49 protein-coding genes and 1 pseudogene (1 of these 50 running past the window's edge) are annotated in these 57,671 nt (G+C 43.8%); 13 read left to right on the forward strand and 37 right to left on the reverse strand.

The genetic code is table 11. The annotated features are described in order from the left end of the window. Positions 1–990: 990 nt before the first annotated feature. Together AB6E08_RS07680 and AB6E08_RS07685 are read left to right on the forward strand one after the other, a co-directional pair. Positions 991–1,293, forward strand: a complete 303-nt coding sequence (locus AB6E08_RS07680; RefSeq protein WP_017098054.1) for a helix-turn-helix transcriptional regulator — start codon at positions 991–993, stop codon at positions 1,291–1,293. Next, a complete protein-coding gene (locus tag AB6E08_RS07685) occupies positions 1,277–2,590 on the forward strand; it encodes a HipA domain-containing protein (protein WP_017098055.1) in 1,314 nt (437 codons plus the stop codon). Before AB6E08_RS07680 ends, AB6E08_RS07685 begins: the two co-directional genes overlap by 17 nt. 139 nt (positions 2,591–2,729) lie before the next feature. Here the strand turns inward: AB6E08_RS07685 and AB6E08_RS07690 are convergent, their stop codons facing one another. The 4 genes from AB6E08_RS07690 to AB6E08_RS07705 all read right to left on the reverse strand — a co-directional run bounded on the left by AB6E08_RS07690 (position 2,730) and on the right by AB6E08_RS07705 (position 8,306). Next, positions 2,730–4,610, reverse strand: coding sequence for an ATP-dependent zinc protease (locus tag AB6E08_RS07690; RefSeq protein WP_372065317.1), 1,881 nt, complete (start codon positions 4,608–4,610; stop codon positions 2,730–2,732). Positions 4,611–4,915: 305 nt separating this feature from the next. Continuing rightward, positions 4,916–5,725, reverse strand: a complete 810-nt coding sequence (locus AB6E08_RS07695) for a M15 family metallopeptidase (protein WP_017098057.1) — start codon at positions 5,723–5,725, stop codon at positions 4,916–4,918. An 82-nt stretch (positions 5,726–5,807) separates the two neighbouring features. Next, positions 5,808–6,536 carry a DUF429 domain-containing protein gene (locus tag AB6E08_RS07700; protein WP_017098058.1) on the reverse strand — a complete coding sequence of 243 codons (729 nt, stop codon included), beginning with the start codon at positions 6,534–6,536 and terminating at the stop codon, positions 5,808–5,810. A 57-nt stretch (positions 6,537–6,593) separates the two neighbouring features. Beyond that, the gene (locus tag AB6E08_RS07705; protein WP_017098059.1) at positions 6,594–8,306 is read right to left on the reverse strand and encodes a bifunctional 2-polyprenyl-6-hydroxyphenol methylase/3-demethylubiquinol 3-O-methyltransferase UbiG; all 1,713 of its coding nucleotides are present in this window, start codon (positions 8,304–8,306) and stop codon (positions 6,594–6,596) included. A gap of 270 nt (positions 8,307–8,576) precedes the next feature. Between AB6E08_RS07705 and AB6E08_RS07710 the strand changes: the two genes are divergently transcribed. The 4 genes and pseudogenes from AB6E08_RS07710 (at position 8,577) to AB6E08_RS07725 (ending at position 14,044) form a co-directional block, all read left to right on the forward strand. Beyond that, a complete protein-coding gene (locus tag AB6E08_RS07710) occupies positions 8,577–9,515 on the forward strand; it encodes a hypothetical protein (RefSeq protein WP_017098060.1) in 939 nt (312 codons plus the stop codon). A gap of 197 nt (positions 9,516–9,712) precedes the next feature. Continuing rightward, positions 9,713–10,479, forward strand: a pseudogene (locus AB6E08_RS07715) (1-acylglycerol-3-phosphate O-acyltransferase). A gap of 175 nt (positions 10,480–10,654) precedes the next feature. Then, on the forward strand, positions 10,655–12,025 hold the full coding sequence (locus AB6E08_RS07720) for an MBL fold metallo-hydrolase (protein ID WP_371995826.1): 1,371 nt from the start codon (positions 10,655–10,657) through the stop codon (positions 12,023–12,025). Positions 12,026–12,496: 471 nt separating this feature from the next. Next, positions 12,497–14,044 carry a sodium:alanine symporter family protein gene (locus tag AB6E08_RS07725; RefSeq protein ID WP_009848307.1) on the forward strand — a complete coding sequence of 516 codons (1,548 nt, stop codon included), beginning with the start codon at positions 12,497–12,499 and terminating at the stop codon, positions 14,042–14,044. 210 nt (positions 14,045–14,254) lie between these two features. On the opposite strand, the gene AB6E08_RS07730 is transcribed toward AB6E08_RS07725, so the two are convergent. The 5 genes from AB6E08_RS07730 to guaB form a co-directional block, all read right to left on the reverse strand. Then, the gene (locus tag AB6E08_RS07730) at positions 14,255–14,848 is read right to left on the reverse strand and encodes an acetate uptake transporter (RefSeq protein ID WP_010440610.1); all 594 of its coding nucleotides are present in this window, start codon (positions 14,846–14,848) and stop codon (positions 14,255–14,257) included. An 87-nt stretch (positions 14,849–14,935) separates the two neighbouring features. After that, on the reverse strand, positions 14,936–15,730 hold the full coding sequence (locus tag AB6E08_RS07735) for a hypothetical protein (RefSeq protein WP_372065323.1): 795 nt from the start codon (positions 15,728–15,730) through the stop codon (positions 14,936–14,938). Between the two features lie 141 nt (positions 15,731–15,871). Further along, positions 15,872–17,584, reverse strand: coding sequence for a glycoside hydrolase family 19 protein (locus AB6E08_RS07740; protein WP_372065326.1), 1,713 nt, complete (start codon positions 17,582–17,584; stop codon positions 15,872–15,874). Between the two features lie 285 nt (positions 17,585–17,869). Further along, positions 17,870–19,423, reverse strand: coding sequence for a glutamine-hydrolyzing GMP synthase (guaA, locus tag AB6E08_RS07745; protein WP_017098065.1), 1,554 nt, complete (start codon positions 19,421–19,423; stop codon positions 17,870–17,872). Between the two features lie 378 nt (positions 19,424–19,801). After that, entirely contained in the window at positions 19,802–21,265 is a 1,464-nt protein-coding gene (gene guaB / locus AB6E08_RS07750; protein ID WP_004735127.1) for an IMP dehydrogenase, read from the reverse strand. A gap of 340 nt (positions 21,266–21,605) precedes the next feature. Here guaB and xseA point away from each other — a divergent pair, with 340 nt between their 5' ends. Beyond that, positions 21,606–22,883 (forward strand): exodeoxyribonuclease VII large subunit, encoded by a 1,278-nt coding sequence (gene xseA / locus AB6E08_RS07755; protein WP_372065357.1) that lies wholly within the window; start codon positions 21,606–21,608, stop codon positions 22,881–22,883. 89 nt (positions 22,884–22,972) lie between these two features. Here xseA and AB6E08_RS07760 read toward each other — a convergent pair whose 3' ends face one another. The 21 genes from AB6E08_RS07760 to trmJ all read right to left on the reverse strand — a co-directional run bounded on the left by AB6E08_RS07760 (position 22,973) and on the right by trmJ (position 43,085). After that, complete coding sequence (locus AB6E08_RS07760; RefSeq protein WP_009848301.1) at positions 22,973–23,200, reverse strand: zinc ribbon domain-containing protein; 228 nt, start codon at positions 23,198–23,200, stop codon at positions 22,973–22,975. A 42-nt stretch (positions 23,201–23,242) separates the two neighbouring features. After that, positions 23,243–24,238, reverse strand: a complete 996-nt coding sequence (locus AB6E08_RS07765) for a sensor domain-containing diguanylate cyclase (protein ID WP_017098067.1) — start codon at positions 24,236–24,238, stop codon at positions 23,243–23,245. Positions 24,239–24,528: 290 nt separating this feature from the next. Next, on the reverse strand, positions 24,529–25,431 hold the full coding sequence (locus AB6E08_RS07770) for an alanyl-tRNA editing protein (RefSeq protein ID WP_371995822.1): 903 nt from the start codon (positions 25,429–25,431) through the stop codon (positions 24,529–24,531). A gap of 132 nt (positions 25,432–25,563) precedes the next feature. Next, complete coding sequence (gene der, locus AB6E08_RS07775; RefSeq protein WP_010440555.1) at positions 25,564–27,045, reverse strand: ribosome biogenesis GTPase Der; 1,482 nt, start codon at positions 27,043–27,045, stop codon at positions 25,564–25,566. Positions 27,046–27,203: 158 nt separating this feature from the next. Beyond that, the gene (bamB, locus tag AB6E08_RS07780) at positions 27,204–28,364 is read right to left on the reverse strand and encodes an outer membrane protein assembly factor BamB (protein ID WP_009848297.1); all 1,161 of its coding nucleotides are present in this window, start codon (positions 28,362–28,364) and stop codon (positions 27,204–27,206) included. A 10-nt stretch (positions 28,365–28,374) separates the two neighbouring features. Next, positions 28,375–28,989 (reverse strand): YfgM family protein, encoded by a 615-nt coding sequence (locus AB6E08_RS07785; protein WP_065678454.1) that lies wholly within the window; start codon positions 28,987–28,989, stop codon positions 28,375–28,377. A 79-nt stretch (positions 28,990–29,068) separates the two neighbouring features. After that, positions 29,069–30,337 carry a histidine--tRNA ligase gene (hisS, locus tag AB6E08_RS07790; protein WP_371995821.1) on the reverse strand — a complete coding sequence of 423 codons (1,269 nt, stop codon included), beginning with the start codon at positions 30,335–30,337 and terminating at the stop codon, positions 29,069–29,071. Positions 30,338–30,407: 70 nt separating this feature from the next. After that, on the reverse strand, positions 30,408–31,529 hold the full coding sequence (ispG, locus tag AB6E08_RS07795; RefSeq protein WP_009848294.1) for a flavodoxin-dependent (E)-4-hydroxy-3-methylbut-2-enyl-diphosphate synthase: 1,122 nt from the start codon (positions 31,527–31,529) through the stop codon (positions 30,408–30,410). Positions 31,530–31,536: 7 nt separating this feature from the next. After that, complete coding sequence (rodZ, locus tag AB6E08_RS07800; RefSeq protein WP_371995820.1) at positions 31,537–32,502, reverse strand: cytoskeleton protein RodZ; 966 nt, start codon at positions 32,500–32,502, stop codon at positions 31,537–31,539. A 441-nt stretch (positions 32,503–32,943) separates the two neighbouring features. Then, on the reverse strand, positions 32,944–34,086 hold the full coding sequence (locus AB6E08_RS07805; protein ID WP_009848292.1) for a bifunctional tRNA (adenosine(37)-C2)-methyltransferase TrmG/ribosomal RNA large subunit methyltransferase RlmN: 1,143 nt from the start codon (positions 34,084–34,086) through the stop codon (positions 32,944–32,946). Between the two features lie 390 nt (positions 34,087–34,476). After that, positions 34,477–34,911 (reverse strand): nucleoside-diphosphate kinase, encoded by a 435-nt coding sequence (gene ndk / locus AB6E08_RS07810; protein ID WP_010440533.1) that lies wholly within the window; start codon positions 34,909–34,911, stop codon positions 34,477–34,479. 106 nt (positions 34,912–35,017) lie between these two features. After that, the gene (gene pepB / locus AB6E08_RS07815; protein WP_017098071.1) at positions 35,018–36,313 is read right to left on the reverse strand and encodes an aminopeptidase PepB; all 1,296 of its coding nucleotides are present in this window, start codon (positions 36,311–36,313) and stop codon (positions 35,018–35,020) included. 206 nt (positions 36,314–36,519) lie between these two features. Next, a complete protein-coding gene (iscX, locus tag AB6E08_RS07820) occupies positions 36,520–36,720 on the reverse strand; it encodes a Fe-S cluster assembly protein IscX (protein WP_004735099.1) in 201 nt (66 codons plus the stop codon). Between the two features lie 92 nt (positions 36,721–36,812). Beyond that, positions 36,813–37,151, reverse strand: coding sequence for an ISC system 2Fe-2S type ferredoxin (gene fdx / locus AB6E08_RS07825; protein ID WP_017098073.1), 339 nt, complete (start codon positions 37,149–37,151; stop codon positions 36,813–36,815). Positions 37,152–37,171: 20 nt separating this feature from the next. Continuing rightward, positions 37,172–39,022 carry a Fe-S protein assembly chaperone HscA gene (gene hscA / locus AB6E08_RS07830; RefSeq protein ID WP_371995818.1) on the reverse strand — a complete coding sequence of 617 codons (1,851 nt, stop codon included), beginning with the start codon at positions 39,020–39,022 and terminating at the stop codon, positions 37,172–37,174. A gap of 22 nt (positions 39,023–39,044) precedes the next feature. Further along, entirely contained in the window at positions 39,045–39,560 is a 516-nt protein-coding gene (gene hscB, locus AB6E08_RS07835; protein WP_009848288.1) for a co-chaperone HscB, read from the reverse strand. An 80-nt stretch (positions 39,561–39,640) separates the two neighbouring features. Further along, positions 39,641–39,964 (reverse strand): iron-sulfur cluster assembly protein IscA, encoded by a 324-nt coding sequence (gene iscA, locus AB6E08_RS07840; protein ID WP_004735095.1) that lies wholly within the window; start codon positions 39,962–39,964, stop codon positions 39,641–39,643. A gap of 101 nt (positions 39,965–40,065) precedes the next feature. Next, positions 40,066–40,443, reverse strand: coding sequence for a Fe-S cluster assembly scaffold IscU (gene iscU / locus AB6E08_RS07845; protein ID WP_004735094.1), 378 nt, complete (start codon positions 40,441–40,443; stop codon positions 40,066–40,068). 33 nt (positions 40,444–40,476) lie between these two features. Beyond that, a complete protein-coding gene (locus AB6E08_RS07850) occupies positions 40,477–41,691 on the reverse strand; it encodes an IscS subfamily cysteine desulfurase (RefSeq protein ID WP_009848287.1) in 1,215 nt (404 codons plus the stop codon). Between the two features lie 27 nt (positions 41,692–41,718). Then, a complete protein-coding gene (gene iscR, locus AB6E08_RS07855) occupies positions 41,719–42,240 on the reverse strand; it encodes a Fe-S cluster assembly transcriptional regulator IscR (RefSeq protein WP_012603310.1) in 522 nt (173 codons plus the stop codon). 116 nt (positions 42,241–42,356) lie between these two features. Continuing rightward, positions 42,357–43,085, reverse strand: coding sequence for a tRNA (cytosine(32)/uridine(32)-2'-O)-methyltransferase TrmJ (gene trmJ / locus AB6E08_RS07860; protein ID WP_004735091.1), 729 nt, complete (start codon positions 43,083–43,085; stop codon positions 42,357–42,359). A gap of 181 nt (positions 43,086–43,266) precedes the next feature. Between trmJ and suhB the strand changes: the two genes are divergently transcribed. Together suhB and AB6E08_RS07870 are read left to right on the forward strand one after the other, a co-directional pair. Then, positions 43,267–44,070, forward strand: coding sequence for an inositol-1-monophosphatase (gene suhB, locus AB6E08_RS07865; protein WP_009848284.1), 804 nt, complete (start codon positions 43,267–43,269; stop codon positions 44,068–44,070). Positions 44,071–44,249: 179 nt separating this feature from the next. Continuing rightward, the gene (locus AB6E08_RS07870) at positions 44,250–44,414 is read left to right on the forward strand and encodes a hypothetical protein (RefSeq protein WP_199861937.1); all 165 of its coding nucleotides are present in this window, start codon (positions 44,250–44,252) and stop codon (positions 44,412–44,414) included. An 8-nt stretch (positions 44,415–44,422) separates the two neighbouring features. Here AB6E08_RS07870 and secF read toward each other — a convergent pair whose 3' ends face one another. From secF to queA, 5 genes are all read right to left on the reverse strand, one after another. After that, positions 44,423–45,370 carry a protein translocase subunit SecF gene (gene secF, locus AB6E08_RS07875; RefSeq protein WP_004735089.1) on the reverse strand — a complete coding sequence of 316 codons (948 nt, stop codon included), beginning with the start codon at positions 45,368–45,370 and terminating at the stop codon, positions 44,423–44,425. A 14-nt stretch (positions 45,371–45,384) separates the two neighbouring features. After that, the gene (secD, locus tag AB6E08_RS07880; protein ID WP_004735088.1) at positions 45,385–47,241 is read right to left on the reverse strand and encodes a protein translocase subunit SecD; all 1,857 of its coding nucleotides are present in this window, start codon (positions 47,239–47,241) and stop codon (positions 45,385–45,387) included. A 20-nt stretch (positions 47,242–47,261) separates the two neighbouring features. After that, the gene (gene yajC, locus AB6E08_RS07885; protein ID WP_004735087.1) at positions 47,262–47,591 is read right to left on the reverse strand and encodes a preprotein translocase subunit YajC; all 330 of its coding nucleotides are present in this window, start codon (positions 47,589–47,591) and stop codon (positions 47,262–47,264) included. Positions 47,592–47,702: 111 nt separating this feature from the next. Continuing rightward, positions 47,703–48,839, reverse strand: coding sequence for a tRNA guanosine(34) transglycosylase Tgt (gene tgt, locus AB6E08_RS07890; RefSeq protein ID WP_004735086.1), 1,137 nt, complete (start codon positions 48,837–48,839; stop codon positions 47,703–47,705). A gap of 194 nt (positions 48,840–49,033) precedes the next feature. Continuing rightward, a complete protein-coding gene (gene queA / locus AB6E08_RS07895) occupies positions 49,034–50,086 on the reverse strand; it encodes a tRNA preQ1(34) S-adenosylmethionine ribosyltransferase-isomerase QueA (protein WP_371995816.1) in 1,053 nt (350 codons plus the stop codon). A 335-nt stretch (positions 50,087–50,421) separates the two neighbouring features. Here queA and AB6E08_RS07900 point away from each other — a divergent pair, with 335 nt between their 5' ends. After that, complete coding sequence (locus tag AB6E08_RS07900) at positions 50,422–50,868, forward strand: CBS domain-containing protein (RefSeq protein ID WP_371995815.1); 447 nt, start codon at positions 50,422–50,424, stop codon at positions 50,866–50,868. A gap of 59 nt (positions 50,869–50,927) precedes the next feature. Here the strand turns inward: AB6E08_RS07900 and AB6E08_RS07905 are convergent, their stop codons facing one another. Both AB6E08_RS07905 and AB6E08_RS07910 read right to left on the reverse strand, forming a co-directional pair. After that, positions 50,928–53,840 (reverse strand): hypothetical protein, encoded by a 2,913-nt coding sequence (locus tag AB6E08_RS07905; RefSeq protein WP_372065343.1) that lies wholly within the window; start codon positions 53,838–53,840, stop codon positions 50,928–50,930. Positions 53,841–54,358: 518 nt separating this feature from the next. Beyond that, positions 54,359–55,264 (reverse strand): hydrogen peroxide-inducible genes activator, encoded by a 906-nt coding sequence (locus AB6E08_RS07910; protein WP_132981966.1) that lies wholly within the window; start codon positions 55,262–55,264, stop codon positions 54,359–54,361. A 209-nt stretch (positions 55,265–55,473) separates the two neighbouring features. Here AB6E08_RS07910 and AB6E08_RS07915 point away from each other — a divergent pair, with 209 nt between their 5' ends. The 3 genes from AB6E08_RS07915 to AB6E08_RS07925 form a co-directional block, all read left to right on the forward strand. Beyond that, positions 55,474–56,082, forward strand: a complete 609-nt coding sequence (locus AB6E08_RS07915) for a peroxiredoxin C (RefSeq protein ID WP_009848275.1) — start codon at positions 55,474–55,476, stop codon at positions 56,080–56,082. A gap of 315 nt (positions 56,083–56,397) precedes the next feature. After that, positions 56,398–57,141, forward strand: coding sequence for a copper homeostasis protein CutC (locus AB6E08_RS07920; protein ID WP_371997477.1), 744 nt, complete (start codon positions 56,398–56,400; stop codon positions 57,139–57,141). Between the two features lie 99 nt (positions 57,142–57,240). Then, positions 57,241–57,671, forward strand: partial view of a LysR family transcriptional regulator gene (locus tag AB6E08_RS07925; RefSeq protein WP_372065348.1) — the beginning only. Its footprint extends 499 nt past the window's final position; 431 of the gene's 930 nt are visible here — the first part of the coding sequence; its start codon is at positions 57,241–57,243; its stop codon lies beyond the right edge, outside the window.

The raw sequence follows: 57,671 nt of genomic DNA on the forward strand, positions 1-57,671 counted from the left end.
CAGCTGACGCTGTTGGCTTAGTAGAAAAACTGTCAACGTATTTTAGGACGAGACATATAATCATCAATTATGCTGTCGGTACTAAACGCGCTACCTTTCACTCACAGGGTGACGCACGGTGTAAAGTGCTTTTGATTCCCATGACTTTAGTTTCGAACCATCTCATGCGCTTCAAAGTCAGTATTTCTAATTAACTTTTATGTGGCATATTTGATCTACTTACGTGTAACCATCACCTCACCTTACCCGCATGGATAATCGCCAATCGCAGAAAAACTTAGCGACAAGTCTAATAAAGGCTGGTATCCACCTTCTTGCAATACCTCTTTAAGCTAAAGGCTTTGATTATCCCCTGAAAGGTATAAAGTTATATATATCCCTTTGTTGGGATAGCACGGCCAATATCCTCTAATGGGGGTCAAGCCTCATAATATGAAGTGACAACTTGTGATTTATAGCCCACAACAATTAGCCAATACTTTATTGCTAATACGCAAAAAAATAAATGGACTCAGTTCGAAGTGGCAAAGAGAGTCGCATAAAGCAAGCTACCATTTCTAACTTTGAAACTAGACCAGATAAAGCCACGCTCTCTACCATGTTTAAAATCATTCAAGCCTTAGACCTGACAGTAAAGGTTGAAACAAGAAGTGAGAGCAAGACAATGTGTAATGCCTTTATATTACACACAATACTTGAACGACCACCTTAAGGTTCCGATAGAGAGTTAGCCATACTTTAGGTATCTCAAAGCCCCATGGCTTTGAGTTTTCTATTGTTCTTTCATTACATAAAGTAAATCACATTAGACTTTTAATAAGATCGCCAAGTTTGTAATCATAAAAGCTCACTACTGTAGACTTTTATGTGATAACTCAATGTATTCACCATAAAAGTGAACTTTAATAGACTTTTATTTAAAATCTACGTATAAATAACTTAAAAGTCTACTAAGGCACACTTTATTGCATCATGCTATATGGAGGTTCTATGGTTAAGAAAGTAAAAGCAACTGAGTCACCAGATCTAAACCAGGTGTTCACACCATCACTACTTGGTGAGGCGATCAAAGCAAAAAGAACTCAAAGTAAAATCACTCAGCAAGATGCAGCATTGCTTTCTGGTGTTTCAAAACAAACCTACATAAAAATTGAACAAGGCAGCTCCGATATTAAACTAACCTCTTTAATGAAAGTTGTGTCTGCTCTAGGAATAAAGATATCGATACAACCATGGCAAGACTTAGATGCTTCAGTCTCATCACAGGAGAAAGGTAATGACGTCTGGGTCTAATCAATACATCCTCGATATAGTCTATAGCCAGCAAGTCATAGGCAAACTATCACTGAGTAAAGAAAGTGATGCTCTATCTGTAATCTACAAGCAAGATTGGATTGATAATGGGTTTCCCATATCGCCACACCTTCCATTTAACTCTGATATACCATCAGTCAATATCAGGAGGTTCTTACAGAATTTGCTCCCTGAAAATAAAGGGTTAGATTATTTGATCGACTTTCTTGGCGTATCACGTTCAAACGTATTTGCACAAGTTGGTGGTATTGGAACAGATACATCAGGTGCAATGATGTTCTTATCTGAAGGTGTTTCTCCAGTTCAAACTGAAACCTCTTTCAACCCAATCAACGATAGTGAATTAATTAAGAAACTATCTGACCCTGAGCTTTGGTATTTAGAAATATGGGAAGGAAAACCAAGACTATCAGTAGCGGGGGTTCAATCTAAGCTAAACGTTTTATCTATCGATGGAAACTTAGGGTTTGGAGAGGGTGAACTATGCTCAACTCATATTGTGAAGTTCGAAAAAAATGACCAACAACACCTTGTCATAAATGAATTTGTGACGATGAAGTTAGCGAAGCTAGTTGAACTAGATGTTGCTGATGTTGAGTTGCGGTATTTTGACCAATTTCCAGCCTTAATTGTAGAGAGATTTGATCGAAAGCTATTTAGCTCAACAAGTGTGAAACGAAGGCATATGATCGATGCCTGTCAAGCTTGTAACCTAGGTGTCGATAGAAAGTATGAACGAAACTTAGGTAAACAAAGAGATGTCAGTCATATTCGTGATGGTGTCAGCTTCACCCGACTTTTTTCGGTAACAGAGCAATGTGAAAACCCATTAGCGGCAAAACTAGCGATCCTAAAGTGGGCAATGTTCAATCTCTGCATTTATAACGCAGATGCACATGGCAAAAACTTCAGTTTCTTTGTCCAAAAATCGGGCTTAACACCAACGCCACTTTACGATCTAGTCAATGTAAGGATGTACCCTGAATTTGAGCAGGATCTTGCGATGGCAATTGGGGATGAATTTGACTCAGATTCTATTAATGCCTACCAACTTGTAGAGTTTGCTGACGATTGTGGTATTTCACCAAAATTGCTTCAACAGAGCCTAGTAAAGATCGCAAATGACATTATAAACAACATTGATGATGCTATATCTCTCGTCACTCCTACTTCTGATTCACAATTACCTTATTTAAACCGATACCGTGAAATCGTTGTGGCTAGATGTAAGCACTTCCTTAAACAATCACCACTCATCACTGAAATTGAGCTTTAACTTATAGATAAGCTATCTAATCAGAATATAGAAAGCACAAAGAGCAAAAGCTCTTTGTGTTACCTACTTGATAATTAACGCAGCCAGTTCAGTTACTGATGAAGAAGTTGAACCGATAGAAATTAGATAAATTTAGGTGTTACTCCATATCGCCCAGTAAGTAATCTTCATCGCTACTCACTACTGCGCCGTGCTTTAAGAAGTTCTTACCTAGGATCATGCTGTATTCAAAGCGAGAGCGATCTTGAAGGTTTACCCTCACCTCTTTCTCTAGGTCACCCAACTTCACCTTCATTTCTACCACTGGGCGAATGTTCACCTTCTCGCCTTTCTTAGCTTTAATGCGCATTACATCAATCACAGGCTTAGTGAAGTCTTGCTTATCGCCTTGGTTGTTTTGATAGGTAAAGCTCACCATGTCTTGGCCGTCTTTCTTAAATCGTTTGATGTTGACTGCGTTCATTGAGCTTACATCTGCGCCTGTATCCAACTTGGCAGGGAATGTCATGCCGTTGACTTCAACAACTTCTATATGCCCAACTTTAAACAAAGGTTCCGATTTCAAAAGATAATCAGATCGAGTATTCACATATACCCCATCTTTCGCCATCTTCTTACCTAGAATGAAGTACGCTTCTTTTTCATTGCTGTTAAGCACATCGATAGCAAACTCTTGTTGGCGAACTTTACCAGCTCCCAAAAACTCACCACTTACCACCGGGCGAGTATCATCACCGACCTTAAGCTTCTTAATAATTGGCTTTGTTATCTTCTGCTTCTCACCATTTACATCTGTAAGATAAAATTCAACAGAAGCCTCTTTGCCTTTACCTGTCATTTCAAAACTGTCGACCTTCAACAAAGGCGTGTTGACAGTAAATGAAGCAACAGCCTTCATAGGGAAACCATCTAATGTGATATCTTCTTCCGGTGAGATAATCAGTGGCTCAGTCTTCTTCGCGACCTCGCTGAAATTCTCAGATCCTTCAGAAAGAATATTCTCAGCACTGGTGTCAATCATAAAAAGCTCACTTGCTGTATCAGTGCCCAATCTGAGCTGTGAGCTGCTATTCGAACGGTCGCGCAGGTACACCAGAACGTCTTTGGTTGTGTTTTCATCGAGTTGAACCGGCACATACACCAAAGGTCTTTTTTTACCATCTACACTTAACATACGAACTAATGGCAGTGTCATCTCTTTCTGCTCACCATCGTTGTCGAACATATCAAACGTCACTTCACTGTTCTTCTTATCTACATCGATGTCTTTCGCATGAAGAATGCTGTAGCGATTTTTTAATGAGAAGGTCACGTTCATCGCCATTCCCGAGATAGACATCACCTCTTTTCGGCCAACAACCGTCGCGTTTTCCTGCTCCTGCAAATAGTCGTAACCAGCAAACACCAGTGCGTTATCCGCAAGGAAGGTTTTGCCGATCAATACTGGCGCAGAGAAGTGACTTCTGTCCGTCAGGTTAACGTCTGTTTTTAACTCTTGATCCGCAATGGTCAGCGACATTTTGACAGTAGGGCGAAGCAAAGGCGTGCTGCTGGTGCGGCTGCGTATTATGCTGACACGCTCTAAAGGTGCTTTAATTAATACCATGTCACCCGTACGTGGGTTTTGAACCTTGAAAGAGACCACAGCTTCATATTTTGCAAAGGTACTGCCATCCCAATCATCGTAATCAACATCGGAATTGTTCAACAGGTCTTCGGTTAACGCCGCCATCAACTCTTTGTCTTTGAGGTTTTTGTAGTCGGCATTAGAGCTCTTCACATGAATGTCTTCCGCATGCATAGAAGTGGTTTCTGCACCGGTATCGATTTTACCAATGAAAGGAACGTCTTTTAGCCCTTGAACGCTAGATAGGTATACATTCTCTGTACGCCCTAATACCGCCTTACCATCGAGTTCGTAGGTCGGATTTTGAGTGGTGTGTGAAGTGTCTGTAGCCAAAGAATATTGTGAAAAAAGTAGAGTGCTTAAAAGAGTTAGAGCCAAAGGTATCTTTTTCATTAGTTGGTCCGTTGTGATCAGTTCACTAATAATACTGGCGATTCGGCAAATAGTTCCCCCACCAGCAATGGTTCTCACATAACGTTAACGCTATGAGTTTTTCGATGACAAACCGATGACTTTGCGCAGCATTCGCTTATCGATTATTGACCATTGGATACCCGATAACCTTTTCAATATGTGGTGTTCTATTGAAAAAATAAATACCAAAAAGGCCAACGACAAGCGCTGACCTTAGCGATTCAAAACACACCTGAAGCGAGTTTAACTTGCTAAAACACAAACGGTTCTAGATAAACATAGCACTAAAAAGTGCCGACTGTTTTCTTTGCACAGATAGCTCGAGCTTTTTCTGCGTTCTCGCCTTTATTTTTGATAGAGCACTGTCGATAAGATTCGACGTAGCGCTCAAATAACACTTTGGCTTCAGGTTGTGGTTTAGAGAGCAGTTGGTTAACGAACTTTCTTGAGCCGACCTCAAAATGCTGAGTATCGATTGGGCTATTCCAATCCCCTCCCCAGATCATAAATCCGTGATGAGCAAACAGCTCAATCACATCTTCTGCCATGCCTCGGCGTTCAATTTCATCACGCGCGCGAAAACGAGTACGGTTCACATAGCGAGCCGCTGATTGTGAAGGCTTTACCGTGATTCGTCCCTTGCTATCGAACTCTAAGAAAGGATTTTGAACTGGGTTGATGTCGATTGCCACACCATAGGCATGTTTCGACCAACCTCCTCCGCCTGTAATAGGACGAGCGTTAAACGCGCTACTGTTGTTCGCGTCCATTGAGGCGCTATCGTCACCTTTAAACTCACGCATTAGGCGAGCGGAATGAAGAGGAAAATTGCGCTGTTTAAGCTCTGAAAAGATTTGTTCAACAGCTGGCGCAATAACATCAAGCACGATCATATTGCCCTGTTGCGTTTCCCCTTTGAAATTAATGAAAGCGAAATCCACTTTGGATAGCCGCTCACAACCAACGGGCGCACCACTACTCAAGACATTGTTCTTTTTCATCATGTCGCATTGCCATTGAGATATAGAGGCAACCTGGGCATAACTCGCAGCACTGAGCACAGTGGCCAGCCAGCCGACAATAAAACGTTTCATATAAAAGACTCAAAAATAGTAAGAGTGAAAAGTAGCAGAAGTTGGAAAATAGCATATTAGGCCAAGTTGAGCGCACGCTTTGTTAGTGCGTTTTGTCCCAATAGACAATCTCTCGAACTCGTCCGTTCTGATCCTTGTCAGCTTCTCCACCAACATCAGAAAGTTCAGGTAAGGTCGATAATTGCGGAGCGTAATAGGCGATCAACATCAGTACAAAAGCATCGTAAATATCATCTATCGCGACGTCTTTACGCTTGGTATTTGAAATGGACAACGACAAGCCGTCACACCACTGAGGGGCAAGTTGCTGAATAATAGAAAGCCTTTCCTCTTTGCCTTCTTGTGTTCGTTTTGAAAACGTCAGCGGTTCACCTTTCAATGCTGCAAACACAACTTCAGGATGTGATTCCCTGATAGAAAGATTGGGATGAGTTTCAATGAGCTCATCAAGCTCGCGGATCTTGGGCACAATTCCCCAAGTCTGTTTAGAAAACTTCTTATCAAGCTGCTCCACATTGGCATTACATCCCGCAATGTAATCGGTTTGGTAAACCGCCTCTCGGCACGGAACAGGAAAAACGGAAGAGCCACGCTTACTGGTGAGAAAGCGCCTTGCTGCTTTATCGCATAATCTATCCGGAGTCTGTGAATCGCTAAAACCAATAGGCATATCGATTAACGTTGTTGCTCCCGTAAGATCGTCAAGCAACTCATCTAGGGTCTTTACCACCTTGAACTCAGGTGGCTCATTGCCAGAGACAATCCAAGCGATCCAACCTGCCTTGCAGCCATCAATTCCGATGTATTTCATTGTGTTCTCGATGATTAGTTTGTTGAGGGCTATTTGGGATAACTAGCCACTTAATGATCAGTGCCACTCATTAATTAACAGTCTGCTTTTCACGCCACGTACCTGTAAACCCATTGCATCGAACACCTCTTCGAAGTCTCGACACTGTGGTGGAATATTGGGTAGAGAAAGTGCTGCTTCAGAAAAGAATTGTTGTTCAAAATGAGCCGAATCGTTCCACGCCAATTGCCACCATTCGAGAATACGAAACTTAGACGCTCGAAGTTTTTCAGCCGTAGGAACTTTGTCACTTTTGCTTAGGTTCTCTTTGCTTGTGGTCGGAAAGAGGTTCCACTTGTCGTTATTCGGCCAATAAGCAAAAGGCAAGCAGTGATCAACGTGATACTCATTTTTTAATGATTTTCCACTCCAGACACTGACAATATCGGCACGTTCAGATCTAAGTTGTTCGACACGTTTACGCACATCGCGAGTATCGTGGTTTTGATCGATCCATACCAAGCAGTCGTGATACGTCTGTAGTGAGATACTTCGCTGTCGGTTCAACTCGAAACGCTGCATCTCCATGACCCATTGATTCACCACCAGCGGTTCAATCCAAGAGTGGTAGATTCTAAAGCACTCCCACAGGCTTTCATCGAGAGTGAAATAGCCAAAGCTTTCTAAGAACTCACTATCAATGACCAGTGATTCTCGGCTCTTCCGTCGTTTCTGAGGTGGGTATATATCGAATAGTCGGTTGTCTTTCGAGCCTTGATAAATAAAAGTCACAGGCCCTGATTTAATGGTGCTGATCGTTTGTGAAAACAGCTTCTGTAGTGCCTTGGCTTCATCGCCGAGAAACATAGTGCCTATCGCTAGATCATCAGCACTGAGGTGTTTGAGTTTATTCCAACCATCCTCTTTTACAAATCCGAGGCCTTTACTCGTGTTGCTATTTTGCTGAATCCCAGCGCCTTCTATATCGATATCAATCAAACGCTTAAACTGCCTTACCCAATACAGAGCAACTAAGCCCACTGGTAGAGAAATTTTCCCATCCGTTCGATCAATCACAGCGCCTGAATGAGCATCCGCAATTCTCAGTAAAGTTCTTAATAAGGCCAGCTTGTATGTAGCCGACTTGTTGTCATTCACAATAATGTGGCGCACCTTGTTCAAGTCGCCGGAGCCATCATCTGGTAATGTCATCACCACGGTTTGCCACCACACTTCACTGCGGTTCAATGTATCTTGGCTATCATCAACATGACGAACCAACAAGGCGCTGTTTTTTGATAAACGCTCGAGCTCTTCAACTGAGACTTCATAGCCTTGTCGACTGTCTTTAAACTCCCCATGACGCAAAGTAATCACCAACTTGCCATTTGGAGCCAGCAAGTTAGACAACTTTCTAAATGCACGCTCTCGATGAGACGGAGCAAGATGCATCCAAACCGCGCTCACCAATATCAAATCAAAACGTATTCCGAGGTTTTCAGTGCGGCTAAGCGAGGGAAGTGAATCATCAATCCAGCTAACACTTGGGCTTGTATATTTCGAGCCTTGTTCGCGTAATGAAGCACTTGGTTCTATCGCAATAACATCAGCTCCGGCTTTGTGCATCCATAGCGCATCACGACCACTTCCTGCACCAACATCTAGTACTTTATCGCCCTCTAAAGGCCAATAAGCTTGCCAGCTTTTATGTACCGTCTCGAACGTCACTGAGTTGTACTGTTCACAAAGTGTGTGAGCATTTTTATCGTAAAAAGGAATCGATGAGGACATATGCGCTATTGGGGTTAGGAGTCTATCTCAATAGTAATGGGGAGCTTAGGCGATTGCTAGCAAGTCATGTAAGTTCAGCCACACCAATCAATATTTATCGTTAGTGACTGTTTTATATCAATATCCACCTAATGAGATCGTCAGGCGAGTCACATCACGAATCAGTTTCGTCAGCAAAACAAAAACAAACAAGGTGCAAGCTGACGTGCGAACAGAGATAATTGTTTGAAGATGATTAACTCGCCTCAAGTACCTAGCTGATAAAGACTAATGACCACATACTCACACATAGATACCCCGTTCAACCTGCGCCACACCTGTTGGTTTTGTGGTGAACCTTCCAATGATGTTGTTGAATTCCCTAAGACTGCACAAGCTATTGCCAAGATAGACTATTCACCGATAGCACTGCCGGCTTGCAAGGAGTGTGCGAGAATTAACTATTCCAAGAGTCTGACTTCAATTTGGGCGGTGCGCGATCAGATAAAACACGCACTCATCGATAAGTACGCAAAGCACCTAGGCATCGGTGAAAACTGGACGGAACAAGAGCTTATTGATTCTGATTTTTCAGGCTCGACGCTTGGCGGATTTGGCCGTAGTGCTTGGAAAATGTATCAAATAGCCAAACAACGAGTCGATTATAGAGGCTGGCCTTTGTCGGTTGATGACATCCCACTTGAGGTATACGACGAAACCAGTGGCTTTGAGTTTGACGGTACTCGTTACGCATCAATCAATTCATGTATCGACTATTTCACCAAGGCTGCGGGCGTAGACAAAGAGCTGTTGTCGCAGCTTGTCGACATTGTTTCAACAGACCGTTTTAGCTACGCACTTCGAATCGCCAAGCTGAACAAGAATGTCTCTAATACCAAACGTTCAGAGATCATCGAAGAGGTGTTACAGCAAGAGTCTGAACAAGAAGAGATACAGCTTGAGCAAGCCAATTCACTGTTCAACCCAAATGTCGAAGAGGTCAGCATTTCAGGTTCGACGGCTCCGGTTTTCGCTATTCAATGGGCAATGATGAATAACGTTATAGATTTAGCTCACCTTTGCGCACTCGAAGATGATTATTTTGACTATTTCGAACATCTTGGTGGCCCTGCTGCTTTCATGTCTTATAACGGCCTACAGCTCTATTTAGAATCACGCCAAGATCCTGAATGGGTAGAAAAGTCGGATCCAAATAAACAGTATTGGTGAACATGCCTACCTACTGGTGAACACGTGTAAGCTCGATAACTGCGTCAAACACCCATCGTTAGTCCTTGTTTTATATAAAGATCTAAAAACAGCCCCCTAAAACAGTTAATTGTTGCAATTCGGTTAAATAGAGTGAAAACTTCAAGCATCTAAAACTATTTAATCACTGCAATCTTGTCGTGAGTAAGGAGTGAATTGTGCTTGCTGTTCTTCGTATTATTTTGGCGACGGTGTTTATTATTTTCACCACTCTATGTGCTTTTGGTTACTGCTTGTTTAGCCCCAAAAACCCAAAGCATGTGTACGTTTTTTGCCGTTGGTTCAACCAATTACAAAAACTCGTTGGGGTAAAGATCCTACAGAGAGGCCTAGATAATGCGCCGACACCAGAAAAGAGCGTCTACATATCTAACCACCAAAGCGTGTTGGACTTTGTGACCTCCCCAGGGATGTTAAGGCCTCGCACGGTTTCTTTAGGTAAGCGCGATTTGTTGTACGTGCCCTTCTTTGGCCTGCTGTATTGGATCACCGGTAATATTTTAATTAACCGCGAAAACAAGTCCAAAGCACGCGATACCATCAAGCAAGTGGCGGAAGCGATTCACCAGCGAGATCTGTCTGTTTGGGTTTACCCTGAAGGAACGCGCAGTAAAGGGCGTGGACTACTGCCATTCAAAACGGGCGCTTTCCGAATGGCGATTGAGGCGAGTGTGCCTATCACCCCGATGTGTACCAGTACCACGCACAATAAAATTAACCTCAACCGAGTTAATAATGGCATTGTGATCACCGAGATGCTGGAGCCTATAGATGTCTCTGGATACAAGCTCAGCGACGCAAGAGAGTTAGCGAATCGCTGCCATGCCTGATGGCTGAAAAAATAGCAGAGCTTGATGCCGAAGTGGCTCGTTTAGAGGCGCAACAAAACCCAGAACTGGATTCAGACGGTTCTTCCGTGCGCTAACAGTAGTCACAGAAGGAACAAGAACCAACTCGCAACGAACCCACAGAGTCATTGCTCAGTTACTTAAAAAGATACTCAACGATCGCAACTCTCATTGTTCTTGTTTTACTTGCTGGCGCTTATCCGCAAAATAAAAACAGGCGTTAATAGCTTTATAGAGCAATGGGAGTAAACGATGAAAGTGATTCACCATGGCGGCAAACATACCGTCACAGGATCTTGTCACGAGCTAAGAGATTCAGGCCAAGCGGTGCTCATCGATTGTGGCTTGTTTCAAGGTTTAGATCTTCAAGGTAAAAAGCTTCAAGGTGAAGACACTCGCCCTCTCGATATTGAGTTTGAAACTTCCCACCTCAATGCTCTTCTGCTGACCCACACTCACATTGATCATATTGGTCGATTACCTTGGTTACTCGCCAGTAGCTTTAACCAACCAATTTATTGTACTCAGGCGACAGCTGAACTCGCCCCTTTAATGATTGAAGACGGCCTAAAACTGCAAGGGCTCAGTCATAAACAATCCAAACTCATCCTTAAAAAAATTCATTCGTTGATTGCTCCTAAGCCTTATGGGGAATGGTTTCCAATTGTCTCTAAACAGCAAAACGACGGAAAGGATCACCATAGGCCAAATACTCTACATGCTCGTTTTCAACCTGCAGGGCATATCTTAGGTTCGGCCTATATAGAGATTAAGTTACCCAACCAAGAAGTAGTGGTCTTTTCAGGCGACTTGGGCCCTAGTAACACGCCACTGCTGCCGGATCCTAAACCACCACAACAAGCCGACTATCTGTTTATTGAGTCGACTTACGGCACTAGCACGCACGACGATATTGCTTCACGCTCTGAACGCCTCAAAGCAATCATTGATCGTTCGTTACTTGATGGCGGCGTTATTCTAATTCCGGCTTTTAGCATAGGTCGAACACAGGAACTGCTATTTGATATCGAACAGTTGATCTTTGAGCATCAACTCAGCAGCGATATTCCTATCATCCTCGATTCGCCTATGGCAGAAAAGGTGACACGATCCTACCGACGCTTTAAAGAGTTATGGGGGCAAGAAGCAAAGCAGCGTCTTGAACTGAAACGTCACCCACTCGCTTTTGAGCAGTGCATTACGGTTGATGGACATAGAATGCACAAGAAAATCGTGAATCGCCTCAAGTCGACAGGTGAACCCGCGATTGTGGTCGCAGCTTCTGGAATGTGTCAGGGCGGCAGGATAATGAACTACTTATCCGCTTTGCTTCCCGATCAACGGACGGATGTGATTTTAGCGGGCTATCAAGCACACGGAACGCTCGGGCGAGAGCTGCAACAAGGCGAAATGCAGGTTTCTATTGATAACAAAGACGTTGAGGTTAATGCTCAAATTCATGGCATGTCTGGCTATTCTGCTCATGCCGATAAAGAGGATCTCAATCGATTTATAGAGGGCATAGCGACTCCACCAAAAGAGGTGCATTTGATTCACGGTGAGCCAAATACTCAGTCTGAGTTCGCTAAAGAATTACAGGCGCGAGGGTTCGTGGTTGTTTGAAACAGGCATCAAACTAGCTACTTTCACTCAGTAAACATGAAGGCCAGAATTATCGAGCCTTCAAAGGCACAGTTTCTTAGGCCTGCGAGATCACTCGATGCAGGTGATATATTCCAATCAAATTCATCTCACCACTCCTATATCAGCCGTTCATGCTAAGCAATTTTCACCGCTGTTTTACGCAATTTAGTCTCTTGTGCACACCTACCCTTCTTCTGCGCACCTCCCCACCCTTTTGTATTAATCACTATTTATTCACTTTGCAAAACACCAGTCGTAACAACCTATTGCATAACAAGTTAAATGGAACGATTATCGAATTAGCACTAAGCATTAACAAACACCCTCTATAACTTGCTTTATGTCACAGTAATCCTAATGCGCAGTTAAATAATTTAACACTAGGGTTACAAGTGAAGTATTGTATTGTTCGAAAAACAATCATAAGCAAAACTAACAGGGAAAATACTCATGCAGTCGTTCGTTGATTTTTTGAATGGAATAATCTGGAGCCCAGTACTTATCTACCTATGTTTAGGTGCAGGTTTGTTCTACTCCATCATGACTCGATTTGTTCAAATCCGTCACTTCTTTGAAATGTGGCGCTTGCTACTTTCGGGTAAAAGCTCATCAAAAGGCATCTCGTCTTTCCAAGCTCTTGCCGTTTCGCTATCTGGCCGTGTAGGTACAGGTAACATTGCAGGTGTTGCTGCCGCTATCGGTTTCGGTGGCCCAGGTGCAGTATTCTGGATGTGGGTGGTAGCTTTCTTTGGCGCGGCGACTGCTTACGCAGAATCTACGCTGGCGCAAATCTATAAAGAAGAAGATGAAGGCCAGTTCCGTGGTGGTCCGGCTTACTACATTGAAAAAGCAATGGGTCAGAAGTGGTACGCATGGATCTTCGCTATCGCGACTATTTTTGCATGTGGTATTTTGCTTCCAGGTGTTCAGTCAAACAGTATAGGTAATGCTGTAGAAGCTGCATTTGGCTCAGGTGATATGATTGAAACAGCTATCGGTACATTCAGTTTCGCTAAAATTTTCACTGGTACTGTTGTTGCTATCATCCTTGCTTTCATCATCTTTGGTGGTGTTAAACGTATCGCGAACTTCACACAAATTGTCGTTCCATTCATGGCGTTGGCTTACATCATCATCGCATTCGTTATCATCCTACTAAACATCAGCCAAGTTCCTGTTGTTTTCGGAATGATTCTGGGTGATGCATTCACTCCTATGGCAGGCTTTGGTGCTGCAATCGGTTGGGGTGTTAAACGTGGTGTTTACTCAAACGAAGCAGGTCAAGGTACTGGTCCTCACGCGGCAGCTGCGGCAAGTGTTGATCACCCAGCTCAGCAAGGTTTGGTTCAAGCGTTCTCTATCTACATTGATACTCTTCTAGTATGTTCTGCTACAGCGTTCATGATCATCATCACTGGTGCTTACAACGTTCACGGCGGCGCTGAAGGTGTATTCCTTGTTCAGAACCTAGCAGCAAACATCGGTGCGAATGGTCCTGTATTTACACAGCTTGCTATTGAAAGTGCACTGCCAGGCATTGGTAAGCCGTTCATCGCATTTGCTCTGTTCTTCTTCGCATTTACAACGATTCTTGCTTACTACTACATCGCAGAAACAAATATTGCTTACCTACGTCGTACCATCAAGATCCCTGGCATGATGTTCGTACTTAAGCTTGTTCTTATTAGTGCCGTTTTCTATGGCACCGTTAAAACAGCAAACCTTGCATGGGCAATGGGTGATGTGGGTGTTGGTTTGATGGCATGGTTAAACATCGTTGGTATTCTGATCATCTTCTTCATGTCTAAGCCTGCGCTTAAGGCTTTAGCTGACTACGAAGAACAACAGAAACAAGGTGTGACTGAGTACACATTCAACCCTGTAAAACTAGGCATTAAAGGGGCAACTTACTGGGAAGAGAAGTACAAGCGCAAAACAGGTAAGTCTCCTGAATCTGAAGTTGCAGACAGTAAACCTGTAGAGCAACCTTCAGCTTAAGCTTGCCTTATCAAACAGATCGCGTTTACGAATAGATCATTTTTATGAGTAGATCGCTTTAACTCAAGCTATTAATAACGCATAAAAAAGGGGTTAGCCATTTCGGCTAACCCCTTTTGTTTTGTTCATAAAAATCGCAGTTTATAACGAGCTCATTACTTATAACGAACTGACTGCTTATAACAAACTAACTGTTCCCAAGCTAGAGCGTTAAGCTGCGATTTCTTGTGTTGCCATTTGAGGCGCTTTTTTCTCACCGATTGGCAGTACTGTGCGGCCATATTCGTTGTTGATTACTTGTGCCATTGCAAAGTAGATAGCTGACGCACCACAGAAGATACCTTCAAAACCAGCGATAGTACCGATCAGTTCGCTGCCAGTGAAATCACGAGCGGCAAGTAGGAAGAACAAAATAGTAAGTGAACCGAATACTACTTGTTTCGCTACTGGGTAGCATAGAGAACCAATGAACATGAAGCCAGTGAAGATGCCCCATAGTAGTAGGTACCAACCCATAAACGCTGCTGGACTTGCTGGTAGGCCCATGTAAGGCATTACGATTAAACCAACCAAAGATAACCAGAATAGACCGTAAGAAGTAAACGCAGTTGTACCGAACGTGTCACCACGTTTGAAACACATTGTGCCCACGATAACTTGGCTTAGACCACCGTAAAAAATACCCATAGCAAGAATCATTGAATCGATTGGAAAGAAACCTGCGTTATGGATATTAAGAAGTATAGTAGTCATACCGAAACCCATTAGGCCAAGTGGTGCCGGGTTCGCCAGTTTTGTTGACATTTTGCGCGCCTTTAAAAAAAGTTAATAAAATTTGTACGCAAATTTTAATCCGAACGGCATAAAAAGATAGATCGCTAAATCGCAATCTTAGATTGCATCGTTCGCCAGTTCGGCTTTCGTGATGATTTCAAGTATCTCGCCAACTCGTTTAGGGCTTTGTTCCATCAAGACCGCTTGAACCTCGGGCTTTACACACGCTAACCACTCTCCCGAAGGTTCTTGATTAAACTTATCCATTGGGCCCATACTTTGGCTCCATGCACCACGGATATCAACCGTATCTTTGTGGCCATCGTTGGTCGTAAAATATGAAAATTCAAAGGTTGTCGCGTCTACAGATGTGATTTGGCCAGATGCCCCCCACGGCGCAGAAAGTTCGATCATAGGACCGATAGGATAGCTTTCACCTTCAATTTCTACAGAAGTTGCTTCACCAATGTAAATTTGAGCGTTATTGGCTGACTCTGAGACAGTGAAAGGTAATGATGTTGATACAGAATTAGGACCTTGAGGCGCAGCTTGCTTTAATAAGAATTGAACGATTGACGGGTATGCATTAACAGCAGCATCAACTTCCCCAACAGACTCCATACAGCCTTCGTAATTCATAATGCCTGTACTATCGACACCTTTAATTAAAGCGCCTTCAAGTGTTTGAATAACATGAATTTGGTTACCTTGCTCCTCTATAGACGTTATTTGGCCTACAGGACTTTTTAATACTTGATAACGCTGAGCAACAATACCTTCAGAGCTCGTTTCAAAACTCAAACAGCCATAATTACCCCAGCCCAAACTTTGCTCGAGACCTGACTGCGGCGTACTGTTACATCCAGTAACTCCAGTTACCAATAACGCAAGAATAGATAGCTTTAACTTCATTTTAATTGCCCTGTAATCGAATTATTCACGAACACAGTTTATCGATAAATGGAAAGCACTACTGTAATAGAAAGTAAGGGAAGTGTCGTATAACTGTCACTGAACAAGCAAGCCTCTTAAACAGAGGCTTGCTTAAGTCAATTATTTACAGCTAATTTCATCCCAGAACCAGTTCGATTGAACAGGGCTTTCCCAGAGACCCGGACCGTTTTTAGCCACGAAACACTTGCCGTTATGCGTCACCTTGTCGCCATTGCTCACTTGGCTAACACCCGCTTGCCATGTGATAAACACCGATGGATCAACAACGACAGGCGGCTCAGTCACAGGTGGTTCAACCGGTGTTGGGTCTACCGGAGCAGGATCGACAGGTGCAGGGACAACTGGCGATGGATCTGTCACTACGGGTGGTGTTGGCTCACCCGCTACTAATTTCCAAGGGCCACCATTGGCAGGCTCATCTCCTTGAGTCCACCATTTCGCTTCGTAGGTCGCGCCGTTGTGAGTGACTTGGTCGCCAGCATTGTAAACTTTACTCGCATTCCAACCGTTACCTCCGGGGTTAGTACCAGGGTCAACCGGTTCAAGCTTATCGACCACTTTTACTTCAGGCCAGCTCGCATGTGATCCATAAAAATTGGTCACACACTTCTCATAATCTCCGGCTACCAAGGCTGAATAAGCGGTTTGGAAACCAACAAGCTCACACTCAAATGAATATCCTTCTGGGCGGTCTGCGTAGTATTTCCAGTTACCATCCCAGTTGGTGTACAACACATCGGTTGCACCGTTGAGGTTCAAGCTTCCGTAAGGCGTTTGCTGCCAACATGTATTGGCTTCATCCGCTTCTACAGGGATCAGATAATGCGCAGCTAACCCTTCCCAATAACGAATTCGGTTAACTGGTTGGCCTTTGTCTTTGTTCTGCTCACCACACTCGATACCACCATTAATTACGTTGATTGTGGTACCAAACCCATAGCCAATTCCCGCATCCAACTCACGTTGAGAGGGAGTCCAAGTGCGGTCAATAACGTGCAGCATGGCAGGTTTAGGAGCTTGAGGTGTAAGGAAGAACCAGATAGCAGAAGCCAAGTTCAACCATGAATCAGCAACCAAACCTGGGTTATTCAATAGAACCGTCGCATCACCATCGAACATCACTTCCGAGAACGCACCGTAGTTAAAATGGTAAGAAAGCTGTTTAGCACCACGTCCAAAATAACCCTGACCTGCCGCACATGGCCATCGTGCATTCTGCCAATCGTTCTGGCCACAACCGGTGGTGTAACCCTCTTGGCCTTCAGACCAACCCATTTCACGAACATGCACCAGCGCTTGCTGCCACTCTTCTAGAGCTAATGGGTTATCAGAGGTGTTATCTATTGCGATGTGCCCACCTGTTTCTTGAGCGAAATGAGCAAAGGCCGTGATGATGGATTTTTTACAGATGGCGTCTGAATCTCGACCATCAGTGTACTCTCCACAGAAGGCTGGGAATTTTCCAATCGCGCGTAAGAAGCGAGTATAAGTGTACTCTGGTGCTGCCATCTGAGTGAGGAAGTCCCATTCAGATTGAGGAAATACACGCTCGACTCGTTTCACGTTTTCAGGATTCGAGGCTAAACCCGGCTCAATCGCTTCAACAATACTATTGGGACGAGTTTGTAATGCTTGTGACCAGATCGCATACATAGGATCGGATGTTTTCGCTTGTTCAGCAGCTTGTAATGCCGACTTTTCAACAAGGTAGCCATTCGGGTTTTGCGGATCAGGTTGAATGTTCAAAGACGCGTAACTGTGTGCAGCTAAAGTGCAGCCAACTACTGTCGCCAAATATTTGATTTTTAACATGATGGATTCTCTTATCTGTCCTTAATAAGTCCATCAAAGAGTATGCGGCGCATGGGAAATGAGCCAGTCGTTACCATGTGAATTTATAAAAAGTGCGAGTGACACTTTTATGTATCCTTCAACACAACAAAACGTCTCATTGTTTCTTGAGGTGATATCTAACTTCCAACGGATTTGGTTTCTCGTTGTAGATGTAAGTCCTTAATCTCCTAAATAAAAAGAAAAAGCCTCGAACAAAGTTCGAGGCTTAAGATCTTAATCAAAACTGGTTAAATCTCTAAGAGATTATTCCCACTCGATAGTTGCTGGTGGCTTACCAGAAATATCGTAAACAACACGTGAAATGCCGTTAACTTCGTTGATAATACGGTTAGATACCTTACCTAGGAAGTCGTATGGTAGGTGTGCCCAGTGAGCAGTCATGAAGTCGATAGTTTCTACGGCACGTAGAGATACAACCCAATCGTACTTACGGCCATCGCCCATTACGCCAACTGAACGCACTGGTAGGAATACCGTGAATGCTTGAGATACTTTGTGGTAAAGATCAGCAGCGTGAAGCTCTTCAATGAAGATAGCATCAGCACGACGCAGTAAATCACAGTACTCTTTCTTCACTTCACCAAGTACACGAACACCTAGACCAGGACCAGGGAATGGGTGGCGATAAAGCATGTTGTATGGAAGACCAAGCTCTAGACCGATCTTACGTACTTCATCTTTAAACAGCTCACGTAGAGGCTCAACAAGGCCCATTTCCATATCATCAGGAAGGCCACCAACGTTGTGGTGAGATTTGATTACGTGTGCTTTACCAGTCTTAGATGCAGCAGACTCGATTACGTCTGGGTAGATAGTACCCTGAGCAAGCCATTTAGCATTCTTCAGTTTCTTAGACTCTTCGTCGAAGATATCTACGAATACGTGACCGATGATCTTACGCTTCGCTTCTGGTTCAGCTTCGCCTTCCAGAGCGTCAAGGAAACGATCTTCCGCATCAACTTTAATGATGTTTAGGCCGAATTGGTCACCAAACATCTCCATAACCTGCTCACCTTCGTTTAAACGAAGAAGGCCGTTATCTACAAATACACATGTTAGTTTGTCGCCGATAGCGCGGTGAGCAAGCATTGCTACGACTGATGAATCAACACCACCAGAAAGACCAAGGATAACTTCATCGTCACCTACTTGCTCTTTAATACGTGCAACTGCATCTTCAATGATAGACGCTGAAGTCCACAGACCTTCACAACCACACGCGTTAAGAACGAAGTTCTCAAGCATTTTTAGGCCGTTTTTAGTGTGCGTTACTTCTGGGTGGAATTGAACACCGTAGTATTTCTTCTCTTCGTTTGCCATTGCAGCGTATGGGCAAGTATCTGTCTCTGCGATTTTTGTGAAATCAGCAGGGATTTCAACCACTTTGTCACCGTGGCTCATCCAAACATCTTGAGTTGTCTCAAGGTCGGCGAAAAGTGCAGATTCACCCGTTACTTGTACCGCTGCGTAGCCAAACTCGCGCTCAGTAGACGTTGCTACTTTACCGCCAAGTTGCTCAGCCATAGTTTGCATGCCGTAGCAGATACCGAAAACAGGAACACCTGAATCAAATACATATTGAGGTGCACGTGGAGAATTATCTTCCGTTACACTTTCAGGGCCACCAGATAGGATGATGCCGTCTGGATTGAATTCACGAATATCCGCTTCTTCTACGTCCCAGCTCCAAAGTTCACAGTAAACACCGATCTCACGAATACGACGAGCTACTAGCTGTGTGTATTGAGAACCGAAGTCCAGAATTAGAATACGTTGGTCATGAATATTTTTAGTCATTGTAAGCAGTCTTATTGGCTATGTGATAAAACGGAGGCGAGTTTACTCACCTCTGATTAACTCTTCAAGAAATAAAGCAAACGTTTTCGTTGGTTATCTTTAACCACGTGTTTTGTGAGAATAACTCTCTAAACAAAACAGGCGGTAGATATAATACCAATCACAGTAAGTAAGTGTTCAGTAGTAGCGCTGGAAAAAAGCTTGAGAACAAGGCTGCTCTATTCAACAAAGAGTTCTGATAAGTAGTTATTCTACAATCAAAAATTCTAACGAAGTTATCGAGGTTTTTAACAAGCTAGGATGATCAGTTATTTACTACGATTGGTATATTAATGTGCCGACTAAATCAGCACATTATTCAAACGTTTGGACGTATTATTAACCTAAACGGTAGTTAGGTGCTTCTTTCGTGATTTGAACATCGTGTACGTGAGATTCTTTCATGCCCGCACCAGAGATACGAACAAACTCAGCTTTAGTACGCATGTCTTCAACAGTTGCAGAACCCGTTAGGCCCATGCTTGAGCGTAAACCGCCCATCTGTTGGTGAACGATCTCTTTTAGACGACCTTTGTATGCGATACGACCTTCAATACCTTCTGGAACAAGCTTGTCTGCAGCGTTATCAGATTGGAAGTAACGGTCAGAAGAACCTTGAGACATAGCGCCAAGAGAACCCATACCACGGTAAGACTTGTAAGAACGACCGTTGTAAAGGATAACTTCACCCGGTGCTTCTTCAGTACCCGCGAACATTGAACCAACCATCACACAAGATGCGCCAGCAACGATAGCTTTACAGATATCGCCAGAGAAGCGGATGCCGCCATCTGCGATTACTGGAATACCGTATTCGTTTGCTACTTCAGCTGCGTCTGCAATTGCTGTTACTTGAGGAACACCAACACCAGTAACGATGCGAGTCGTACAGATTGAACCCGGGCCGATACCTACTTTAACCGCACTAACACCCGCTTCGATAAGAGCACGAGCGCCAGCGCCAGTTGCTACGTTACCACCGATAATTTGTAGGTCAGGGTATGCAGCACGCGTATCGCGGATACGGTTAAGTACGCCTTCAGAGTGACCGTGTGAAGAGTCGATAAGTAGAACGTCTACGCCAGCTTCAACTAGAGCAGCAACGCGCTCTTCGTTACCAGCACCAGCACCAACAGCTGCACCTACACGTAGGCTGCCGCGCTCATCTTTACAAGCGTTTGGTTTACGTTCTGCTTTGTGGAAATCTTTTGCAGTGATCATTCCCGTAAGTTGGAAGTCATCATTTACAACAAGAACTTTTTCAACACGCGCTTCGTGCATTTTCTCTTGAACTTCTTCACGAGTTGCACCTTCTTTAACAGAAGCAAGGCGAGCTTTAGGCGTCATTACTACGTCAACTTTCTTAGAAAGGTCAGTCACAAAGCGAACGTCACGGCCAGTAATAATACCAACAAGTTCGTTTGTTTCAGTAACAACAGGGAAACCGGCGAAGCCGTGTTTTTGAGTAAGAGCTACAACATCAGCGATTGTCGCGTCAGGGTTTACAGTAACAGGGTGAGAAACCACACCTGCTTCGTAAATTTTAACCTGGCGAACCATTTCAGCTTGCTGTTCAATAGACATGTTCTTATGAATGAAGCCTATTCCGCCTTCTTGCGCCAGTGCAATCGCTAGGCGAGCTTCTGTCACAGTATCCATCGATGCAGAGATCATTGGGATGTTTAGGGAAATATTCTTCGTCAACTGAGTGCGAAGATCAGCTGTATTAGGGAGAACGGTGGAGTGTGCTGGCACTAGCAGTACGTCGTCGAATGTCAGCGCTTCTTTGGCAATTCTTAGCATTTGCAATATCTCACAATAATAGGAGTAAAAAGAAACAATCCAATCTCATCGTTTCGCCTAATGAGGGCAGCCAATTAAGGAAAATCAAGCTGCATTTGGATTAGATATTGCGGACGGATTATACGGCCAACGAAATCGCTTGGCTACACATTTTTATACTTTTAATTTGCATTTACCCCCTTGCTATGTATTATATTGCCGCTATCTTCCATACTCACGCCCAGTGAGATTCCAAGAGAAAGACCTTCCTTCAAGGATAGATAGCGCTTCTATGACCAATCCAAACATCTTTACTGTTTCTCGCCTCAATTCAGAGGTTCGTCTCCTATTAGAAAACGAAATGGGAATAGTCTGGCTCGTTGGTGAAATCTCAAATTTCTCTGCACCTGTCTCTGGTCACTGGTACCTCACGCTTAAAGACTCTCGCGCTCAAGTTAAGTGCGCTATGTTTCGTGGCAATAACCGTCGTGTGACTTTTAAGCCTCAGAACGGTAATCAAGTGCTAGTTAAAGCGCGCCTATCTCTTTATGAGCCACGCGGTGATTATCAACTCATCATCGAAAGCATGCAGCCAGAAGGTGACGGCAAGCTTCAGCAAGAGTTTGAAAAACTTAAGATGAACTTGGCAGCGGAAGGTTTATTTGCTCAGTCCAGTAAACAAATTCTTCCAGAACATCCTAAATGCGTTGGCGTTATCACCTCTAAAACAGGCGCAGCCCTCTTCGATATTCTCGATGTACTGAAAAGACGCGATCCTTCATTGCCTGTTGTGGTTTACCCAACCATGGTTCAGGGCGAAGAAGCGGCGATTCAAATTGCTCAAGCGATTGGGCGTGCCAATGAACGCAATGAGTGTGATGTATTGATCGTTGGCCGAGGCGGCGGTTCTTTGGAAGATCTATGGTGCTTTAATAATGAGATCGTAGCTCGCACCATTGCAGCAAGCCAGATCCCGATTATCAGTGCCGTTGGGCATGAAATCGATGTCACTATCGCGGATTTCGTCGCAGATATGCGTGCTCCAACGCCATCAGCAGCCGCTGAATTAGTTAGCCGTGACAACAGTCATAAAGAGCAAGCTTATGCGTCTAAACGTGCTCGTTTAGTGAGTGCGATTCGTCATGTGTTAATCAAACAAGCGCAATCAACTCAGACGTTGAAATACCGCTTAGAGAAACAACACCCGAGCTACCAACTGCAAAAGCAGAGTCAGCAGCTTGATGACTTAGACATGCGTTTGCGTCGTGGTATGACTCAATACCTAAAGCAGCATGCACAGCGTGTTGAGCGCAAACAGCACCAGCTTCAGCTGAACTCACCAGTGAAACGCCTTGGTGAACAAAAACTGCATCTGCAACGTTCAGAGCAAAAGCTATTGGATGCAATGGATAAAACACTACTAACTACTCGCCACCAACTAGCCATGGCTGCCGAGAAGTTAGAAACAGTAAGTCCATTAGCAACCCTAAAACGTGGCTACAGTATTACCCATTCAGCATCGAGCAAGACCCTGTCATCGATTAACGACGTCGAAGTGGGCGAAGTGATCACCACCCAAGTTGAAGACGGTGTTATTGAGTCGCAAGTGACCACAAGAGTCGCTAAGAGCGAGCTCTAGGTTCATTAGATACAAAAAAGACCCAACACTTTGGTATTGAGTCTCTGACATAACATTACAGATAGTCGTTTAAGCGATTCGGCTTAAGTCTATTCAGCAGGCTGAAATACGAACTTTACTCTCGATTTAGATTTAAGCTCATTACACTCACCATTACAAAAATAGCTCGCTGCACCACAGGCTTGAAGCTTCTCAAGTTGGCTGCTGCACTCAGGGCAAAACCCAACCTTAGTAAAGTGTGCCTGACAACTTTCACAGTGATACTTTCCATCCCAACCTAGCTCTGATTGGCACTTAGGGCAGATATTTTCACTCATTAGCATTTCCTAATTCACTACTTTTTTTACAATCTACTACTGCTAAGACTTAGCTTGCTTGATTTGGTACATGTTCTTATCAGCTTGTGCGATCAAGCCTTCCAATGACTCAGGATCTTTATCATAAGAAAGTCCAACGCTGACAGAAAACTGAGTGCCATCGATATAGAGCGCTTGTTCCAAGGTTCTTTCTAAGCTTAGATAAAAGTTCAGCACACTTTCTTGATCATCGAAGCAAGAGAACACGACAAACTCATCGCCCCCATAGCGCCCTATCTTGGCACAGGCAGTCGTTGCCTCATCAAGCACTTTTGCAACGGCTAACAACACATCATCACCAAAGCTGTGGCCAAACGTATCGTTTATTGACTTAAATTTATCGACATCAACAAACAGGCATGCCATCACTTTTTCAGTAAAACAGCGGTTAGTTAACACCTGCTCGGCTTCTCTCAGCAATGCTCGGCGATTCAAACTGTGTGTTAGGGAGTCCCGATTGGCAAAAAAGTTGAGTTGATTCTCTAACTCATACTTCTCAAGCGCGACTGAATACAGAGAAGCCAATAACTCTAAGATCTCAAGTTCAAACTCATGAGGTTCAGAGATGTACTGACTGTAAATTGCGAAGGTACCTAATACGTGACCATGTGAAGAGATGATTGGCACTGACCAACATGCATGAAGATTGGCCTGATTGGTTAAGGCTAAGAAAGGAGTCCAATTCGGGTGTGCATTAATATTGGAGACCATGACAGCTTTCTTAAGTGCCGCCGCTTCGCCACAAGAACCAATTCCGGCACCAACCCCCACCCCTTCTATCTGCTGGTTATAAAAATCAGGCAAGTTTGGAGCATATTCTAAATGTAATGTATTCGATTCGGGGTTTAGCAATAGGATAGAGGCCATCCTTTGACCAAAAATCTGCTCGGTGAGTTGAATGATCTTACGATTTAATTCTTTGCGATCCAACCCAAGGGCAAGCTTTCGAAGCAAACTGTTTACTGCTCGGTGACCTTCTAATAAAAATTGTTGTTTCATTCACTAAAGCTTTCAATTATATGGTGGGAACAGCTTGTTCTTATGCAAGCCTATATACTGGTCAATATTAACACACTAAATTACCACAACACACCACCGAAGATCATAGGTTGATCTTTTGCTTTATCTACTTTGATCAGCGATCTACCCCAAAAAGAATATTTATATCACCACACACCGAAAGCATAAGTTACATATGCTGCATTTCAATTTACAATAGAATATATAACTAGAAGAAAACAAATAAAACCAACAGTGCAGAACAATCTATTTTCGATCTTTAATTGAGATCATCGAGATACACACGTCTGCATTTCGATATGTTGGTCATCTAATTGGGTTAACTTAACCGACAATGCCTTAAGTTCTGAAGTATTGTCGATGTGAGTACCACCACACGGAATAGACACTAAAGTCTCGTCATCTAGCTGCCATTCCCAGTAGCGAGAGTCTGTTAACGCCTCACCTTCTAGTCTCATCGTTACAAGAGTCGATTCAGCAAGCCAGCCTGCAATCATCTGGTTGATATTGGCCTCAATGCCATCAAGGTTCGTTAGCATGTCAGCAACGTTCAGACCGCGTTTCTTCAAGGTTTTACCTAAACGATACTTATCGGTACACAACTCTGGAGTCACAAAGCTAGTCACCTGTGCGTAGCTATTGAAGTCATAGCTGCCGAGTGGATCTTTTCTGTCCGCATCTTTACGCCAGTAACTCTCAGCCAATACTTTATTCAACGCTAAGAAAGCAATATGTCCGGCACTATGACCGCGGCTCAAACTGGCTTGGTGCTCTTTATCAACCGACAACACGACTTCGTCGTTAACCTTAATCATGGAAGCTGATACAGGTAGCTGGTGGACAACCACAAACGCCCACCCTTCCGTATCACGCTTAACAGGGATATCTGCTGCAATATAAAGATTTCCAGTAGATTGCTCTATTGCACCGACAAGGCAATCTTCAACAATATACTGTTCACCACCTACGCTGACAAAACCTCGGTCTGCTGGGTGATCGGGCCAAATATGACTCACAGGGTGGAAAGGTGTCACGTCAGTGATCAAGTAAGTTTTGCTGTCGTCACTTTCAACGTACACCGCTTTTGCATTGAGCAACCAAGTTTGATGACAAAATTGAGTGATGGTTGGTGTGATTGCTGACGCTGGTGTAATCAAATCGCTAGTGGTCATATCATTCTTCTTTTGGAATCTAGTCTAAGTCGCTAGCTGATAACGGAATCAAAGACGCGATTATCAGATAACGTGAATTTTACTTAAAAAAATACCCGAGACAGGCTCGGGTATCAAATCTATTGGAAAGGTTTACTTACGACCTTTAACCATGCTCATCATACGTTTACGTTTACGTTCTTGAGAAATTGTCAGCTTGTTAGTCTTAGCTTCAAATGGGTTCTCGCTGTTCTGGAATTGAATGCGAATAGGTGTACCCATAATTTCTAGTGAACGACGGTAGTAGTTCATCAAGAATCGTTTGTATGAATCTGGCAAGTTACGTACTTGGTTACCGTGGATAACGATAATCGGTGGGTTGTAGCCACCAGCGTGCGCGTATTTCAATTTAACACGACGACCACGAACCATAGGTGGTTGGTGATCATCAGTCGCCATCTTCATGATACGAGTAAGTACAGAAGTACCAACACGAGTCGTTGCTGACTTATAAGCTTCTTGAACAGACTCAAACAAGTGACCAACACCAGTACCGTGAAGTGCAGAGATAAAGTGAATACGTGCGAAATCAACGAAACCTAAACGACGATCTAGTTCTTTCTTAACACGATCTTTAACGTCGTTATCTAGGCCATCCCACTTGTTTACGGCAATAACAATTGAACGACCAGCATTCAACGCAAAGCCTAACAAGCTTAGATCTTGATCTGAGATGTTCTCGCGAGCATCGATAAGCAGTAATACAACGTTAGCATCTTCAATCGCTTTCAGTGTTTTAACCACTGAGAACTTCTCAACTGTTTCGTTGATATTTTTACGGCGACGAACACCCGCAGTATCAATCAGAACGTATTCACGCTCATCACGCTGCATCGGAATGTAGATAGAGTCACGAGTTGTACCTGGCATATCGTAAACAACAACACGTTCTTCACCAAGAATACGGTTAGTTAGTGTTGATTTACCTACGTTAGGACGACCAATGATCGCTAGCTTAATCGGTTGATCTTGAAGGCGCTTGAATTCTTCTTCCGCTTCTTCTTCAGTGAAATCAACTTGCTCTTCTTCTTCGTCTTCAAATTCAGTTAAATCGCTTACTTCGCCATTCTCAGCTTTTAACGCTTCAGCGAATGGGTTTAGAGCAAGATCAATCAACGCAGTTACACCACGACCGTGCGCTGCAGCGATTTGGTACATGTCTTCTACGCCTAGTTGCCAGAAATCAGCACTTGCAGCATCAGGGTCGATACCATCAACCTTGTTTACTACTAGCATTGAAGGCTTTTCTAGTTGACGAAGGTGCTTAGCAATAGCTACGTCTGAAGGTGTTAGACCCGCACGGCCATCTACCATAAATAGAACGACATCAGCTTCATCAATCGCCGCTAGCGACTGTTCAGCCATTTTAGTTTCAACACCTTCTTCGGTACCGTCGATACCACCAGTGTCGATAACAATAAAGTCATGCTCGCTAAAATGAGCATGACCGTATTTACGGTCACGCGTTAAGCCAGGGAAATCCGCAACCAATGCATCACGAGTTCGAGTCAATCGGTTAAATAACGTAGATTTACCTACGTTCGGACGCCCTACTAGAGCAACAACAGGTACCATAACAACCTCTACAATTTCTTCTCTAAATGTAGTTATAGGTAAGCACTTGATCGCAAGTTTAAACTCTTACCTATAACCACACGGTTTATTAATTTATAACAACAAAACGGCTCCTAGCTGTTACCAACCAGGAGCCGACTGTGAATTATATCACGCTTTTATTGGCTAATCGTTAGTTTCTTTACATCGCCATTGCGAGTCGTCACTAAGTAGCCTTCAGGCATTTCAATTGGCGCAACCGCAAAGCCGCTATCATCGACCAACTGTTGAGCAACAAACTCACCCGATGAACGATCTAACCAGTGCAGATAACCTTCAGTATCACCAACAACCACATAACCATTAATAATAGCAGGTGCTGTCAGTAAGCGGTTTTCTAACAATGGAGTGCTCCACAGTTCAGTACCACTACGCGCATCAACCGCAACCACATGGTCTTTGTCAGTCACAACGAACAAACGGCTACCATCACTCGCTAAATCAATCGCTGACGAGTAGTTACGTTTCCAAACTGGCTTACCAGAACGAAGATCGATAGCAATCAGTTGACCATTGATACCTACGGTATATAGGGTACCGCCAAGAACAACCGGTGATGCATCAACATCAACTAAACGATCAATTTCCGTTGCGCCTTTTGGCGTGCCAACCGGCTGTTGCCAAATAAGCTGACCACGATCAACGATAGCTGCGGCTAAACGACCATTTGCCGTACCCCAGAATACACCACCAGAAACAGTAACAGGCGAGCTATCGCCACGAAGTGTTAGGCTTGGTACTTCAGTACTAATGGTCCATTTTTGCTCACCGCTTTCTTGATCTAACGCGGTCAACATGCCACGACTGGTATGAACAATAACCATGTTGCTTTCAGTTGCAGGGGATGCAAGCACCTCACCATTCACTGATACACGCCACAGCTCTTCACCGGTTGATTCATCCAGCGCGATCACTTCGCCATTTTCAGAACCAACAAATACCTTACCGTAAGCTGCCGTTAAGCCACCCGATAAACGAGCCAGTACTTCTTTCTCAAGATCGACTTTCCAAAGCTCTTTACCTGTTTCAGGGTCAAGCGCTTTAACCATACCTTCACGGCTTGCAACAAATACTTTGTCGTAAGCCAATTCCGGCGTTAGTTTTGAAAAGTAGTGACCAACACCATCACCAACCGACGTAGACCATTCCTGGCTAGGAGTAAACTCGCTGTTTACCGTTGGTACTGGTGCCATGATTACGGTGTCCTCTTCACTTGCACAGCCCGCTAGCAGGCCAAGAGCAATCGCACACAACGCCGCTTTTGGAAACATCTTCTTCATTCAAAGCGCCTTATTTAGCTAGGTCGTCAAGTTTGATTTGAAGCGTTTGGCTCGCATCAGCAGCTTGTTGAGCTTCAGAGTATGCACTGTAAGCTGCATCTGTGTCGCCTTTACGAAGTGAGATATCACCACGCAGTTCAGCAACACGGCCTTTCCAAGATTCGTCAGTCATCGCTTCAAGATCAGTCAATGCTGCGTCAAATTCACCTTGCTCAGCTTTGATACGAGCAACACGGTAAGTCAGTAGTGGCGCTAATGCCGCGTCCTTAGTTGCCGATTTTGCCCACTCAAGTTGTTCTAGTGCAGCTGTAAGGTCACCCGCTTGAACTTGCGCTTTTGCTAATTGCATAGCAGCAAGTACTGAATATTCAGCGTCTTTGTTTGCGTCGATGAAAGCTTGAATATCAGATTGAGCATCAACGCCTTTAGCATCTAGAGCTGAGATTGCAGAGGTGTAGCTTTCTGAAGCGGCTTCACGCGCTTCAACGACTGAATCTTGGTAATAGCGCCAACCAAATAGGCCACCTAAACCAATAACCGCACCAAAGATTACGGCTTTGCCGTTCTCTTTCCACCAATCTTTAATGGCTTCAACTTGTTGCTCTTCGCTATCGTAAAGTTCCACTTCCTGTCCTCTTTAATTCTTTAAACGCCAGCATAGTGCTGACGTTGATATTCATGATGAGCGTTTGCTCAATGGCTAATTAGATTAGCGCAGCAACTTTCTCTGCAACTTCCGTTTGAGACACGGTTTCTTGCTCGCCGCCAACCAAATCTTTTAGCACAACTGTATTGTCAGCAACTTCGTTCTCACCAAGTACCAGCGCCACAACAGCCCCTACTTTGTCAGCACGTTTGAATTGCTTCTTGAAGTTACCACCACCGAAGTGGTTCATTACACGTACGCCTTCAACGGTGTCGCGTAATTGATTCGCTAACTGCATGCCCGCGATCATAGTACCTTCGCCAGCAGCAACCACGTATACGTCAACGCTACGACGAACTTCTGTAAGCTCTAGCGTTTCCATCATAAGAACCAGACGCTCTAGACCCATTGCGAAGCCAACAGCATTGGTTGCTTTGCCGCCTAGTTGCTCAACAAGACCATCGTAACGACCGCCGCCACAAACAGTACCTTGAGCACCAAGACTGTCAGTGATCCACTCAAATACTGTGCGGTTGTAGTAATCTAGGCCACGTACTAGACGCTCATTAACTTGGTATTCGATACCAACAGCGTCAAGAAGTTCACACAAACCAGCAAAATGTTGCTTCGATTCTTCACCTAAATATTCAGATAGTCGAGGTGCGTCACCTAAGATCGCTTGAACATCCGGGTTCTTAGTATCCAAAACACGTAGAGGGTTAGTGTGCATGCGACGTTTACAGTCTTCATCTAGCACATCAATGTGTTGCTCAAGGAAAGACACTAACGCAGTACGGTAGCTTACGCGATCTTCTTGAGAACCGATTGAGTTCAATTCAAGACGAACGTGCTTATCGATACCTAGTTCACGCCATAGACGTGCTGTCATCATAATAAGTTCTGCGTCAACGTCTGGACCATCTAGGCCAAACACTTCAACACCACATTGGTGGAATTGACGGTAACGACCTTTTTGAGGACGCTCGTGACGGAACATCGGGCCCATGTACCATAGGCGCTGTTCATCACGGTTAATAAGGCTGTTTTGAATACATGAACGTACACAACCTGCTGTTCCTTCTGGACGCAGCGTTAGGCTGTCACCATTGCGGTCATCAAAGGTATACATCTCTTTAGAAACAACATCAGTCTCTTCACCAACCGCACGGCTAAATAAGTTTGTTTCTTCAACGATAGGCATACGTACTTCGTTGTAACCGTATGCGCTCACCACACTTTTAACTGCGCTTTCTACTTTCTGCCACAGTGGTGATTGAGTTGGAAGGCAGTCGTTCATGCCTCGAATTGCTTGGATATTTTTAGCCACAGTATTTATTCCGTAATTTCTCACGACCAGGTATCAGTGCGAATAGACAATCACACCCCATCGCGTTGTATTAATCTTCTAAGTTTTCTACATCAATGCGATTTGCTTTATCAAGCACTGATGCTTTTGCACGAATCTTAGCTTCAAGTTTGTCGACAAGGTCATCGTTATCGAAGCGCTCTTTCTGACGCTTACCGTCTTCGTAAAAAGCACTCTTACGTGCACTACCAGCTAGACCTAAGTGAGACACTTCAGCTTCACCAGGGCCGTTAACCACACAACCGATGATAGATACATCCATTGGAGTAATCACGTCTTCTAGGCGCTCTTCAAGGGCATTAACGGTGTTAATAACATCGAACTCTTGACGAGAACAGCTCGGGCACGCAATGAAGTTGATGCCACGCGAGCGAATGCGCAAAGATTTAAGAATATCAAAGCCAACTTTGATCTCTTCAACAGGATCAGCCGCTAACGAGATACGCAGCGTATCGCCGATACCTTCAGAGAGAAGCATGCCTAAACCTACCGCTGACTTCACAGAACCTGCACGCGCACCACCCGCTTCGGTAATGCCAAGGTGAAGAGGTTGATCAATCTGCTTAGCAAGCAAACGGTAAGAACCGACGGCTAGGAATACATCAGACGCCTTAACGCTGACTTTAAATTGATCAAAGTTCAAACGGTCTAGGATGTCGACGTGACGCATTGCAGATTCAACAAGCGCTTCTGCTGTAGGCTCTGTGTATTTCTCTTGGATCTCTTTTTCAAGAGAACCACCGTTAACACCAATACGAATCGGGATATTCATATCACGAGCACAATCCACAACAGAGCGAATGCGGCTTTCGTTACCGATGTTACCTGGGTTGATACGCAGACAGTCAACGCCGTATTCAGCCACTTTAAGTGCGATACGGTAGTCGAAGTGAATATCAGCAACCAAAGGAACAGAGACCTGCTGCTTGATTAGCTTAAAGGCTTCAGCTGCATCCATAGTCGGTACAGATACGCGAACGATATCAGCGCCAACTTTTTCCAGAGCTCTAATTTGAGCAACGGTCGCGGCTACATCTGTTGTTCTTGTGTTGGTCATGGATTGCACAGCAATTGGTGCACCATCACCGATCGGCACATCACCCACATAAATACGGGTTGATTTGCGACGAATAATAGGAGATTCGTGTTGCATATTAACTCTAAGGTAAGGTTATTCTAGCTACTTTGCCTGAAGTATACCCAGAAAGGTCGACAGGTTCACTTGCAAATGTCATCGATACGCCCTCTGGCGCACCTAGAATCACTTTATATGGCGCAGTTCCTGATAGATTTAACGACTGGCCTGCTTTTTTGATGCCAGTCGACAAGGTTTTGCCCGAAGCATCTTTCACTTGGATCCAGCAATCAGCAGAGAACTGCATCACTAACTCGTTAATCACAGCTTCAGGCGCAGTGCTTGCTTCAACAGCTTCTGCATTAACAGCAATTTCAGTATTAACAGCAACTTCAGCAGTTGGTTCTGTCTCTGTTGCTTGCTGTGCAGTAGTTTCGTCAGTTGAAGTAACAGAATCTTCCGCATCGCTTATCGCAGCAAGGTCATCAGTATCTTCAACTACAGAAGTACCCTCTTCATTTTGTTCAGCTTCAATCACTTCTAAAGAGGTGAATTCAGGGGCAAGTGATTCTTCTACAGCTAGCTCTTCTGAGCTTTCAGTATTAGCTAAAGATTGAGATAGGGTGTCTTGTTGTTGGTTCTGCCACCACCACAGTGAGGAGATACCCGCAATTACCGCAAAAATGCTCCAAGTAAGGATCATAATACGGCTGTTGTGCTTCTCGGTTTTAGTCTTACGAGAAAAGCTCAACATTTCTTGTTCTTGATGTTGAGCGTCACCAGCATGATGGAGCGCGCTCAATACGACCTTTTCGTCAAGATTGACGTATTTCGCGTATGAACGAATGTAGCCACGCATAAAGGTGGCAACTTGATCTGACTCGAATTGGTTTTCTTCAATTTGTTGGATCAGCGTAACGCGCAGCTTTAAACGATCAGAAATCTGCTTTTGTGTTAAACCAAGAGATTCTCGTTTATTTTTAAGCAGCGTTCCCGCTTCGATTTCTGGAGCGACAGTTTCTTTTGTTTGTGTTTCGTGTTCTGTGTTCATAGAGAGTGAACTTCTAAAGTATTATCGCAGGTTGATGAGAGCATTTTTATTGTCGTTTAAGCTCAATCTAACAACCCACTTTATGTGGAATTTTTCCTGTTATCTAAATCATCAACCCTTAAAGACGAACATCACCCATTGACTATGGATGACCTTCTCAGGAAGCTAGTTTATCAAGTAGCCAACCTAAATAGACACATTGACGATTATCGGGTAACAAGCGAGCACTTAAATTAATTTAAGATGAGTTAATCATAAGCTAATGCCATTGCAAGGCAAAAACACTTTAAACAAAATTTACCGTCAGCTCATGGTTTTGTCCAAAATTTGACGAAAAATGTAAGAAAGCATGGGGAAAAAATCCAATTATTGGAAATTCACCTTCCAGAAAAGCAACAAGCCAGAAGGAATCCTTCTGGCTTGTTTAGATCTAAATGGTATTTAAACCGCTTTTACTTGAATCACATCACCTGCGATCAAGTTAGCTTCAGAGGCGGCTTTCAGCATTTTAGTACGCTTGGTTCTATCAATAACATCACCAACCAGCTGACCACATGCGGCATCAATATCATCACCACGAGTTTTACGAACCGTTACTGTGTAGTTGTATTCCATCAGCGTTTTTTGGAAGCGATCAATACGAGAGTTGCTTGGCTTCTTATAAGGCGACCCCGGATAAGGGTTAAATGGAATCAAGTTGATCTTACAAGGCGTATCTTTCATTAGCTCAGCAAGTTCACGAGCATGGTCCATATCATCATTCACATGATCCAACAGAACGTACTCAACCGTTACTTTGCCGCGGTTAGCATTTGAAGAAGCAATGTAGCGACGAACCGATGCTAGGAAGTCTTGAATATCCCAACGGTCGTTGATTGGCATGATTTGGCTACGTAGTGCATCGTTTGGTGCGTGTAGAGAGATCGCCAGAGCTACATCAATGTTATCTGTCATCTGATCAAGACCAGAAACAACACCAGATGTTGATACGGTTACACGACGCTTAGACAGTGAGAAACCTAGATCATCAAGCATCAGCTCCAATGATGGAATTAGGTTCTTCATGTTTAGTAGAGGCTCACCCATACCCATCATTACGACGTTAGTAATTGGACGACGACCCGTTTCTTTCTCTAAACCGATTTCACGTGCTGCACGCCAGATTTGACCAACGATCTCTGAAACTTTCAGGTTACGGTTGAAGCCTTGTTGAGCTGTAGAGCAGAATTTACATTCAAGCGCACAGCCTACTTGCGAAGATACACATAGCGTCGCACGGTCACCATCTGGGATGTATACAGTCTCAACGTCTTGGTCACCAACGCTCATCGCCCATTTAATGGTGCCATCCGCAGAGTGCTGAGCTTCAGAAACGATAGGTGCAACAATCTCACAGCGATGCAGCAGTTTCTCACGTAACTTTTTGTTGATGTTGTTCATTTGTTCGAAGTCATCGACACCGAAGTGATAAATCCACTTCATCACTTGCTCTGCTCGAAACGCTTTCTCATTCAGTTCTTCTGTGAAAAATTTACGAAGACCTTTACGATCAAAATCGAGTAGATTGACTTTAGCTGTGGTCATGATGCCTCTCAATGACGGAACAATAATTAAGGGCGCGAATTGTACAGCCTTTACGCAACTTCAACAAGCACTGTAAAACCTTGTGTTTACTAAGACATTCAAACTTAAGTGATTAAAATTTACACAGTCAAATTTACCTGCTTAAGTTCGGCCAATTCAAAGAGAGATTCCCGATTACGCTCCTCCGTCGCTTTCGGGAATGACGGGCTTTAACCACCTAATACTCGCACCCTCTCCGACCTCCTACTAACGCGACTTGTTCGTCATTCCAGAACCGAGGAACGAGGTATCTGGAATCTCGCTTTCACTACACCTCTTTTTCCATAATCCATCAGAAACGAAAAAGGCTTCACCGAAGTGAAGCCTTTATTGATATTTGCTGTTGTCTGCTTATTCAGCTGGACGCGGGCAAATTTCAGATTCTGGGAAGAAGAATTCGATTTCGCGAGCCGCAGATTCAGGGCTATCACTGCCGTGTACTGAGTTGTAACGCATGCTGATTGCGTAGTCAGCACGGATAGTGCCGCATGCAGCTTCTTCTGGGTTTGTTTTGCCCATCAATTCACGGTAACGAGCAATCGCGTTTTCGCCTTCAAGTACTTGAACCATGATAGGACCAGAAGTCATAAACTCTTTAAGAGCCGGAAAGAATTCTTTGCCTTCGTGTTCTGCGTAGAAGCCACTTGCTTGTTCTTCAGTAAGACGAACCATTTTAGCAGCAATAATTTCTAGGCCAGCCTTTTCGATGCGGTGGTAGATTTCACCGACAAGGTTACGCTTAACTGCATCCGGCTTAACAATTGAGAACGTTCTTTCTAGAGCCATAGGGATTCCTTCACTTCATTTTTTTGTTATTAAATACTGAAATTACTAAGATCATTCGATCTGAGTTTATGAATAAGCGGTATCGAAATACCGCTCACTCTTATTATTATTTTGCTTGGTCGATAAGAAGACGAGCCAGTGTACGAACACCCATACCAGTCGCGCCTGCTGCCCACTTATCACTTGATGACTTGCGGTAAGTACCCGCGCAATCCATGTGAATCCAACCTTTTTTGTAGTCATCTACAAAGTAAGAAAGGAACGCGGCAGCTGTACTTGCACCCGGAGTGTAATCACCAGAGCTGATGTTTGAAAGATCAGCAAAGTTTGAAGGCAACATACCACGGTGGAAATCAGCAAGAGGCAATGGCCATAGACCTTCTTTCTCTTGGTTCGCAGCCGTTAGTGCTTGATGAGACAACTCATCATCAAAGCTCAATAATGCGTGGTAGTCGTTACCTAATGCATTTTTAGCCGCGCCTGTTAGCGTTGCACAGTCGATGATCAACTCTGGATTCTGAGCGCTTGCGAACATCAGGCCATCAGCTAAAACTAAACGACCTTCCGCATCGGTATTCATGATCTCGACAGTCTTACCATTTTTGTAAGTAATGATGTCGCCGAGCTTCAATGCACGACCAGAGATCATATTCTCTGCACAACATAGGATAAGCTTAATGCGCTTGTTCAGGCCACGTTCAATCGCTAGACCTAAACCACCGGTAATAGTCGCTGCGCCACCCATGTCAGCCTTCATTGCTGTCATGAATTGACCTGGCTTGATGCTGTAACCGCCTGAGTCGAAAGTGATACCTTTACCCACAAGACAAGCAAACACGGGTGCGTTTTCATCACCGGTTGGGTTGAAGTCCAATTGAAGCATTGCTGAAGTACGCTCAGAGCCGCGGCCTACCGCATAGATGCCTTCCCAACCTTCAGTTAGGAGATCTTTGTCTTTAACGATTTTCGCTTTAACGGTGCCCGCAGGAGCCACTGATTTGATGTATTCAGCTGCCATTGTCGCTAATTGACGAGGGGCAACTTCTTCTGCCGTTTTGTTGATGATGTCACGAGTCCAATCTGTCGCGCGGATACGTGCTTCTAATTCAACTTGATCAGCTTCAGCTAGAGCATCCCACTCCAATGCATTTTTTTTCTTTGGTCCACGGTAGCCTTGGTAAAAAGCCCAAACGCTTTCTAGATCCCAGCCTTCACCGCTAAGTGCAACCAATGCGATACCTTGTCCGTCAAGCGTACGACCCGCACGTTGAACCGCGCCTAGATCGTGGCCTTCACCAATGTGAATTGTCGCTCCCGCTTCTGAGAACGATAAAATAGCTCTTGCTCCCCACTGAGGCTGGGCAGCTTCTTGACTTAAAAATACTGACATCTGTGTAGACATGATTTCTCCTTGTCATGAACCACTTTGAGTATGTGATTCTGATTGTTTTTTATTAGCGCACTGATGTTAGCATTATGTAGGAGGAAAATGTCATTTTGATAAAAAAACGGACCATAAGGTCCGCTTTTTTTAGTAAGAATTGTTAACTTGACTGCGTTTTACATTGGACTGATACCAACCCGCGACCAAGTGATTAGACAAGAGGATTAATCCATCTCATCCATCCAGCACAATATAATGGCCTCTAGAATTTTCTCATTCGAGTGATTCGGCTCATCATCAAAATCTTCAAGATCTAGCACCCATTGATGCAAGTCCGTGAAGCGTACTGTTTTAGGATCGGTATCTGGGTATAAATCACATAGTTCAATCGCAATATCTCGCGAATCAATCCATTTCAAACTCATAACATTTCCTTATCTTTATCAGCGACGATTTGTCATCTTAGTGACTTATATTCTATGCCAGTTTTACTAACAGTTTTAGTCGAGCTTATTTCTTAATGCTCTTCAGAAGCTAAGTTCAATGTGTACTTTGGAATCTCTACAACAAGATCCGAATCAGCCACTTTAGCTTGGCAACCAAGGCGAGATTCCATCTCTAAACCCCATGCTTTATCTAGCATGTCGTCTTCTAGGTCATCACTCTCTTCTAATGAGTCGAAACCTTCACGAATCACGACGTGACATGTAGTACATGCACACGACTTCTCACATGCGTGTTCAATACCAATACCGGCCTTCAGTGCAACATCAAGAACCGTCTCACCAGTTTTTGCTTCTAAAACAGCGCCTTCTGGACATAGATCTTCGTGAGGTAAAACAATAATCTTTGGCATGTTTATCTATTCTCTAACTATTAAATATTATCGACTGACTGACCTGACAGTGCAGCTCGAATTGATTTATCCATACGACGAGAAGCAAAGTCTTGGCTCGCTTTGTCGGTATTCTTAATTTCTAGTTCGATGGCATCAGCGCTTTCGCCATTGCGCACTTCAATCAGTGCTTCAATAGCTTGCAGAAGGTGCTGATTTTCTTGCTCATCAAGCAGCTCATCGCCATCCGCTTGCATTGCTGCAATAAGGCCTTCGATAACACGATCTGCTTCTACACGTTGCTCAGCGAGAGCACGCGCTTGCATGTCTTCTTTAGCAAACGTCATCGAATCTTTCAGCATGCTCGCCACTTCATTGTCGCTTAAGCCGTAAGACGGTTTAACCTGAATTTCAGCTTGAACACCTGTGCTCTTCTCCATAGCAGTAACCGATAGCAGGCCATCAGCGTCTACTTGGTAAGTCACACGAATATGCGCCGCACCAGCCGCCATTGGTGGAATACCTTTTAGAGCAAAACGAGCCAATGAACGACAGTCGTCGACCATTTCGCGCTCGCCTTGCACGGTGTGCACTGTCATTGCAGTTTGACCGTCTTTGAATGTAGTAAATTCTTGTGCGCGAGCTACAGGGATCGTGGTATTGCGTGGAATGATCTTTTCGACCAAGCCACCCATGGTTTCGATACCTAGGGAAAGAGGAATAACATCAAGCAGCAGCATTTCAGAGTCAGGCTTGTTGCCGACTAAGATATCCGCTTGGATAGAAGCGCCAATCGCAACCACTTCATCTGGGTTAATACTGGTTAATGGCGTACGACCAAAAAAGTCACCGACCATTTCACGTACAAGCAATGTACGAGTTGAACCGCCGACCATCACGACTTCTAGAACATCATCCGCGTCAACTTCGGCATCTTTCAATGCACGACGACATGAAAGCAGTGTTTTCTTCACAAGCGGCTTGATGATCTCTTCAAACTCTTCACGAGTTAATGAACCAGCCCAACCCAAAACTTCAACATTAACGCTTTCAGCTTCAGATAAGCCAATCTTCGCTTCTGTTGCTGCATCTAGAAGAATACGATTCTGTTCTGCGGTTAGCTCTGATAAGCCCATTTGCTCTTGGAAGTGCTCTGCGATCAAGTGGTCAAAGTCGTCTCCGCCTAATGCAGAGTCGCCACCCGTTGCTAATACTTCAAAAACACCTTTAGACAGGCGTAAGATAGAGATATCAAACGTGCCACCGCCAAGGTCATAAACCGCAATCACCCCTTCTTTACCTGAATCCAGACCGTAAGCAATCGCTGCCGCAGTAGGTTCATTAAGAAGACGTAACACGTGAAGACCAGCAAGTTGAGCCGCGTCTTTCGTACCAGCACGCTGTGCATCATCAAAATACGCAGGAACCGTAATTACGGCGCCAGATAACTCACCGCCTAGCGTAGACTCAGCACGTTGGCCAAGCGCTCGTAGAATATCAGCAGAAACCTGGATTGGGTTCTTGTTGCCTTGTTCTGTACGGATCACAGGTAAACCATTATCACTTTCTTCAAACTGATATGGCAGAGACGGGTATCGCTGTTGAATATCTGACAGTGAACGACCGATTAATCGCTTAACTGAGATAATGGTATTTTTAGGGTCAGTCTGCGCGTTAGCACGAGCTTCATCGCCAGTGGTGTACGACTCTGACGTATAGTGAACAACTGAAGGTAAAATGCTTCGACCTTGTTGATCAACGAGTGTGCTCGCCTCGCCACTGCGTACTGCAGCAACCAACGAGTTTGTTGTACCTAAATCAATACCCACAGCAAGCTTGTGCTGGTGAGGAGCGGCGCTTTGCCCTGGTTCTGCAATCTGAAGTAGTGCCATGGATGTGTCCTTGTTATACAAACTAGCCGATCAAACGATCTTCAACTAATTCGATTTCATTCTTTAATTTTGCAATAAACTTAAGCTTTCTTACTCGGTCTGCAGCTTCTAGCCAAGCTTCGCTTTCGAGTTCTTGTTGGATAGCGCTTAATTGTTGTTTATACATTTTGCTAACCTTGCCTTCAAATGCAAATAGCGCATCTTCGGGATCAGAACTGTCTGCGATGTCTTCTAGCTCTTCACGCAATTCCATCTGCTCCATCAGGAACATCGGATCTTGCATGGTTTGTTGTTCGCCACGAATGTCTTCACCGTGTTGAACTAGCAGGTATTCTGCTCGGCTGATTGGATTCTTCAATACCTGGTACGCATCGTTGATCTGTGCCGCTTTTTGCACGGCTAATAAGCGGTCACGCTCAGAAGCTATCGCAAATTTATCAGGATGGAATTGGCGTTGCAGATCTCTAAACTGAGAAGAAAGAAGGCTACCATCCAGTTGAAACTGAAGTGGTAGCCCAAATAATTCGAAATGATTCATGTAAAGGTGGTCCTAAGTTTAGGCTCTTTGTTCAGAGCCTAATTTTATTCTTCGCTTACAACGCTTAACGATTCAAGCGTTTAAACATTGAAGCTCTCACCACAACCACATTCGCCTTTCGCGTTCGGGTTGTTGAATTCAAAACCTTCGTTTAGGCCTTCTTTTACATAATCAAGCTCAGTACCATCAAGGTATACTAGGCTCTTTGGATCAATGATGACCTTAACACCTGAATGCTCAAACACTTCGTCTTCTTCGTTAAGCTCGTCAACGAATTCCAGTACATACGCCATACCCGAACAGCCAGTAGTTTTTACTGCTAAGCGTAACCCGAGACCTTTACCACGGTTATCTAGGAAAGCTTGAACTCGGCTTGCTGCCGTATCTGTCATGGTGATGGCCATACTACAACCTTGTGTTTTATATAAATTGAGAACTCAGGGGGAGCACAAAGGATGCTCCCAAATATTACTTTTTTGTCGACGTAATTACGTTATTGAAGCGATTAGTGCTTCTTTTTGTAATCCGCAACAGCTGCTTTGATTGCATCTTCAGCAAGAATTGAACAGTGAACTTTCACTGGTGGCAACTCAAGCTCTTCTGCGATTTCAGAGTTTTTGATTGCAGCTGCTTCATCAATACTTTTACCTTTAACCCACTCAGTTACTAGTGAGCTAGAAGCGATTGCGCTACCGCAACCGTAAGTCTTGAATTTTGCGTCTTCAATAATACCTTCTGCAGATACTTTGATTTGCAGTTTCATTACGTCACCACAAGCCGGTGCGCCAACCATGCCGCTACCTACACTTGGGTCTTCTTTATCAAACGAACCTACATTACGTGGGTTTTCGTAGTGATCAATTACTTTTTCGCTATATGCCATGATAGTTACCTCGAATCCTCTATTTCCGTGAGATTAGTGATGAGCCCACTCAACAGTGTTCAAATCAATCCCTTCTTTATACATATCCCATAGAGGAGACATGTCGCGTAATTTGTTTACCGCTACACGGATTTGTGCAATCGCGTAGTCGATTTCTTCTTCCGTTGTGAAACGGCCGAATGAGAAACGTACTGAGCTGTGTGCCAGTTCATCGTTCAGACCAAGAGCACGTAGAACGTATGAAGGCTCTAGGCTTGCTGATGTACATGCAGAACCTGATGATACCGCTAGGTCTTTTAAAGACATAAGCAGAGATTCACCTTCAACGAAAGCAAAGCTCACGTTTAGGTTGTGTGGTACACGTTGGTCTAAGTCGCCGTTTACGGTTACTGCTTCTAGATCTTGAACACCTTTCAATAGGCGCTCACGAAGTGCTAGTGCGTGATCGTAATCTTTCTGCATGTCTTGCTTAGCGATAGCAAACGCTTCGCCCATACCCACGATTTGGTGAGTAGCAAGCGTACCAGAACGGAAACCACGTTCATGACCGCCACCGTGCATTTGCGCTTCAAGGCGAATACGTGGCTTACGACGAACGTACAAAGCACCGATGCCTTTAGGGCCGTATGCTTTGTGTGCAGACATAGAGATAAGATCAACTTTCATCTCTTTTACGTCTAGTGGGATTTTACCCGCAGACTGCGCCGCATCAACGTGGAAGATGATCTTGCGTGCACGACATAATTCGCCGATTGCACCGATATCTTGGATTACACCAATCTCGTTGTTTACGTGCATGATAGAAACTAGAACAGTATCTTCACGCATTGCAGCTTGTAGCTTGTCTAGATCAATGATGCCGTTTGCTTCTGGCTCAAGGTATGTCACCTCAAAGCCTTCACGCTCTAATTGGCGACATGGATCAAGAACCGCTTTGTGTTCTGTTTTGCACGTGATTACGTGCTTACCTTTCTTCTCGTAAAAGTGCGCAGCACCTTTGATAGCAAGGTTATCTGACTCTGTAGCACCTGACGTGAAAACAATCTCACGTGGGTCTGCATTTAGTAGATCGGCAATTTGCTCACGAGCATTATCTACTGATTCTTCTGCCTGCCAGCCGTAACGGTGTGAACGAGATGCAGGGTTACCGAAGTTACCGTCCATCGTCATGCACTGAACCATTTTTTCAGCAACACGTGGATCGACTGGGCATGTAGCTGAATAGTCAAAGTAAATAGGCAGTTTCATTTTCTACTCCAATGTAAAAACTGACCGCTAAGAGCGGGCATTAACACCGTGAGGTGCTGCACTAATCGTTGTAGTGCTCGTATTTTTATGTGCAAAACCATTATTAACCGCAAGATCGATATCTTGACGATCAGAAATTTCTAAAACTTCGTTATCTTTCATTAGCTCACCGAGCGTAATGTCGTTTAAGAAGCTGCTGATTCGGGAGCTTAAATCACGCCATAAAGTGTGAGTTAAACAACGAGTACCACCTTGGCAATCTGCTCGACCGTGACACTTAGTTGCATCGACTGATTCGTCAACTGCAGCAATTACAGTTCCGACAGCGATGTCGCTCGCTTCAGCACCTAAACGGTAACCACCGCCAGGACCACGAACACTAGCAACCAAGCCAGCTTTACGTAACTTAGAAAAAAGTTGTTCTAAGTAAGATAACGAGATGCCTTGTCGCTCTGAAATATCAGCCAGGGGAACTGGGCTTTTTTGCGAATGCAGTGCTACATCTAGCATAGCTGTTACCGCATATCTTCCTTTAGATGTAAGTTTCATATCACACCGTATCCACATTGTTTATGTGGTTGGAATTTTCCCATACCCGACTAAATTGGTCAAGTATTTAGTTGACTATTTTAGTCAGGTATTCACCCTTAAGGTTTGTATGGGCTTTATTTGTCGTTTTTGCTCTTCTCAATTGAAGTCAAAATGCCGCGTAGAGTGTTGATCTCTTGCAGCTCTGGACGAGCTCGACTGAACAAACGACGTAGCTTATTCATCACCTGACCCGGCTTATCCTTAGAGATAAATTGGGTATCAATGATCACTTTTTCAAGGTGCTCATAGAACATTTCTAGTTCTTCGTGACGAGGGTACTCATCTTGTTGCTGCGGCTGGTACTGGCTCGCCACCATATCAAGGTGTGCTACACGCACTTCATAGCTAAGAGTCTGTACTGCCATTGCTAGGTTTAGTGAGCTGTATTCTGGGTTTGCAGGAATACATACATGGAAATGACACTTCTGAAGCTCATCATTGGTTAAGCCAGTACGCTCACGGCCGAACACTAACGCTACAGGGTGCTTTTGACCTTCAACTGCAAATTTTTGTCCACATTCACGCGGCTCAAGCATTGGCCATTCAAGCGTACGAGAGCGTGCACTCGAACCAACCACCAAACCACAGTCTTTTACTGCTTCATCCAGTGTAGAAACGATGGTCGCGTTTTCCGCGATGTCACCTGCACCCGCAGCCAGTGCTAAGGTCTGCTCGTCAACTTCACATTGAGGGTCTACAAGAACTAACTGACTCAAACCCATCACTTTCATTGCGCGAGCTGCTGATCCGATATTTCCCGAATGAGACGTACCAACCAGAACGACTTTTACATTGTCTAACATGCTATATGACACCACTTTAAAAATAATCGCGAGATATTAACACATAGCTAAGTAAAATGGTCAGACCCTTCTCGGAATGTGAAATCAAGAGTTCAAAAAATAACCACTTCCCTTTTGGGGAAACTTTGGTATACTCGCCGCCGCTTTAAACTGTTCTTTAACATCTTGTGGGAAAAACCATATGCATCCAATGCTAAACATTGCGATACGCGCTGCGCGTAAAGCTGGCAACCATATTGCTAAATCTCTAGAAACAACTGATAAGATCGAATCGTCTCTAAAAGGTAACAACGATTACGTTACTAACATTGCTCAAGAAGCTGAGTACATGATCATTGAGACAATCAAATCATCTTACCCAGAGCACAGCATTATTTCTGAAGAGTCAGGCCTAACTGAAGGTAAAGATTCTGACGTACAATGGATCGTTGACCCACTAGATGGCACCAACAACTTTGTAAAAGGTTTCCCTCACTTCTCTGTATCTATCGCTGTTCGCATGAACGGTCGTACAGAAGTTGCTTGTGTTTATGACCCAATGCTAAACGAGCTATTCACAGCTCAACGTGGCGCTGGCGCTCAACTTAACAACGCTCGTATGCGTGTTACTCAACTTAAAGACCTTCAAGGTACTGTTCTAGCGACTGGTTTCCCATTCAAGCAAAAACAACACTCTGAATCTTTCATGAAGATCATCTCTGGTCTATTCGTTGATTGTGCTGATTTCCGTCGTACTGGTTCTCCAGCTCTTGACCTATGTTACCTAGCAGCTGGCCGTGTTGACGGTTACCTAGAACTAGGCCTTAAGCCATGGGATCTAGCAGCTGGCGATCTAATCGCTCGTGAAGCTGGTGCTATCATGACTGACTTTGCTGGCGGCACTGATTACATGACGTCTGGTAATGTTGTAGCTTCAAGCGCGCGTGGTGTTAAGTCTATTCTTAAGCACGTTCGTGAGAACTCTAACGAAGGTATGCTGAAGTAATTCAGACCTTGCGTTAATGCTCTTTAGTTAAGAGCAGAAGATTTTCAAAGCCTCGCTATGCGGGGCTTTTTTGTATCCGCGATACGAGATACGACCAAAATGTCGGTTAGTTACAGTGAGCACAAATCACTGCTCTGTAAGCTGTATTTAGATCGCCACTAGATAGTGACTTAGCTACTTTGGCACTTGGTATTGGTATTGGTATTGGTATTGGTATTGGTATTGGTATTGGTATTGGCAAATACGGCAATGTTCAGTCGGATACAAAAGCTAACCCACAATATACAGACATAAAAAAACCGCTAGTTGCCCAGCGGTTTTTTTGGTTTAGCGAAAGTTGTTAAGCCGCGGCCTAAGGCATTTCGTCAAACTCTTCACCTTCTTTATCCACTTGTGGTGGCATTAGGTGTTCACGCGTAATACCCAACTTCATAGCGAGTGCAGATGCAACGTAGATAGAAGAATAAGTACCAACGGTAATACCCAATAGAAGTGCAGTCGCGAAGCCGTGAATCATAGCACCGCCCTGAGCGAACAGCGCGATAACTACGAATAACGTTGTACCAGAAGTAATCAATGTACGGCTCAATGTTTGTGTGATTGAGCTGTTCAATACTTCAGGTGCTTCACCCTTACGCATCTTGCGGAAGTTCTCACGAATACGGTCAAATACGACTATGGTATCGTTGAGGGAGTAACCGACTACCGTTAGCAAGGCTGCTACGATGGTAAGATCCACCTCAATTTGCATTAGAGAGAACACGCCCAGTGTGATGATAACGTCGTGCGCCAGTGCTAATACTGCACCTGCTGCCAAACGCCATTCGAATCGCACTGACACATAGATCAAGATACAGATCAGAGAAACAAGGATAGCAAGGCCACCCGCTTCTGTTAGCTCGTCACCCACATTAGGGCCAACGAACTCGATACGACGCATCTCAACTTGCTCACCAGTACCATCTTTAATTGCAGACAGGATCTGGTTACCAAGCGTTTCGCCAGCAACACCGTCACGTGGACGTAAACGAACCATGACCTCACGTGCAGAACCAAAGTTCTGTACCGTTGCATCACCGAAACCTTCCGCTTCTAGTGCACTACGGATATCAGGTAGGTTTGCTGGTTGCTCAAAACCCACTTCAATCAGCGTACCACCGGTAAAATCTAGACCCCAATTCAACGATTTCGTTGTTAAGGTAAAGATGGCAGTACCAATCATCAAGATTGAGAATAAAAAGGCAACCTTTGACCAACGCATAAAGTCGATCATTTTTTCTGCTTTTAGAATCTGAAACATATTAATTCCTAGCCTTAGATCGACAGTTTCTTAACGCGTTTGCCGCCATACATCAGGTTCACGATACAACGTGTTCCGACAATAGCTGTAAACATTGAAGTTAAGATACCGATAGACAGCGTTACCGCGAAGCCTTTAATTGCACCTGTACCTACAGCAAATAGAATGATTGCTGTTAGTAGTGTGGTGATATTGGCATCGGCGATGGTGCTAAATGCGTTCGCATAACCTTGGTGAATCGCTTGTTGTGGACTGCGTCCATCTCGAAGTTCTTCACGTATACGCTCAAAGATAAGTACGTTGGCATCGACCGCCATACCAACCGTCAATACGATACCGGCAATACCTGGCAGAGTCATAGTAGCCCCCGGGATCATCGACATCACACCGATAATCAACACCAAGTTAGCCATCAGAGCAACGTTCGCAATCAAACCGAAAGTACGGTAGTAAAGCAGTGTAAACAACATTACTGCAGCCATACCCCAAACCATCGCCATGATACCCATATCGATGTTTTGTTGACCCATAGATGGACCAATCGTACGTTCTTCTACAATCGAGATAGGTGCAATCAATGCACCAGCACGTAGTAAAAGTGCCAAGTTATGAGCTTCAGCCGTTGAGTCAATACCCGTAATACGGAAGTTACGACCTAACGCAGATTGAATCGTCGCTTGGTTAATCACTTCTTCGTGCTTACTTAAGATCACTCGACCTTCAGGTGTTTTACGACCACTGTCTTTGTACTCTGCAAATACCGTAGCCATAAGCTTACCGATATTCTGACGAGAGAATGTAGACATCTTGCTACCACCTTCGCTATCTAGCGAGATGTTAACTTGTGGACGACCATATTCATCAACACTTGAGCTTGCATCAGTAATACTTGAACCGCCTAGAATAACGCGCTTCTTAAGTACCACAGGGCGACCATCACGGTCTTGCTTGATTTCGCTACCCGCAGGGGCACGACCAGAAGCGGCAGCGGCTAAGTCAGCACTACTATCAACTTCACGGAACTCAAGTGTCGCCGTTGCACCAAGAATTTCTTTAGCGCGCGCCGTGTCTTGAACACCAGGCAATTCCACTACGATACGGCTAGCACCTTGACGTTGAACCAAAGGTTCAGCAACACCAAGTTCGTTAACACGGTTACGTAGAATGGTAATGTTTTGCTCTACTGCGTAGTTACGGATTTCTTGAAGACGAGCGTCTGTAAAACGAGCAACCAAAGAGAAACGACCATTAGATTCTGAATCTACGAACGTCATATCTTGGTGCTTAGATTGCAGTAGCGATTTCGCTTCAGCAAGCTGCTCTTCGTTACGTAGAATCACTTCTACGGCATCTTTACCCGATGGGCGAATAGCACGGTAACGAATTTTTTCTTCACGGAGTTCACTACGGAAGGCTTCTTCTTGTTGGCCAACTAGCTTCTGCATCGCAGCATCCATATCCACTTCCATTAAGAAGTGAACACCACCACGTAGATCAAGACCCAGTTTCATTGGTGCAGCACCAATAGATTCAAGCCAATCAGGAGTTGAAGCCGCAAGGTTTAAAGCAACGATAACATCATCACCTAGTGCTTCTGTGATGATATCACGGGCACTAATTTGCGTATCTGTATCGTTAAAGCGAACAAGAATGGAACCGTTTTCTAGAGCAACGGATTTAGTAGAAAGGTTCTCTGCTTCCAGAGCATTGGTGACAGCATCCAGCGTAGACAGATCTACAGAGGCGCCACGCGCCCCTGTAACTTGAACTGCCGGATCTTCACCGTATATATTCGGAAGTGCGTACAACGCGGCGATAGCGATGGCAAACACCACCATCAAATACTTCCATAACGGATAACGGTTTAGCACAGCGAGGATCCTCTAGCTGTTTATAGTGATTTCAGAGTACCTTTTGGTAGCACTGCTGTAACGAAGTCTTTCTTGATAACAACTTCGTTGTTTGCGTTCAGTTCGATAGCAACGTAGTCGCTGTCTTCTGCAATCTTAGTAATCTTACCGATTAGACCGCCGCTTGTTAGAACTTCATCGCCTTTGCCCATAGAAGACATAAGGCTCTTATGCTCTTTTACGCGCTTAGCTTGTGGGCGGTAGATCATGAAGTAGAAGATCACAGCGAACATACCTAGCATGATAAGCATTTCGAAACCGCCGCCTGCTGGTGCACCTTCTACTGCTGCGTGAGCTTGAGAAATAAACATTAAAAACATCCTCTATTATATTTTGGTAATTGTTTGTCTAATTGGGTTGTATCCCTTTATTTTCAAGCCCCAACTCTCGGAAGAGAGATGGGGCTCGCAAAAAAAGAAATACTAAGATTCTTTACCTAACGGTGGCACTTCACGCCCCATTCTTGCGTAGAACTCAGCAACGAACTCTTCAAAACGGTCTTCATCAATAGATTGACGAATGTCTGACATAATTCGTTGGTAGAAACGCAGGTTATGAATCGTGTTCAGTCGAGCACCTAGGATTTCGTTACAACGATCCAAATGGTGCAAGTACGACTTGCTGTAGTTCTTACAAGTGTAACAGTCACAATCTGAATCTAGTGGTGTTGTATCCGTTTTATGCTTCGCATTACGGATCTTGATCACACCTTCAGTGACAAACAGGTGGCCATTACGTGCATTTCGCGTTGGCATTACACAGTCAAACATGTCGATACCACGACGAACACCTTCAACTAAGTCTTCAGGTTTGCCTACGCCCATTAGGTAACGTGGCTTATCTTCCGGCAGTTGAGGGCATGTGTGCTCAAGAATACGGTGCATGTCTTCTTTTGGTTCGCCTACGGCTAGGCCGCCAACAGCGTAACCATCAAAACCAATTTCTGTCAGGCCTTTAACGGATACATCACGAAGGTCTTCGTATACGCCACCTTGAACGATACCGAATAGTGAGTTCGGGTTTTCTTGCTTGTCAAAGTGATTGCGTGAACGCTGAGCCCAACGAAGAGACATCTCCATCGAGTCTTTAGCTTCTTTATGCGTCGCAGGATAAGGCGTACATTCGTCAAAGATCATTACGATGTCTGAGCCTAGATCCTTTTGGATTTCCATCGACTTTTCAGCGTCCATGAAGATCTTGTCACCGTTTACAGGGTTACGGAAGTGAACACCCTCTTCAGTGATTTTACGCGTCGCACCTAAACTGAATACTTGGAAACCGCCTGAATCAGTCAGGATAGGTCCTTTCCAGTTCATGAAATCGTGCAAGTCACCGTGCAGTTTCATGATTTCTTGACCAGGGCGTAACCATAGGTGGAACGTATTACCTAGCAAGATTTCAGCACCTGTGTCTTTCACTTCTTCAGGAGTCATACCTTTAACCGTACCGTAAGTACCTACAGGCATGAATGCTGGTGTTTCAACGCTACCACGTTCAAACTGAAGTTGACCACGACGTGCGCCGCTGTTTGTTTTTTTAAGTTCGTATTTTAATTTCACGAAGCCTCCAATATGCCAGAGAAACAATCTGACTGATAATTCAGAACCTTAAGCTAAACATAAGTTCAATCTAGCGAGTTCTATGAGGAGCGGTCGCGTATTCCTTGCGAGAGATTAGACAGACACCCTGCCCGACTCCTAGCTTACTGCTAGCACCCGTAAATTCTGCTTATATCGTTTATAACCAGCTAAAATTAGCTCGTTTTCTTATTGATGAACATCGCATCACCGTAGCTGAAGAAACGGTATTCGCTCTTCACTGCGTGATCGTATGCGCCCATCACATTGTCATAACCAGCAAATGCACTCACCAACATGATCAATGTTGATTCTGGTAAGTGGAAATTGGTAATCAAGCAATCCACCAACTGGTATTCATAACCAGGGAAGATAAAGATTTCTGTGTCACCAAAGAAAGGAACTAACTCAGTGCCATTTCTCAATGCATCTTGAGCCGCACTTTCTAGTGAACGCACAGAGGTTGTACCGACAGCGATAATACGTCCGCCGCGAGCTTTTGCTGCTGCAACGGCATCAACCACTTCTTGCGGTACTTCAACGTACTCTGCGTGCATGTGGTGATCGTTAATATTATCGACTTTTACCGGCTGGAACGTGCCAGCACCAACGTGAAGCGTCACGTAAGCAAACTCGACACCTTTTTCTTTCATGCCAGCCATTAGCTTGTCATCAAAGTGAAGGCCTGCTGTTGGCGCTGCAACCGCACCCGGCTTTTCATTATAGACAGTCTGGTAACGCTCTTTATCTGCATCTTCATCAGGACGATCGATGTAAGGAGGCAGTGGCATGTGACCAACACTGTTAAGAATCTCTAAAACGCTTTGATCGGATGTGAAATGGATTTCAAATAACGCATCATGACGTGCCACCATTTCAGCTTCATACTCATCGTTCTCACCAAGGAACAATTTGGTACCCGGTTTCGGTGATTTAGAACAACGAACATGCGCAAGAATGCTTTTCTCATCCAGCATACGTTCAACCAACACTTCAAGCTTACCGCCTGATGCCTTGCGACCGAATACACGAGCAGGAATCACGCGAGTGTTATTAAAAACAACAAGATCGCCTGGCTCAACCAAGTCTAAAACGTCTTTAAACGAACCATCAGCTAGGTTGCCATTGTTGCCATCTAATTTAAGTAGGCGGCTTGCTGTGCGCTCCTCTTGAGGGTAGCGAGCAATGAGTTCATCTGGTAGGTCAAAGTGAAAATCTGAAACTTGCATGTGTCGAGTCTTGTCTTAGTTGATGATATTAATGCCGTTGACGAATATTAAGTCGAAGTTGCCGAACAATCGTTTCGGTAAGTAAATCGTTACCAGAAACACATCGTAAACATGACTAAAAATTTCGCAGTGGGCTAGTATAGGCACACGAGCCGCAATAGCAAGGTTTACAGCATTGGATTATTGTAAAGAGTCGTAAAATAATACGACCACTCCCCCTCATAAAAAAGCCAAAATTAGTTGCATGAAACTCACCCAAAAATGCGTTAGATCTCAGTTATTTTTTGGATAAAAAACTATAGTAATAGCAACAAATAAAAAAGAAGGAGGTCTGTATGATCAAGGTTGAAGATATGATGACTCGCAACCCTCATACCCTATTGCGCTCACACTCACTGGCCGATGCAAAGCACATGATGGAAGCGCTTGATATCCGCCATATTCCGGTTGTTGATGCCGACAGACAACTACTTGGCGTCGTCACACAGCGAGACGTTCTTGCCGCTCAAGAATCTAGCCTACAAAACATCCCACAAGCTCAATCCTATACTCTTGCAACACCACTCAATGACATCATGCACAAAAGTGTTATGTCAGTAGAGCCGCGTGCTGGATTAAAAGAATCGGCTATCTATATGCAGAAGCACAAAGTGGGCTGTTTACCTGTCGTAGAAAATCACGAACTAGTAGGCATTATTACAGACAGCGACTTTGTCACGATAGCGATTAACTTATTAGAGCTACAGGAAGAAGTCGAGCCAGAAGAAGCGGAAGTAGAGTGATATGACAATAAGAAGAGCCTCATAAAACTATGAGGCTCAAAATAAGGTTATTTCTGTTGTTATAAAGGACCAGATTCGCCGCTGCAGATTGAGGCACGTCGAGCCTTCAGGCTATGTTGTACTATCACTTGGATATCATCAATCGCTTCAGTTTCAACAATATCCCCATATTCGTCACCTAACTGAAGAGACAATCTCCACCCTGAAGCTGCAACACTTCTTTCTTTAAATGAATAAGTTGGGTTAAGTAACTCTTTAGTATCATAGTAGTCAGTCATGATATTAGCCGCCATGTTCTGCTTAAAACTGCTTTTAGATACAACACTGCCATTAGAAATATCCGCAAAACGTGTTGAATAGGAAATCAAATCACCTTTAAGCCCTTGAGCATCATCCATTAACATCCCTGGACTACGGCTACGCATGTAGTTGTTACCACCATAAGTAAGAAGTGCGCGAGTTGCAGATTCACCCGATATGTCATAATTGATTGCAAGGTTAATCGAAATCCCGTCAATTTTATCTGAGTAATTACCAGCGACTTCTAAACACATCACATCATCTTCGTTGCCAAGTATCGGTCCATGAAAAAGGTTCGTTTTAGGAAAGTTTTTCACGGTACTGAACTCTACAGTTAACCATTCATCGAAGCCAAAGTTACGAGAAAGCAGCTTTAACTTTGCGTTAAACGCTTCATCTGCAGTCAACATATCTCCGCTACCATCGGGAGCAGGATAGTAAATGGTTTTCCCACCATGATTATCGATGTAACCGAAAATATGTTCCTTTAGGGAAATAACATCAGTCACTTTCTGGCCGAATGGCGTATACCTCTTATCGTCAAAACGCTTTAATGCGTCTAAGTAAACGGTTGATTGCTGAGTATCTTGGAGCTTAAACACAAAGTTTTTATCAAAACCCTCAACACGATCATAAAACGACTCTTGCCATTTATATTCAAGTGCTTGTACAGAATAAAAAAGCCATTCTTGAAGGTTAGAGAACTGTGATTCAGCTCTAGACGTTTCAACGGTCAACGTACTGAAATTCAGCGGATTAGCATAAGAACGCTCAGACCTAAGGTGTTCATTTTGGTCTATTTGAGCAACCAAACGCTGAGCTTCTACACTAAAGGTTACTAACCTACCAGCATCGTCAACTAAATTAGAAAGCGACTTGGCCATATCAGCTTTAGCAGTTTCTAGCTCTAACGTTAGTTCCTTAATCTTACCTTCTGTAAAGACATCTAGTGGAGCTGCTCGTAAACCTTTGACCCTTGAACGATCAAGCAAAGCCAACTTCTGAATATATAATTCCGCGTCATGGGAGCTTCCCTTAAAAGCGTCTTGTAAGCTTTCAATAGCAGAAAATGTTGATGACAAGTCGGTGGAACCGATATCATTCAAAAAGCGGTCTAGTATATCGAGAGATCGCTTAACTTCTTCGGAAGACAGTACTGAATTCATTTCGAAAGTCGACTTTCGATTTTCATCAATTAAGCTTTTGAAAGGAATATCATTAAGACCCAGTTTAACCGTAATCTTATCGATCGTATTGTTAACTTGCTGTTCTTGCTCAATACGCTCAATTTCTATCGATATATTTTTTAATACCTCACGATGAACTCTATAGGCTCGTTCACCTTCGGTCTTTGCTGCTTGAACGCTTTTCAACTGGTAGCCGATTAAACTGCCTTTACGTTGACTCTCGGTCTGATCTTTACAAGGACTAACAACCGAGTTGACTGAACAGCCGAGTAAAGTAAACAACCTTGCCTTTAATCGGCCATTTTCTTGAGTAAAGTTTCGTGTAAATGAATCCAATTGGTAGTGGTAATCAACACGTTCTTTTTGAGCTTTATTCAATGAATACTCTAATGAGTGTGACAGCCCACTTAACACTTTTTCCAAAGACTCGAATGAGCTATTTTCAACATTTTCTTGTGAGTTGTAATCAGGCATCAACACGACAAAGTCATCAGGTAATCCCAAATAGTTCCCATCACCTTTGAGCCAATTTATTAGCGATTTCAATTCGGCCGTGTTGCCTTTAAATTTACCTAGCTCAGAGGACAGCATTATATGAGAGTAGGACTCAGCACCTAACAAACTGCTTAGCAGCCTCTCTTTTGACGAAACAAGATCAAGAAGCGAAGTCGCTTCATCTACAAGCTTAGATTTTTGCTCTTCTGGGTTAGCGGATACCGCCTTTAATTTACTGAGATGTAACTGCTGGCCCAATAATTCATTCATCAATTGATACGCCAACAAAGCGTCTTTGTAACCTGTGATTAGAGTACCCTCTTGATATACAGGTACTGACTTGCCATCGCCATTTAAATATCGAGCACTTTGTACATTACGAGATGACTGCTCACTAGCAAATTCTTGAGGGTGATTTTCGATTAACTTCCAATAATCATCAAAAGCACGTAAAAGAATATCGAAAGATTGTTGGCGGTGTTGTTCTATTGTCGAGATACTCGCTTGCTCAATCCATTGTATTCTGGCCTCATCAACTGAACGATTGGCAAGAATAAATTCAGCGGTAGCGCGGTCATAATAGGCATCAAAAAGCACCGTTTTTAAAACATCCAAATCTGAAGGTTTTATAACAAGGCTTTCAATGGTTTCAATTGCACCGTCTGCTTGGCGCTTTTCTTTATTTCCCCACAAAGAATCGAAACGAGTTCCTTCTCTACCTTCAGATATTGCGACAATAATTTCGCCACTTTTTGGGTCGAGAGTGTACATACGCTCCAAGTAACGAAAAGTAGTCAAACTCTTTGCTTCAGAGCTATTCGCATATTGGGGGTACAGCGCAGCCAAAGTCTCATCGATTACAGTTTCATAATCACTTTGAGATAACTGAATTAACGTTTCTTTACTTATATTTTCTGTAGCACTAGCCGCACCCGACAATAATATTAAGGGTATAAGAAGCCCTACCAAACTGTGTTTAGTATCATTCATAATTTTTCTTTTGATTTTTATTTTTGATTAATGGGTAAATAGCACCAAAACTATTTACCTCGACCTAATTATTCGACTCTACCCTCTTCGATTTACATTAGTCCCTAGAATTTCCACCACTACAACAGAAATTAAAAATATTGCTCTGACACTTACGTTAACAACGTCAAAACCATTGGTGGTAGAAATAGAAGACAACCATTAATAAAATCAGTTACTAACATCATAGAAAGTGGAAAATACACAATTTTTAGGCGTTAGCATAATGAGGGTAATACGAATAACTAGGTTAACTATCCATATAAAAAATGTGACATCAATATTTATAAATTCAATTTATCGTTAACCTAGCACTGCTCACGTTTACTAATCATTGGAGTGATAAAAAAGATAATAAAATCGTCTTTAAACCAAGCAAACTATCAATATTTATTGATAGTTTGCTTGGTTTAATAAAAAGAGCGGCTTAAATAGCCGCTCAAAGGTAGGGTGAATACGTAGGTGTCGACGACAGTTTTTTACAGCAATTCAGACACCACATCCGCTAACTGGTGAAAGGTTTCGAGACGCGACGAACTTGGGCGCCACACCAGACCAATATCTCGGTATGCCTGTTGGCCTGGAGGATCGATCACCACTAGGTTTTGGTTTTCCAATAAGCCATGATCGATGGCCATCTGCGGAATAAAGGTGGTTCCTAAACCATTGGCCACCATTTGCACCAATGTGTGAAGGCTCGTCGCTGTAAACGGGTTTATCTTCTCTTTATCCGTTAACTTACAAGCTGATACCGCGTGCTCGGTTAAGCAGTGCTCGTTCTCCAACAAGAATACAGATTCGTCTGGCAGGTCATCATATTTAATCGGAACACGAATACCATCGGCTTGATTGCGGCTGATTACCATTCTGAAAGGGTCTTGCCCAACAACTTTGCTCTCCATGTTGTCGATATCGACAGGCAAAGCCAGAATCAGTACATCCAACTCACCATGACGCAACGCAGCCAATAGGTTAGTGGTCGTGTCTTCCCGTAACAACAAGTTCAACTGTGGAAAACGTTGGTTCGCTTCTTGTACCAAATCGCACAATAGGAATGGAGCAATAGTTGGAATACACCCTACTCGCAACTGCCCTTGCATCGCGTCTCCATTACATAGATTTCCGAGCTCAACCAAGTCTTGCCCTTTCGCCAATAACTCTCGACCATGCTTAACCACCAGCTCACCCGCTTGAGTGAAAACCAATGGGCTCTTTTTATCTTTCTTCTCATAGAGAGGACAACCAATGAGTTCTTCCAGGTTTTGAATGCCTTTACTTAGTGTCGATTGACTCACGAAGCAGCGATCCGCAGCGTCGCTAAAGTGGCGAGTTTCGTGAAGAGTAACAAGATAGTGAAGTTGCTTAAGACTTGGCCATTTATTCATGAAATTACTTTGTAATATGAGTAGGATAACTTAAGTGAAGGTCATTTGACCTAAGGAACGGACAAAGAATAAGCTTATCGCTTTTTTCGATTAACTTAATCTATTTAATTCGCTTTTTTCTATAGTACCGATTGTACTATAGTTTGTCCCGTAGAAACGGAGCCCAAACAAAGATGTGTTGGGCCAACTAATTTTTTAGGAGATTCCAAATGGTACTAGTAGGTCGTCAAGCCCCTGACTTTACTGCAGCAGCTGTTCTAGGTAACGGTGAGATCGTTGATAACTTCAACTTCGCAGAATTCACTAAAGGTAAGAAAGCGGTAGTTTTCTTCTACCCACTAGACTTCACTTTCGTTTGTCCTTCAGAGCTAATCGCTTTCGACAACCGTCTAGAAGATTTCCAAGCTAAAGGCGTTGAAGTAATCGGTGTTTCTATCGATTCTCAATTCTCTCACAACGCATGGCGTAACACTGCTATCGCTGATGGCGGTATCGGTCAAGTTAAATACCCTCTAATTGCTGACGTTAAGCACGAAATCTGCAAAGCATACGATGTTGAGCACCCAGAAGCAGGCGTTGCTTTCCGTGGTTCTTTCCTAATCGACGCAGACGGCCTTGTACGTCACCAAGTAGTTAACGATCTTCCACTAGGTCGTAACATCGACGAAATGCTACGCATGGTAGACGCACTAAACTTCCACGAGAAGAACGGTGAAGTATGTCCTGCACAATGGGAAGAAGGTAAATCAGGTATGGACGCATCTCCACAAGGTGTTGCTGCATTCCTATCTGAGCACGCTGACGACCTAAGCAAGTAATTACCTCTTAAGCCCGAACTCAACGCGGGTTAATGGTTGGAAGACTCTCTATAAAGAGAAATAAAGCATAAGCTAATAGCGCAAAGCGCACCGCCAATCAGTTAAGAAGTAAAGTCCTATTAAAAGCCCGAAGTTAACGCTTCGGGCTTTTTTCATCTCTCCGACGACAATTCTCTACCTAAACCGTCTCTGCAACATTTAATAGAGGCAGTTACAAGAACAAACTTTACCCCTATTTTCCTCTGCTACCACCTATTCATATCCGTATCTAGGTTGTTATGATTTCGTCCGTATCTTTTTGAACGGATAAATACGATGAACACCGAAATTGAAGTCTGTATCGATAACTTAGAATCTCTATATAACGCACTATCTGGTGGCGCGAATCGAATTGAGCTTTGCTCTTCATTAGCACTTGGCGGGTTAACTCCAAGCTTCGGAATGATGAAGCAAGCGGCAAAAATTTCGTCCGTACCAGTTTATGCCATGATACGACCGAGACAAGGTGACTTCATATTCGATTATGACGATATACTCTGTATGCTGGAAGATATTGAAGCTTGTGCGAGAGCAGGGTTGAATGGCGTCGTTCTGGGTGTACTAACACCTGATGGTGAGATTGATATGTCTGCAATGCAAATTCTCTCAAGCAAGGCTCACCAACTCAAACTAGCAATCACCTTCCACCGTGCAATCGACCAGCTTCAGGGTTATAAAGTAGCGTTAGAGCAGATTATTGAGCTTGGATGTGAAAGAATCCTGACGTCAGGGCTTGCTATTAATGCAGAGCAAGGCATCAATGTGCTCGCAGATATGGTCAAACAAGCCGATGGCAGAATCGATATAATGGCTGGTGCAGGCGTCAACGCAACGAATGCCAAAATGATTCAAAGCTCCACCCAAGTACCTGCACTTCACCTTTCAGGAAAATCAACAAGACCCAGCCTAATGGAAAGCAATTCAAGCGCTCAAATGGGCAGTAATGATGTTGATGATTATCAGATACCAGTAACTGATGCGAATAAGATATCCAATGTGAGAGCTGCCCTCACCGCTTAGGGTAATCGTCACTAACACAAATCCAGAGAACCACGCTGACGAATCTAGCGGACTGGCGTATATTAGAGTTAATAGCACAGAAAATTTTCATGGACAGATATGGCTAAAGACTTATTCAGCTCTCTTGATTTAAACCTGTTACGAACATTTCTTATTGTTCATCAAGAAAAAAACACCAGAAAGGCTGCGGAACGTTTATTCGTTTCTCAGCCAGCGGTTAGCCAAGCCCTACAAAAGCTAAGACACCACTTCAACGATGACCTTTTCGTAAAGGTTCATGGAGGCTTACAACCTACGGCATTTTCAGAGCAGCTCACCAATCAAATAAAACCATTCATGGACGGTCTATCTATCGCGGTTAATACATCAAACACTTTTGATCCGAAAGAGATCGATTACACGTTGAAAATAGCCCTATCTCCAGTGGTGCTTTCTTGTCTGTCTGGCTCACTTTTTAAAGATATAAAAGCGCAAGCACCAAACGCTAAACTAAAGCTTGTTCCATGGTCAAACTCGTCTGTCTCAGATAT

The sequence above is a fragment of the Vibrio sp. 10N.247.310.24 genome (assembly GCF_041467175.1).
In the GTDB taxonomy this organism is placed as follows: domain Bacteria; phylum Pseudomonadota; class Gammaproteobacteria; order Enterobacterales; family Vibrionaceae; genus Vibrio; species Vibrio tasmaniensis_A.

What these genes read in the sequence shown, in the direction of transcription:
- AB6E08_RS07850 (WP_009848287.1), bottom strand. Translation starts at nt 41,691, where the DNA reads ATGAAACTGCCTATTTACTTTGACTATTCAGCTACATGCCCAGTCGAT.
- queA (WP_371995816.1), bottom strand. Translation starts at nt 50,086, where the DNA reads ATGCAAGTTTCAGATTTTCACTTTGACCTACCAGATGAACTCATTGCT.
- AB6E08_RS07695 (WP_017098057.1), bottom strand. Translation starts at nt 5,725, where the DNA reads ATGAAACGTTTTATTGTCGGCTGGCTGGCCACTGTGCTCAGTGCTGCG.
- ispG (WP_009848294.1), bottom strand. Translation starts at nt 31,529, where the DNA reads ATGCAACACGAATCTCCTATTATTCGTCGCAAATCAACCCGTATTTAT.
- AB6E08_RS07920 (WP_371997477.1), top strand. Translation starts at nt 56,398, where the DNA reads ATGAACACCGAAATTGAAGTCTGTATCGATAACTTAGAATCTCTATAT.
- secF (WP_004735089.1), bottom strand. Translation starts at nt 45,370, where the DNA reads ATGTTTCAGATTCTAAAAGCAGAAAAAATGATCGACTTTATGCGTTGG.
- rodZ (WP_371995820.1), bottom strand. Translation starts at nt 32,502, where the DNA reads ATGAACACAGAACACGAAACACAAACAAAAGAAACTGTCGCTCCAGAA.
- pepB (WP_017098071.1), bottom strand. Translation starts at nt 36,313, where the DNA reads ATGTCTACACAGATGTCAGTATTTTTAAGTCAAGAAGCTGCCCAGCCT.
- suhB (WP_009848284.1), top strand. Translation starts at nt 43,267, where the DNA reads ATGCATCCAATGCTAAACATTGCGATACGCGCTGCGCGTAAAGCTGGC.
- AB6E08_RS07690 (WP_372065317.1), bottom strand. Translation starts at nt 4,610, where the DNA reads ATGAAAAAGATACCTTTGGCTCTAACTCTTTTAAGCACTCTACTTTTT.
- AB6E08_RS07900 (WP_371995815.1), top strand. Translation starts at nt 50,422, where the DNA reads ATGATCAAGGTTGAAGATATGATGACTCGCAACCCTCATACCCTATTG.
- yajC (WP_004735087.1), bottom strand. Translation starts at nt 47,591, where the DNA reads ATGTTTATTTCTCAAGCTCACGCAGCAGTAGAAGGTGCACCAGCAGGC.
- AB6E08_RS07915 (WP_009848275.1), top strand. Translation starts at nt 55,474, where the DNA reads ATGGTACTAGTAGGTCGTCAAGCCCCTGACTTTACTGCAGCAGCTGTT.
- AB6E08_RS07805 (WP_009848292.1), bottom strand. Translation starts at nt 34,086, where the DNA reads ATGACCACAGCTAAAGTCAATCTACTCGATTTTGATCGTAAAGGTCTT.
- AB6E08_RS07765 (WP_017098067.1), bottom strand. Translation starts at nt 24,238, where the DNA reads ATGAAACAACAATTTTTATTAGAAGGTCACCGAGCAGTAAACAGTTTG.
- AB6E08_RS07680 (WP_017098054.1), top strand. Translation starts at nt 991, where the DNA reads ATGGTTAAGAAAGTAAAAGCAACTGAGTCACCAGATCTAAACCAGGTG.
- iscA (WP_004735095.1), bottom strand. Translation starts at nt 39,964, where the DNA reads ATGGCCATCACCATGACAGATACGGCAGCAAGCCGAGTTCAAGCTTTC.
- bamB (WP_009848297.1), bottom strand. Translation starts at nt 28,364, where the DNA reads ATGAAGAAGATGTTTCCAAAAGCGGCGTTGTGTGCGATTGCTCTTGGC.
- hscB (WP_009848288.1), bottom strand. Translation starts at nt 39,560, where the DNA reads ATGAATCATTTCGAATTATTTGGGCTACCACTTCAGTTTCAACTGGAT.
- AB6E08_RS07740 (WP_372065326.1), bottom strand. Translation starts at nt 17,584, where the DNA reads ATGTTAAAAATCAAATATTTGGCGACAGTAGTTGGCTGCACTTTAGCT.
- trmJ (WP_004735091.1), bottom strand. Translation starts at nt 43,085, where the DNA reads ATGTTAGACAATGTAAAAGTCGTTCTGGTTGGTACGTCTCATTCGGGA.
- AB6E08_RS07720 (WP_371995826.1), top strand. Translation starts at nt 10,655, where the DNA reads ATGAAAGTGATTCACCATGGCGGCAAACATACCGTCACAGGATCTTGT.
- AB6E08_RS07770 (WP_371995822.1), bottom strand. Translation starts at nt 25,431, where the DNA reads ATGACCACTAGCGATTTGATTACACCAGCGTCAGCAATCACACCAACC.
- AB6E08_RS07735 (WP_372065323.1), bottom strand. Translation starts at nt 15,730, where the DNA reads ATGAAGTTAAAGCTATCTATTCTTGCGTTATTGGTAACTGGAGTTACT.
- guaB (WP_004735127.1), bottom strand. Translation starts at nt 21,265, where the DNA reads ATGCTAAGAATTGCCAAAGAAGCGCTGACATTCGACGACGTACTGCTA.
- xseA (WP_372065357.1), top strand. Translation starts at nt 21,606, where the DNA reads ATGGGAATAGTCTGGCTCGTTGGTGAAATCTCAAATTTCTCTGCACCT.
- ndk (WP_010440533.1), bottom strand. Translation starts at nt 34,911, where the DNA reads ATGGCTCTAGAAAGAACGTTCTCAATTGTTAAGCCGGATGCAGTTAAG.
- iscU (WP_004735094.1), bottom strand. Translation starts at nt 40,443, where the DNA reads ATGGCATATAGCGAAAAAGTAATTGATCACTACGAAAACCCACGTAAT.
- AB6E08_RS07730 (WP_010440610.1), bottom strand. Translation starts at nt 14,848, where the DNA reads ATGTCAACAAAACTGGCGAACCCGGCACCACTTGGCCTAATGGGTTTC.
- AB6E08_RS07760 (WP_009848301.1), bottom strand. Translation starts at nt 23,200, where the DNA reads ATGAGTGAAAATATCTGCCCTAAGTGCCAATCAGAGCTAGGTTGGGAT.
- iscR (WP_012603310.1), bottom strand. Translation starts at nt 42,240, where the DNA reads ATGAAACTTACATCTAAAGGAAGATATGCGGTAACAGCTATGCTAGAT.
- iscX (WP_004735099.1), bottom strand. Translation starts at nt 36,720, where the DNA reads ATGAGTTTGAAATGGATTGATTCGCGAGATATTGCGATTGAACTATGT.
- fdx (WP_017098073.1), bottom strand. Translation starts at nt 37,151, where the DNA reads ATGCCAAAGATTATTGTTTTACCTCACGAAGATCTATGTCCAGAAGGC.
- AB6E08_RS07910 (WP_132981966.1), bottom strand. Translation starts at nt 55,264, where the DNA reads ATGAATAAATGGCCAAGTCTTAAGCAACTTCACTATCTTGTTACTCTT.
- AB6E08_RS07725 (WP_009848307.1), top strand. Translation starts at nt 12,497, where the DNA reads ATGCAGTCGTTCGTTGATTTTTTGAATGGAATAATCTGGAGCCCAGTA.
- AB6E08_RS07685 (WP_017098055.1), top strand. Translation starts at nt 1,277, where the DNA reads ATGACGTCTGGGTCTAATCAATACATCCTCGATATAGTCTATAGCCAG.
- AB6E08_RS07710 (WP_017098060.1), top strand. Translation starts at nt 8,577, where the DNA reads ATGACCACATACTCACACATAGATACCCCGTTCAACCTGCGCCACACC.
- AB6E08_RS07705 (WP_017098059.1), bottom strand. Translation starts at nt 8,306, where the DNA reads ATGTCCTCATCGATTCCTTTTTACGATAAAAATGCTCACACACTTTGT.
- AB6E08_RS07700 (WP_017098058.1), bottom strand. Translation starts at nt 6,536, where the DNA reads ATGAAATACATCGGAATTGATGGCTGCAAGGCAGGTTGGATCGCTTGG.
- hscA (WP_371995818.1), bottom strand. Translation starts at nt 39,022, where the DNA reads ATGGCACTACTTCAGATTGCAGAACCAGGGCAAAGCGCCGCTCCTCAC.
- der (WP_010440555.1), bottom strand. Translation starts at nt 27,045, where the DNA reads ATGGTACCTGTTGTTGCTCTAGTAGGGCGTCCGAACGTAGGTAAATCT.
- guaA (WP_017098065.1), bottom strand. Translation starts at nt 19,423, where the DNA reads ATGACTAAAAATATTCATGACCAACGTATTCTAATTCTGGACTTCGGT.
- AB6E08_RS07905 (WP_372065343.1), bottom strand. Translation starts at nt 53,840, where the DNA reads ATGAATGATACTAAACACAGTTTGGTAGGGCTTCTTATACCCTTAATA.